Raw genomic sequence first — 55881 nt, 5'->3', positions numbered from 1 at the left:
GATGACCCGGATCTGGATATTGACGAGAACAGCGTCATGGTCTTGAAGAACTGTGGCCCGCGCGGCTACCCCGGTATGGCCGAAGTGGGCAACATGCCTCTGCCACCCAAGGTGCTCAAAAAGGGCATTACGGACATGGTCCGAATTTCAGACGCCCGCATGAGTGGCACAGCCTACGGCACAACAGTTCTGCACACTTCTCCGGAAGCGGCTGCAGGCGGTCCTCTGGCGGTCGTGCAAAACGGCGACATCATTGAGCTCAACGTGCCCGAGCGCAAGCTGCACCTGGAAATTTCGGATGAAGAGCTCGCTCGCCGTCTCGCCCTCTGGAAGGCGCCTGAGAAGCCCAAGCGTGGCTGGTACAAGCTGTATGTAGAAACCGTGCAGCAAGCGCACTTAGGTGCTGACTTGGACTTTTTGGTGGGTGGAAGCGGGGCTGCCGTTCCGCGTGACTCCCATTAAGTTGCACACTGCCTGAAGCCTTGAAAGGCCCATAGTGACGGGAACACCGTTGTTATGGGCCTTTTTTGTCGTTGCGAAGCGTGTTAAGTTGCGCCCAATGTACCTACATAGGTGCAGGATTTGGCCCCGATATAACCATAAGGAGACCGGCCATGAGTATCAAAGACATGAAAATTTCCACCCGCCTCATAGCGGTGATGGGCGGTCTGACTGCGTTGCTGGTCGCCGTTGTAGTGCTTGCGATCTCGCAGATGCAGGCCATGCGGAGTGATACCGCTGCGATCACCACCAACTGGTTACCGAGCGTCGGTCTAGTAGGGGATCTGAAAGCGGGCTTGGCGGACTTGCGCGCATGGGAAAGCCAGCACGTGCTCAACACCGACGAGGGTGCTATGGAGCGCATAGAAAAGCTAGCGTCGCAGGCTGTCGCAACCGTAGAGGCCACCCGGCAGGAATACGGAAAACTCGTGGATGAACCCGACGAGAAAACCTTGTTCGGTGCACTTGAAACCGATTGGAAAGCATACCAAGCGCTGCATGCGCAATTGATCGATATGTCGACCAAACGGGAAAAGTTTCCGGCTCGCAAGTTGCTCGAGGGTGATGCCAAAGTTTTGTTCGACAAGATTATTGTCACCACCAAAAAGATCTCTGAGTACAACCAAGCCGGTGCTACGTTTGCCAGCAACAAGACAGAGAAAAGTTTCAACACCGCACGCGCTTCCATGCTCACGGCACTGGTGCTGGGTGCACTCGCTGCGGTTTTTGCCACCCTTTGGGTTACCAAATCAGTTACCGGTCCTATTTCGACGGTGATCAATCTGGCGGACAACATTGCGGACGGTGATTTGTCCAAGACCATCATAGTGGACTCAGCCAATGAAACCGGCCAGCTCCTGGCAGCTTTGCAGCGCATGCAGGCCAAGTTGGCCGACGTGGTGTCCAACGTGCGCCAAGGCTCAGAGGCCGTGGCCACCGCCAGCTCTGAGATCGCCCAAGGCAACCACGACCTCAGCGCCCGCACCGAAAGCCAGGCCAGCGCCCTGGAACAAACCGCAGCCAGCATGGAAGAACTCGGCTCCACCGTCAAACAAAACGCAGACTCCGCCCGCCAGGCCAACCAACTCGCCATGAACGCCTCTACCGTCGCGATTCAAGGTGGAGAAGTCGTCGGCCAAGTGGTCGAGACCATGAAAGGCATCAACGAAGCCAGCCGCAAAATTGCAGACATCATCAGCGTGATTGACGGCATCGCCTTCCAAACCAACATCCTGGCCCTGAACGCAGCCGTAGAAGCCGCTAGAGCCGGAGAACAAGGCCGTGGCTTTGCCGTAGTAGCTTCTGAGGTGCGCTCACTGGCCGGGCGATCTGCAGAAGCCGCCAAAGAAATCAAAATCCTGATCAACGCCAGCGTAGAGCGGGTCGAGCAAGGCAGCAACCTAGTCGACAAAGCTGGAGAGACCATGACCGAAGTGGTCAGCAGCATCCGCAGAGTGACCGACATCATGGGCGAAATCAGCGCAGCCAGCTCGGAGCAAAGCGCAGGCGTCAACCAAGTGGGAGAAGCCGTCACCCAGATGGACCAAGCCACGCAACAAAACGCTGCGCTGGTAGAAGAAATGGCAGCCGCTGCAAGCAGCTTGAAGAGTCAGGCCAACGACCTGGTGCAGGTGGTGGCGGTCTTCAAAGTATAAAGAAAAGCGGGGGCTAGCCCCCGCTGATTGTTCGCTGGCAGCTACTTTATTGATGGCAGCCACCAGCATTAACTCACCCGCCTGAAAGGCGGGCGATCCACTCGCTTAGCGGCGTGGAGTCATGGGGCCACGGCCCTCGATGTGACGGAAGTTGATACGACCCTTGCTCAGATCGTAGGGCGACAGTTCCAAAGAAACACGGTCACCGGCCAAAATCCGGATGTGGTTCTTGCGCATCTTGCCTGCGGAATAGGCGATCAACTGGTGACCGTTATCCAAAGTCACGCGGAAACGTGTATCGGGCAGCACTTCGTTCACCACGCCCATCATTTCAATCAGGTCTTCTTTAGCCATCTTTCGTCCTCTAAACTTAGGTGTTGTTGGGGGCCGAAATCGACTGGACCCCATGATTACTGTGTGCCGGTGCCGCTTTCTCGGACGCACCAGGCGGAATACATTGGTTGTTGTTTCGCACGAGATTCATTTGCTCAGCGCTTTGAGCTTCGTGTCTGCAATACCCGCAAGTGGTGCGACAAACTCACCATGTTGAGGCGAGGCGCCAGCGGCAATGCCAACAGTGTTTGATTGCGAAACTTCAATCTAATTTTGATTCTGAGTCATTAAAAACACAAACATGCTTTTGAACAACTGGCTTGGAGCACTCCGGAAAGCAACAAGCTGTTGTGCAAAATCTTTGCTGATTGTGATCATCACTTAGCCGGATGGGACTCCCCACTATCGTGGAGAATTGTGTTTTTGCATCACGCATTCACACTGCCAATCGCTTTTAGGCAACTGGCTAATGTAGCATGGAGTGCTTAAATGCGATATACGGCGGTATTTTCCGCTGGTTGCTGTGTGGTTTTCTAGCGAAATTGCGACAGGTGGAATGATGAAGATCTGTATTTTGGACAACGACACGATCGACGAAGCGTTGATCCCTGTCTATGGCAGCTATGGCGCAATGTTGGAAAAAGTATTACGACAAGCCGGCGCTGAGGGGTGGACTATGGAGCGTTTCAGCACCCCCCACCAGCACTACCCGGAGTCATTCGACAGTTACGACGCCGTCATCTTGACGGGGAGCAAGGCAGATTCTTTTTCGGACGATGCCTGGGTTGTGGAACTGCGCCGCAGGGTCACGGAGCTTTTGCGCACCGATACGAAGCTGCTGGGTATTTGTTTCGGTCACCAGCTGATTGCCTATTGCCTTGGCGCGAAAGTCGGAAGAGCACCTCAGGGATGGGTAACCGGACGCAACACCTACGCATGGCATGGTGACGATATCGTGGGGGATAGCCGTGAGCAATTTGCTTTGCTCGCCAGCCACCAGGACCAAGTGTTAGAACTGCCTGAAGGTGCGCGCCTACTCGCTAGTAGCGACAGGTGCCCGATAGCCGCCTACTCAAGGGGGAATGAGGTTTTGTGTATCCAGCCTCACCCGGAATTTGTAGAAGACTACAGCGCCTACCTCCTAGAAAAGCGCAAGCACCTACTTGGTGATGCCCATTTCACCGAAAGCATGGAAAGTTTGGAATTCGGCCATGAAGGGTCCGAATTTGCCAAGGTTATGGTCCGGTTTATTCAACAGGCCTGAGCCATTGCTTGCTGCCACTGCTCAAGCTGCAAAGTTTTAGCTGCACCGAATCCCGAGACAAGGCGGACCGTGTGGGGCGTTAACCGCACGAATGAAAAATCAGCAAATTCAGTCATGAATGCCATGTCTGCAAATTTTGCAAGGTACAGACTCTTGGTGAGCTCATAGAGAGCCGTGTGTCTTTCTACAAAACGGCTCTCCACTTGGATGGATACACGCGGCAGAGCATGGACATTGGTGTTTAACTGATCCGCCTGCATCACCAGCACCGCCGCAACGGAATGGCTTTGGAGGTTTGTGGTGTGAGAGGCGAGAGTGCTCACATGAACAATCATGTCCCCAGCATGCGAGTCCATCGCAAAGGGCACCATAGAGACTTGGAGATGACCTTCCCGGTCGGTGGTCGCGAGAGTCGCTACCTTTTCCAGTAAAAGAAGATTGCGCAATACGTCAAGGTAAGTAGGGTGATCAGCCATTGCTGCATCCTAGCGCCGAAAAAAATGCCCTGACTTCCATCCGGAGGTCAGGGCATTTTTACAGGTCTTCTGGGTGTCAGATTTCCTAGCAAAGTGAACAGGTTCAGCACACTTCGTTGAACTGGATCATTGTGCAATCCATGGATCAAATATAGCGCGGAGCAAGGGGTAGTTTATTGCTAAGTTTTCTTCTAAGCCCAGATTAATGGCAGAATATTTTAAATAGTCACCAGAAATTAGAATCCAATGCAAATTGATCGCTATGACCAACAGATTTTAGAAATACTCCAGACAGATGGGAGGATTGCCAATCAGGACCTGGCTGACAAGATCGGTTTGTCGCCGTCTCCTTGCTTGCGACGTGTCCGGGCTCTGGAGGATTCCGGTCTGATCACAGGATACCGGGCCATGCTGGATGCCAAAAAGTTGGGGCTGTCGCTTATCGCTCTGATTTACATTTCGATGGATCGCCACACCCCCGAGAGATTTGCCAATTTCGAAGGCAGCGTTGCAGTGCTTCCGGAAGTGCTGGAGTGCCTGCTGATTACCGGCCAGGATGCTGATTACCAAATCAAGGTAGCTGTCAAAGACATGGACCACTACCAGGCGTTGCTACTCAATAAACTGACCCGTATTGAAGGAGTTACAGGCGTTCACTCCAGCTTTGTATTGCGCCGAGTGATCGACAGAACTGCCTTGCCTGTCAACGCAGGCCATTAACGAGCGTCTGGCAGTTCGATCTTGACTTCCAGAACTTCAAGGTTGTCTTGTCGCTCCAGGTTCACCTTGATGTCATCCGGGTTGATATGGATGTATTTGCTGATAACAGCAACTAAATCACGCTGAAGTGCTGGCAAGTAGTCAGGTTCAGCTGCGTTGCGACCACTGCGTTCATGGGCAAGAATGATCTGCAGCCGCTCTTTGGCGACGCTTGCCGTTTTTTTCTTTTCACCCAGCAAAAAGGAAAGAAATGACATAGCCTTATTTGCCTCCGAACAGGCGTTTGAGCAGACCTTGTTTAGGTGCTTCAGTAAAACGCATCGGTTTCTCATTGCCCATAAAACGATCGATCACGTCTTTATAAGCCTCAGACACATCACTGCCCTGCATGTGAACAGCAGGCACGCCTTGGTTAGAAGCTTGTAATACCGATTCGCTCTCGGGAATAACGCCAATCAGTGGGATCCGCAAAATGTCCTGAATATCGTCCAAAGACAGCATTTGCCCTTGATCCACGCGCGCCGGGTTGTAACGGGTGATCAACAAATGTTCTTTGATCGGCGTTGCACCTTCCATGGCCCGCTTGGTTTTGCTGGACAGCATGCCGAGAATGCGATCGGAATCCCGCACTGAAGACACTTCCGGGTTGGTCACGACCAAAGCCTCATCGGCAAAGTGCATGGCCATCAAGGCGCCAGTCTCAATGCCGGCAGGTGAGTCGCAGACAATGAATTCAAAGTCCATGGCTGCAAGGTCTTTGAGAACTTTCTCTACACCTTCTTGTGTTAAAGCATCTTTGTCGCGCGTTTGGGAGGCGGCCAGGATGTACAGGTTGTCACACTGTTTGTCCTTGATCAGCGCTTGGTTCAGATTGGCTTCGCCCTGGATCACATTGATCAAGTCGTACACCACCCTGCGCTCGCAACCCATGATCAAGTCCAGGTTGCGCAAACCCACATCAAAGTCAATCACGGCAGTTTTTGCGCCACGAAGCGCCAGGCCGGTGGCAAAGCTCGCGCTGGTCGTTGTCTTTCCAACGCCACCCTTACCTGATGTGACAACAATAATCTTGGTCATGAAAAATGAATCTTTCGAAAGGTGTGGAACGTTAAGCCTTCAGGGCTTCAATCAGTAGCTTTTCCTGCCCGTCTTCGCTTAAGCGAATCTGCGCCGGTTTCCCATGAATATCTGGGGGTAAGGGATTCTCGCTGGTCCGGTACACACCGGCGATAGACACCAATTCAGGTTCCAGCTGCAAAGCAAAAATACGCGCCTTGGTATTTCCACGCGCACCTGCCATTGCTTTACCGCGGAGTGGGGCATACACGTGGATATTACCGTCTGCCACTACTTCAGCACCTTGGTTCACGATGGCTAGCACCACCAGGTCACAGGCTCTGGCGTAAATTTTTTGACCCGAGCGCAGCGGTTTGTCGACCACCATGGTGGCAGGCCCGGGTATTTCGCGAACCACCTCCTGAATGACGGTTTCCCTCACCGCGGGTTGCTTCATCGCGGGCTTGGCGAGTTGCACATCTTGCTCCGCTTCCACCAAGCCTGCTTTCAACCCAAAGTCTTTCCAAGCTGGATGTCCTCCACGGACTGCAACCGGCACTAAGCGGCATGTCTTGAGAAACTGAACAAAGGGACCAAGCTCTTGCGGTGCCTCGCTCTCGGGCACTTGAGAGAAATCAATGACCAATGCGTCGTTGTCAAAAAAATCAGGTGTCTCACCGGTAGGGCCAAACGCGGTTGCCATGTCTTTGGCCAACAGGTCTAAGTTTGCGGATTTCACCAGCAAAGCGACCAAATTCATTTGAGCGCTTTTGATTTCAAACGTTTGACGCGTTTGCGCTGCAGAGTTGGCTGGCATGAAGGCTTGTGCGGTGGGGACAGTTCGGATGTGCAAATCTTACTTGATCGTCGGTCGTATTTGACTGATTCAGGCCACGAAATTTCAGATGTACACATGTTTTTTTCATTCAAAAAAGAATGCTCAAAAAAGTGGAAAAGAAGTTCACTGCTATTGTCTTAATTCTTTAAATTCAAAATAGTAGTAGTAGATAAGGATTGCCCTCTTCTGTTGATAAGCCTTTTTTTTTGTTAAAAATCAATAAGTTACGTTATTTCTAGTCTTGTGAGTGACCGTGCTTCTGAGTTGTACCCGTTCTATGAATAACTTCTGATTTTTCAAAATTTTTGTGGATAACTTATAGTTGTTCTGAACTTTATTCACAGAGTTATGCTCATGGCGCTGGATCACACTCTGTGACAATGAAAGCATTAGTCGCTATCCATTCATGGATTCGACGGACAATGGAGTCCGCCTGGTTCAGGGTGTGTCAAAGAGAGAAGTGCACATGGTCGAAAAACGTTCTTTTGAGATTGCCAGAGAGACACTGAAGCAACTCACCGCCAGAAAACTGGTGCCAACCCCAGCGAACTACCAGTCGGTCTACAACGAAATCGCCGGAATCCCCTCTGTCCAGCCCTTTCCTGCCGATTTCTTTCGGGACTTGTCGCAAACCTTGCCTTTAAAGACTCCGGGTCAACAAAAGCAAAAGGGCTTGCTGGACTACGCCATTGATCGCCTGAGTTGGGATGGCGTCAAGACAGCGTTGGTGGGCTACGGTGGTTTTGTGCCGGCAGCGGGGCCAGATGAAGCAAGTAGTCCTTCATCGACGGGATCTGACAGCGTGGTCGTCACCGCGTCCAGCAATCCTGCAGCCCTGACAACTGAATTTTTTGTGCAAATAGCGCGATTGATCGAATACGCGCAACCAGCTCTCGGTTCAGACGATGCGCGGTTTGTGGAGCAAACACAAAACCTGCTCAAAGCGATGCGCGATCCTCAGGCGGATGCGTTCACGCTCAAGAGCTTGTTGTCGGCCTATAGCCATCGTTTGTCGTTTGCAGCAGAGGATCAGGCTGAAATCCGGAATGGTCTGCTCAAGCTCCTGCATCTCGTATTTGTGAATATTGGCGAACTCAGTCTGGATGAACAATGGCTCAAAGGCCAGATGGATGCACTGATGCAGGTGGCCACACCACCGCTGAGCTTGCGCCGTATTGATGAGTTGGAGCGCTTATTGGGCGATGTGATCTTTAAACAGAAAGACGCTAAGTTCAAGACGCTCGAAGCCCAAGACGAGATGCGCAAGATGTTGGCGGTTTTTATTGAGCGTTTGGCTCAAATGACCCAATCTACCGGGAGTTTCCAGAGCAAGCTCGAAGAAAGTGCCAAACTCATCGAACAAGCCAAGAGTCTTGCTGATATTGCACCTGTTCTTAAAGAGGTCGTCGGTACGACGCGTGGCATGGCGCAAGAAAGCCAGTTGTCCCGCGACCAGTTGGGCGCCATGCAGGAACGTGCCAAGCAAACTGAAGCAGAGCTCGCCAAACTGCACAAAGAGCTGGATCGGGTAAGCCTGCAGGCTCGTCACGATGCGCTGACTGGGGCGTTAAACCGTAAAGGCTTGGACGAAGCACTCAATCGCGAAGTGTCCACCACCCGGCGTAATGCCAGCGTGTTGAGTGTTGCGCTCCTGGATATTGATAACTTCAAGAAGCTCAATGACACCCTCGGACATGCAACTGGCGATATTGCTTTGACCCATCTTGCGGCAGTTGCCCGCGAATGCATGCGCCCCCAAGACACCTTGGCCCGTTATGGTGGTGAGGAGTTTGTGATTCTTCTGCCCGATACCGTGCTGGACAAGGGGATTGAGGCGATGACCCGTTTGCAGCGCGAGCTCACCAAGAGGTTCTTTTTGGCCGGTACCGAGAAGGTGTTAATTACCTTCAGCGCGGGCGTTGCGCAAATGACCGACGGGGAAACGCCCGCAGAAGCCATCCGGCGGGCGGATCAGGCCATGTACTTGGCAAAGCGTGCAGGAAAAAACAGAGTGCTGGGTGCTTAAACGTTGGGTTAAAGACTACCGCTCAGAAACCACTGAATCAGAAACTTGGCGGCAAAACCCACCATGCCGAAAGCCAGCCCGAGAAAGAGTACAAACGTACCGAACTTGCCGGCTTTCGATTCCCATGCAAGCTGTCCGATGATGAACAGCATATAAAGCATAAAAGCACCGACGCCAAACGTCAGCCCGAAAGTGGCAATCTGATCTTCAGAAAAACCCCACATCAGCCGGCTCCGGGAGGAGTGGGCTCGACACGGACCAAATCCCGGTAAGCGTGCCAACTGGCATGCCCCAAGATCGGGATCACCAGAATCAAACCGAGCAACAGAGAGGCGAGCCCGAGCAAGGTAAAGCCCATGATGAGCGCCGCCCACCAGGCCATGACGCCGGGGTTTTCCAGTACCACTCTCCAGCTGGTCAAAATGGCTGTCTTGAGAGAGACCTGCTGGTCCAAGAGCAGGGGCATGGAAACGACCGTGGAGGCAAACATGGGTGCCGCGAGCACTGCACCCAGGGCGAGCCAGACTTCGAACAACCAGCCATCACGGGCCAGTATGACAAACCGGACAAAGTCGACAGGTGAGTTAACAGGGGATGGCGCCCACAAGGTGATCAAAGCGGCCGATGTCAGCACCCACGTCGTGGCTGCAGCCGCAAGCAAAATGCCAAAGCGCACCATGCACCAATACTCTTCGCTCCAACGGTTCAGGCGTTGGTTCTGCCAGTTGAGCCAGGTTTGGGCAATCACTTCCCAGTCGGCAGGTTCATCTCGCTCGAGAGCGCGGCTTAGCGCATACAAGCTGGTTGCGAGCACGGGTGCGATGACCAGGAAACCACTCAAGGCACCGGCTAAGAGCCAAAACTTATGGTTGGCAAAAGCAACGATGGCAGCGCCAATGAAAGTTAAAACTAAGCCATGCGTCAGACTGGCGATACCTGCTCTGTGCAAATCCCGCCAACCTAAGCCGAGCCACACCAGTGGCTGCATGAAGCCAACTTGGCGAACGGAAATACGGGAACCGGGAATGAGGGCCATAGTGGGAGCCAGTCTATGGCGCCCCATCCCGGGGTCAATTGATGAAGATCAATTCAAGCGCTGAAAGCGCCCGACCGTTGCAGCTTAGTGCTTGGCCTTGCCGCCATGCGGGCCCTTGTGGTTGGCAGACTCCGCATCAAAAACCTTTTTCTGCTCCGGTGTCAGCGTTGCATAAAAAGCCTTCACCGCCTGGTCGCGTTGTTCCATGCGGCTAGTGCGTTCGCTCACCATCTCAGCGTGCATTGCCTTCATTTTGTCCAAGCGCTCTGGTGTCGGGAGCTTGGCCAACTCGGCGCGGTCCATTTTGGGCTTGTCGGCACGCGGTGCCGGTTTCATCGCGTTAGAAAACGTGGTCCAGCTGGCTTCTTGGGCTGCAGTAATTTTCAGCTTGGTTTTGAGCTCGGCACTGCGCTTGGCGTGCATTTCTTCCATCTTCTCGGGGTTCATGCGCTGCATGCCGGGGCGGCCACCCATAGAGTCATCGGGGCCGCTGTTCTTTTGTGCCAGAACCGAGAAGCCGGCGGTTGCCAACAGGCCTGCCACGACCAAAGTCTTGAATACGGGTTTCATAGAAGTGTCCTTTGTTTGTGTACCTGGTGGCGGGAATCGCGTGCAGGTTGAAAGCAAGTGTGATCTCCGCATGTAACTGCGATGTGGCCGGCACATGGTGGTTTGTAAAGATGCGTGAAAATGCTCCATTAACAAATCGATAGGTGTTGTGTGTTTAAAAACGTGATCGTGTACCGCTTGGTATCGCCCTGGACTGTGACCCAAGCGGCGTTGGAAGATGCTTTGCAGCCAGACCGCTTCGTTGAATGCGGTGCGAGCCAGGAGAAATCCGTCGGTTGGGTCGAGCCACGCGGACAAGCCCACGGCCCGCTCGTGGAGGTCGTTGGCGGGCAGTGGGTGCTCAAGCTCATGATGGAGATGAAATCGGTCCCCGGTTCGGTGGTCAAACGCAAGGTCGAGGAGCAGGTCGCCCAGATCGAAATCAGCACCGGCCGCAAACCCGGCAAGAAAGAAGTCCGTGAACTTCGCGACGATGCCCGCTTGGCCCTGTTGCCGATGGCATTCACCAAACAAGGCAGTGTCGGCGTCTGGATTGACCCCAAAGACGGTTTACTGGTGCTGGATGCCGGCAGCCAAAGCCGAGCCGATGAGGTGATGACTGCGCTGATCAAAGCGATCCCCAATTTTGCGGTGCAATTGGTGAACACCCAGATTTCACCGGCCGCTGCCATGGCCGTGTGGTTGTCCACGCGCGAGTCACCGTCTGATTTTTCAGTAGACCGTGAATGCGAGCTCAAAGCATCAGACGAGTCCAAGGCCGTTGTCCGCTACACCCGCCACCCATTGGACACGGAAGAAGTGAGCCAGCACATTGCCTTGGGAAAAATGCCGACGCGTTTGGCCATGACCTGGAACGACCGGGTTTCTTTTGTGTTGACCGAAGCGCTGCAGCTCAAAAAGCTGACGTTTCTGGATACCGTGTTCGAAGACTCTCCCAAGTCCGCTGGCGACCGCAAAGAAGACAACTTTGATGCCGATGTGGTGATCTCCACCGGTGAGTTGTCACAGCTGATTCCCGACCTCATGGAGGCGCTCGGTGGAGAGGTGCCCTTGGGGGCTATGCCCGGCGTACCTGCTACGGTGTAAAGGCGTGGTTCAACAAGGGTCTTCCGACTGCCGGTGAACCCGGTTTTAGCGGCTTCCGATACGCTGTGACCTTCTTCAAGGGAGCCCTATGCCACGCCAAACTGCGCAAGACTTTGATCAAGAACTTTTGATTCTGTTTGATGCCTATGTCCACGGCACGGTCGACCGGCGTGGCTTTCTGGAAAAAGCCCAGAAGTTCGCAGTGGGGGGTCTGACGGCTGCGGGCCTGTTGGCGGCACTCAGCCCCGACTTTGCAGCCGCTCAGCAGGTTCCCAAAGATGACAAGCGCTTGACCACCAGCACGGTGGAGCTTCCATCGCCCGCAGGTTACGGCATGGTCAAGGGCTACCTCGCGCGGCCGGCGGGCATCAGCGGCAAACTGCCGGTGGTGCTTGTCGTGCATGAAAACCGGGGGCTCAACCCGCATATCGAAGACATTGCCCGCAGGGTGGCCCTGGAAGGCTATCTGGTACTGGCGCCTGACGCGCTGGCGCCACTGGGCGGCTACCCCGGCGACGAAGACAAAGCACGAACCCTGTTTGCGACCCTGGAACAAAAGAAAACTGCCGAAGACTTTGTGGCTGCCGCGCAGTGGTTGCAGGCGCACCCTGATTCGAGCGGCAAGCTCGGCGCGGTCGGCTTTTGTTATGGCGGAGGCGTTGCCCATGCCTTGGCAGTGCGCTTGCCCGGCTTGTCAGCGGCGGTGCCGTTTTATGGCAACCACCCGGCGGCTGAAGATGCCGTCAAAGTCAAAGCGCCCTTGTTGATTCACTTTGCCGGGGTGGATGAGCGTATCAATGCCGCCTGGCCGGTTTATGAGGCCGCATTGAAGGCAGCGGGGACCCGTTACACCGCGCACCAATACCCGGGAACCCAGCACGGCTTTAACAATGACACCACGCCCCGGTTTGACGCAGCAGCTGCCAAGCTGGCCTGGGAACGCACCATGGCGTTCTTTGGCCAGACACTAAAAGGCTAGAGCTCAGTCCCGGTACCGGTCACCACCGTGACCCTTGCCGCGATGACCATGGTGGTGTTTTTGATGACCGTGACCCCGGCGATAACCGTGGTCATCGTCGCGGTAGCCGGCCTGATAGCCCGGATGGCGGGGTCCGCGCTGTGCATAGCGTTCAGGAGCATGTTGTTGGTTCATGCTACGGGCAATACCCGTGCCCGCGGCACCACCAATCCCCGCACCCACCACCGCACCTGAACGCCCCCCCACCGACTGACCGACTGCCGCGCCTGCGGCACCACCGACAGCACCGCCGATCACGGCGCCACTTTGATTGCGGCCCGGGCTGGTGACCGCGGCACCCGCGGCGCCTCCGATAGCACCACCGATTACCGCACCGTTCTTGCCACCGACACTTTGTCCCAAAACCGCCCCCGCCGCAGCGCCGGCACCACTACCGAGCAGCGGTGTCCAGTCTTCTGCATGGGCAAGTGCCGCGGTGTACAAGGCGGCAGCAACCAAGGGCGCTGCCCAAAGACGGGAAGTAGACAAGTTCAACATGCCATGAGGGGCGAGGCCCGTACCGTTAAAAGTAACGGTTTATGCACTTTCAACGTGCGGCAGAGCAGGCGGATGACGCCGATTACAGCCTCTTACGCCTGCAGCAGTCTGCTTACTTCCGGCCCAGCGCCGTTAACTCGGGAGACATGTTCTGACATTGCACTTCAGGGCGCGGAGCGCGTGTGGCTGAATCAAGGCCGCTACGCCGGCTAAACCTGCGTGTCAGCGTTTTTGATGTGCTTGGTGTCGATGCCCTTCAGGTCGCCGCTGGGTACGATGTTCTTCAGCGAGAAGTACTCGGTGTCGATCAGGTCGAAGCTGTTGGGCGCAGTCACAGCGCGCTTGGTCACGTTGTCGGTGGTGACGGCCACGTACAGGATCTTGATGCCGGTGTCTTTTTCAAGCTTTTCACCAATGGCCTTGTTCTGGTTCACCGCGGTGCCCAGGTAGCGCAGCACGATGGGTTCTGCAGAGTGCACTGCGGGGAACATGCCAGCGGCCAGGATGCCTGCCGTGCCTTTGAGCAAGCTCCGGCGATGCATCGGGGCAGTGGTGGAGAGGGTGTCTTTCAGATCGTCAGCCATGGGGAAACTTCTTGAGGGCTGCGTTACGTGAAGGAAAACGGTTTACCGGCCTTCTTTTCACCCGACTTTCTGGTGCGCACGGCGGATGCCGTGTATTTGGTGGAGACCAAGGCGCAGCAGCAAACCATGTACCCGAACGTGCAGCGCAAGCTCAAGGCAACGCTGGCTCGGTGCGAGCGCATCAATGCGGTCACGCCCGAACAACGCGGCGGCCCGCCGTGGCATTGTGTGCTGTTGGCAGAAAACGTGATCTACGAGCGGCAGGCCAAGGGTGCGCGCCTGACGGAGTTGCTGGATTACGCACGGTTGCGGCCCTTGGCAGACGCGTCTTTGCAAGCCCGTTTGCTTTAATGTTTTGTGCTAAAACCAAGCGCTAGCCCACACAGAAATAGCGCAACCAGCTCCTGATTTGATAGCGTTTTGTTCTGCGCTCAGCTCTTCATCTTGCAGGTGCTGAAGCCGAAGATGGCATACGGCGGGCACCAGCCCATCAGGCCGGTGGCCAGCGGCACAGCGCCCAGCCAACCCCACCAGCCCACGTTGCCGGTGGCGGCCAGGCCGATGAGCACGGCGCCTGCGCCGATACGTGCGATGCGGTCGATACCGCCAACATTTGCTTTCATGGAATCACTCCTTGGTTTGTGTTGGAGTGATTAGGCGCTGCACGACGGCTTTTGTATGTGACCTAGGTCACGCAGCCCGCTCGGGCTGCCGGGGTGCGTTAGGCCTGCCCGCCGCCGGCCAGCGCGCGCAGTGCTTGGCTGTTGACGATGTGGATGTGCTCGCGCCCCAGCGCCAACCAACCCTCGCGTTCAAAGCGGCGCAGCAAGCGGGTCACGATTTCGCGCACTGTGCCCAGCTCGTCTGCCAACGTCTGGTGCGAGAGGTGCAGGTCCGGCCCCCGGCCCAGCAGGGCGGAGGCTAAGCGCTGGTCCAGCTTCTGAAACGCCACCGCGTCAATCAGGCTGGTCAGGTCGGCCATGCGCTCGGCAAACAGGCCCAGCACCAGGTTGCGGAATGCGGGGGCCTCCAGCCACTCTTCAAACACCGGGGGTGGAATCATCAGCAGCGTACTGGCCTGGGTGCTCGTTCCCTCGGCCCCCAGCGGCAGTCCGCGAAACAGGCTGGCACTGCTCACCAAACACAATTCGCCTGGCAGCACGCGGTACAGCTCCAGGCTCCGCCCGTCGGCCGAATGGCAGGCCACCCGTACCTCGCCCCCCAGCACCAGCGGAAAGCCCTTGCACGGTGCGCCCTGCGCAAACAGTGGCGTGCCAGCAGGTACCGATACCGCCGGTGACCGCGTCTGCAGCGCAGCGAGTGCCGGGGCCAGGGGTTCCAAGGTGGGGTAGAGACTAAGCAGGTGGGTGTGCATGTTTAGGCATCATATCGGCCTATAGCCCATATAGTGTGTACGCAAGCAGCTATTGTTTTGATAGTGCTTGGGTGCGTGCGCCGGTCGGGTCTGCCGGGCCCATGGCTGCCAGGTCGGCCCGCAACTGGGCCCGCTCCCGCTTGGGCAAAGGCCGCAGGCCCGCAGCCACCCACTGGGCACGTTCCAGGTTGATGCTGCCGCGCGCCTTCCAGCGCTGGGCCTCCAAGGCCGGGTTGTGCAGCATGGCGGCCAGCCAGATGGCTTGGGCGGTGGTGAGCTGGTCTGCGCGTTTGCCAAAGTAGGTGTGGGCCGCGGCCTGGGCGCCGCACACGGTGGCACCCCAGGGTGCGTGGTCCAGGTAGAGGCGCAGGATGCGCGCCTTGCCCAGGGTTTGCTCCATCTCCACCGCGTAGAGCAGCTCGCGCAGCTTGCGCACCGGTGAACGCGCGCCGCCTGTGACCAGCAGCTTGGCCACTTGCTGCGACAGGGTGCTGGCACCGCGTAGCATGGCATCTTCGGCCTGGTTGCTGTGCAGGGCCTTGCCCATTTCCACGAGGTCGTAGCCGGGGTGTTCATAAAAGCGCTGGTCTTCCGCCGCCAGCACGGCGCGCGCCAGCAGGCTGTCGGCCCGCAGGGAGGTGCGTGCCATGGCCGCGGGCAGCCCTTGGTTGCACTGGCTTTGCGCTTGCGCCCAGGCCTCGGTGCCCAGGCCCTGCACGGCCATGCCGCTGATACGCGGCTGCACGGTCAGCGCCTTGCCGGGCAGTTCCAGCGTGGCCTTAAGGGAAAACGTGCCGCCGATCTGCGCGCTGGCGACCTCGGGGATAGCGTTGGCGAACAGGGCGTAGCCGTCGGCCACCGGGGTGCTGGGCACATCGATGTGCAGTGTGATGCCAGAGGAGCGCAGCGTGCCATGCCAGGTGGCGGCCACCGTGCCGCTCTGCAGCGTGCCGCGCAGCTCGGTGGCGTTGCGGCGCACGGTCATGCGCGCGCCGTGCAGGTGGATCGGCTCACCGCCCCAGCTGCTGCTGCGCAGCGTACAGGGTTGGCAGTGCAGGCTGAGTTGCTGGGTAGTTTCGTCCCACGCCAAGTGCACATTGCCGAGGCGGGTGGGCAGGGTGTGGCCATGCAGTTGCTTGGCAATCCAAGGCGTGCTGCCCCACTGGACGAGGGCCGCGACACCGACGTCCAGGCTCAGCGGGCCGACCCGCAGCGTGGTGGCCCAGTCGCCCGGCGCCGGGCGCACGATGGCCCGCGCCGTAAACAGCAAGGCGCTCAGCCCCAGCATGGCCAGCACCGCAGTAAAGACAAGCATACGGGCCGCAGCCCATACCCATTTGCGCACAGCATCATTCCTTCCAAACAACACACTTACAGCGGCGTGGCCACGGTGATGGCCTTCCACGGGCCGGTGGACTGGCCGGCTACCGAGGCCCAGTACCAGGCCGAGGTATCGGTAAAGCCCTGCCCTTGCGCGTCTTCAATGCGTTCACACACGCGCACCGCGCGGCCAGTCCGCTCTGCAATGAAGCAGCGCCAGCGGGTGGTGTCGGCGTGCTCTTCCAGCTGCTCGTTGCGGATGCGGTAGCCCAGGCCGCGGTAGCAATCGGTGGCGGGGTGCAGCATGCGCGTGGGCTGGGTCACGGTGCGCAGCACCAGCACCTGCCGACCATCGGTCAGGCGCGCCAGCGTGCCGGGGAAGTGGCGGGCAAAGCGCAGCTCCACCTCGCTCAGCGCCAGCGGCCGTAGCGGCGCGCCTTGCCATTCGGTGGGCAACTCCACATGCGGTGTGTCGGGGTCGCGCATGGCAACGTGCCCCGTCAGTGCTTGGGCCATGCCCCACAGCGCGCACAGAGGCAGCACGAGTGTCCACAGTGTCTTGTGCAACACGCGGTTCAAAAACCGATTGGCCAGAAAGCTCATGATGCCGTCCGCCCTAAAGTGCCCGTGCGGCCCATAGCCCAGGCAATGCCGCCACACACCGCTGCCAGCACCAGCAGGCCCACGGCGTCATGGCCCCAGCCGGGCAGCGGCGCGCCCCCCGCTTGGGTCGCCACCAGCACCGTGTTGCGCAGCACATTGCCCAGCAGCACCAGCACGCCCACCAGGGGCAGGCGCAGCAGAAAGCTTGGGTTGCTTTGCCTGGCAGCCAACGCCACCACACAGGCCGTGAAATAACCCAACCATGCCATCTGCACGCCCGAGCAGGGTGCGTCCACGATGACGAGTTGTCCGTTGACGACCAAGCTGCTGCCCGTGCGCTCTACCGTGTGGACTAGGGACAGCAGCCAGCGGCTGGCTTCCGCCGTCACCACGCGCAGCGGAAAACCCGCATAAAACTGCAGCGAGGCGAGCAGTGGCAGTGACAACACTGACAGGCCCAGCACCGGTGCCGTGGCGACGCGTGCCGGCAGAAAGGCGATGAGCCCAGCCGCGATAGACAGCAGGCCGATGAGCGCCACCACCAAGTCCGGCAGCTGCTGGTGCAAGGCCGTGGTGAGCACGGCACCCGCCAGTGCGGCAGCCTGAAAGCCCAGGCGCGGCGCCGCGCGCAAGTGCAGGCGGTGTTGCCACAGCAGCCCGCCCAGGGCCGCCAGGGCCAGCAGTCCCAGCGGGTCGTCCGAGCCATCGGCCATGCGCTGGCCCATCCACCACCAGGTGGGCCACAGCGCCAAGGCCAGCAGGGCCAGCCAGCGCCACTCGGGGGTGGTGTCGATGGCGATGCCAAAGCGCACGAAGCGGGGCATCTGCAAAAGGCGGCTCATGTTCAGCTCGTGTAGTGGTGGGCGCGCAGGGCGGCGCGGCGGCGGCGGTGCGCCAGCATGGCCAGCACCGACAGCGTCACCAACATGGCGCCCCAGGTAGCAGGCTCAGGCGTGCTGGGCACTTCAGCACCCAAGGCACTGTTCTCCACACCCTGCGGCAGGGGCGAGGGCTGGTTCACGCTGGTGCTGTCGGCCGGTGCCTTGTTGCGCACCACCTGGTCCACGGCCAGGAAGCTGGTGTATTGCGTGAGCAGGCTGTACTTCAGGCCCAGGTCGGTGATGGCCTGGCGAGCGTCGCTGCCACCTTCCAGGGCTTCCTGGTCGCTGAGTGCGGCGATGCGGTGGCGGGCCCACAGGTGGCGCAGGGCCGCCGTGTCGGTGCCATTGCCCGCGCTGATGGGTTGGCTGAAATGCAGGGGGCCGTTGGCAGAGTTGCCATCCACGACCAGCGTGCCCTTGGCTTCACCACGCCATTTGCCAAACACGATGAGGGGGCGCTGCGCCAGCAGGTCGGGCAGCTGGCGGGGCTCCACGTCGTACACGTCCAGGCCTTCAAAACGAACCTTCACATTGGTGAGCACGGGGGAGTCGATCATTTTGCGAAAGCGGGCGGCTTGTTCGGCGGCCTCGGCGGGTTTTGTGATGATGAAGGGTTCGCCCATGCCCGCACGGGCCAGGCCTTCCATAAGGTGGCGGTTCACGCTGGAGCCGATGCCAAACGAAAACACGTTGGCACTCGACAGGTTGTTGCGCACCAGCTCAAAGGCTTCGCGCTCCACGGTCACATAGCCGTCGGTGACCACCACCACGGTGCGTGACACATCGGCGGTTTTGGGTTGGGCATACACGCGCTTGAGCGCGGGGATCAGCTCGGTGCTGCCACCGCCGCCCTGTTTGTCGATGGTGCGGATGGCCTGGTCGATGTTGGCCTTCGTGGCCGGCACTGATTGCGGGCTCAGAAAGTTGTTGCTGCCCGAGAACAGCAATACGTTGAAGGTGTCACTGGGGCGCAGGCCGCCAATCAGTTCGCGCAGCACGCCTTTGGCCGTGTCCAGCGGAAAGCCGTGCATCGAGCCCGAGATGTCCACCACAAAGATGTATTCGCGCGGGGTGATGGCGGTGGCCGCGGGGGCCTTGGGTGGCTCCACCATGGCGAGGAAGAAGTTTTCGTCCTTGCCCTTGTAGAGCATCACGCCGCTTTCAATCTTGTCGCCGGCCAGGCGGTAGTCCAAGATGAAGTCGCGGTTGTTGGTGGGCTCGGCGGTGGGGTTCAGGCCCACTACGGTGGCGCCGCTTTGCTCGGTGTAGCTGTTGATGGTGTGCGAGTTGGAGCGCACTTCCTTCACGCCAATGGGCGTGTTCAAGGTAACGTGGATGTCAAACGCAGGCGCTGCAGCGCTGGTGGGCGTTTGCTGGCCCTGGGGCAGATAAGGCTGGGCCACCCAGGTGGCGTTGGCTTGAGAACTTTGCGGGCTGTTGTAGCGCGGGCCCACCACGGTGGGGAAGACGAACTGGTACTTGCCATCGGTGGGCAGCAGCAGCTCTGTGTAGCGCAGCTCCACCTTCACGTCGTCGCCGGGCATGATGTTGGCCACATTCATCTGGAACACATTGGGCAGGTGCTGCTCCAGCAGGGCGGCGGTTTTGCCCTCGGCCTTCGCGGCGTCGTACTCGTTCTTGGCCTGCTGCTTCTCGCGGATCTTGGCGGTGATCAGGCGGTCCGCCAGGCGCACGTTCATGCCGTGCACGGCGGCGCGGGTGGAGCCGGGGAACACGTACTTGGCCTCAATGGCGCGCTGGCCTTCGTTCTTGTAGGTTTGCACCACGGTCACGTCGGCAATCACGCCGCTGACCTTTACGTTGACTTGCGTGGATTTGAGCGGCAACTGGTCCACGCCAGGGTTGTCGCTTTTGACAAAGAAGTAGGGGCTCTCGGTTTTGAGGCGTGGGTTGTCAGCGTCTTGCGCATGCACAGGGTGGCTGACCAGCGCCACAAAACACACGGTGGACAGGGTGGTGGTAGCCAGCCACAGCCAGCGGGACAGGCGGGTGGGCTGTGCGGGTTCTGACAAAACGGCGATAGCCATGGTGCATCTCTTGCGGTTCATCGTGCGACATTGCACGGTGAAGAGAGCATCCCGCCGGAGGGAGAAGCTACTTTGAAGTGGCTAGGGGGCTATGTGAAGTTTGTGTGAAAACGGGGTGAAAGCGAGCTATTGGCTTTAGGGCCGCACGGGACCTTTTGTGAGCTATTGAGCTAATAGCTACTTCTTGGGACGCAAGTTGGGACGGCCTTGGACTGAGGTCTTCCACCTAAACACTTGGCAAGTTGTTTCAGCTGTCCGCATATCGTGGGAGGCTATGGATAGGTTGCTTTTTCTAGCAATGTCCGTCCCAGCCCTTGGATTTTGCGACCACTTGGGCATCCACCCATGGTTTCGCAGTGATCACCTTGGCGAAGTATCGAATGCCACACTCATCCCCAAAATTGATGTCGCTAAGGAGCAGGTCTGAATCCACTTCAATGAATAGTTTTTTCTTGCTTCTGACCAGCTTCAATTGTTGAGGGGCAAACAGTTGTTTCAACACTTGGGTTTCGTTGGTTACCGTGAACTCGTGGATGCCCCCCGGCGTCCAATTGGTGTTGCGCGGCAAGTTTTTTTCGCTGTCCTTGTGGATGAATAGTTCAAGAATTGGGAGCCTGTTGTCGTAGGACTGAAAACCATCAAACCAGCCATAGCGCACTTTAGCTCTGATGCGAAGGTTCCCTTTGGTCTTCACAAAGCCTGAGCAGTTGTCAGTCGCTACCTCATCTTGCGCGACATCTCCCCAGCAATCTACCTGTTCGACTGTGAGGTGGCTTGCGGCACGCGGGAGTGTGATTTCCATGGACTCCTTACCGAAAACCAATGTTTTCCCTTCTGCACTGTTCTCGATTGCATATTGGGTCAAGGTGTAGCTGACCTTACCCTCAGGGCCACTCGGACGGCCCACTTTGAGGGTATCCCCGGCTAATGCTGGAGATAGCAGACTCCAAAGAATGGTGATCAATACCAATAGATTAGGTTTGTTCATCGGCATGTCCTTTCATGTTTTCTTGTACAGGGAACCTAAATGCGCACTTCAGATGGATGCGCGCATCGACCATTCCAGCTATTCAAACAGCCTTCCTAGAGCGGTTGGGTTGCCTAACTTATGGCTCGTGGCAACCACAACACCGCACTAGCCCCCGAGCCTTCCTTCTCCGCCCGATTTCCCAGCTCCACCTTCCCCCGGTGCATTGAAGCAATCTCTTTCACAAAGCTTAGGCCTAACCCCGTGCTTTTCTTCTTCGAGTGCGGGCGCACCAATGAATAGAACTTCTCAAACACCTTGTCTTGCGCGTAGCCGGGGATGCCGGGGCCCTGGTCGTGCACGCTGATCTGAGCTCTATCTTGGAAGTGTCTGTACTAATGGATGGGCGAGTCATTCTGCAAATCCTGCCAGGAGTGCACATGCCAGTCGCTGCGGCTTTGGCTTTGCGTACCACCATAAACCACACCTCCACCGGCCACCGCTTGGGGGTTGTGGGCGGCAAAGGTCTTCAGGCCCTTAAAGTAGTCCGGGTTGACCGTGGCGCCGGCCTTGATTTCGATGGCGTGCAGTTTGCCACCTGTAGGCAGCAACAAATCCACCTCATTGCCATCGGAGTCACGGTAGAAATACATCTCAGGGCTTTCGCCTGCATTCAACCGGTCTTTGAGCGCTTCCATGATGACGAAGTTTTCAAACAAGCTGCCCCACAGCGGGTCGCGTGAGACTTGCTCCGGTGTGCGCAGGCCCAGCAGCCAGCAGGCCAGGCCCACATCATAAAAATACAGCTTGGGCGACTTGATGAGGCGCTTGCCTGAGTTGGTAAACCAGGGTGGCAGTAGGTGCACGATATAGCTGGTTTGCAGCAGGTCGATCCAGGCCCTGGCAGTGGCATGCGACACACCAGCGTCGTTTCCCAGACTGTCCAGGTTGAGCAGTTGGCCGGTTCGCCCAGCGCACAGCCGCACAAAGCGTTCGAAGCGCTGCAAATCGTGCACCGCAGCGAGTTGGCGCAGGTCGCGCTCAACGTAAGTTGCGAAATAGTCGGCGAGTGCCTGGCTGGGGTCGAGCCGCCGATCATGGATGCGTGGGTAAAACCCGTTGAGCAGGGTCTGCGGCAGGTCAGGATGAGGGCCTTTCCCCCGCAGGCGTTGCGTCTCGGCCAGAGTGAATGGCAAAAGGCGCAACACCGCTGTGCGTCCGGCCAGAGACTGGGTGACCTGTGTCATGAGCTCGAATTGCTGGCTGCCCGTCAGGATGAATCTGCCCGGTCGGGCATCGGCATCCACCATGCCCTGGAGATAGGAGGGCAGATCGGGTGCGCGTTGTACCTCGTCCAGAATGGCGCCTTGCGGGTAGTTCGCCAGGAAGCCACGCGGATCATCCATGGCAAAACGCCGTATGTCAGGGTCTTCCAGGCTGACGTAGGGCTTGTCGGGAAACAGGGCTTTTGCCAAGGTGGTTTTTCCACTTTGCCGGGGGCCGGTCAAGGTAATCACCGGATACTGGCTTGCCAGCCGCTGGAGTATGGGCGTGATGTTGCGGGTGATCATGTGCGGATCATAATGATTTTCTGCAAATCCGCGAAATATATGCGGATTTGCAGAAACAAGGACTCCGCATGCCGAGCTTGAAGTCCAGCATCAGACCGGGGTACGCGGCAACCACAACACTGCGCAAGCCCCCGAGCCTTCTTTCTCTTCCCGATTCCCCAGCTCCACCCGCCCCCGATGCAGCGAAGCAATCTCCTTCACAAAACTCAACCCCAGCCCCGTGCTCTTCTTCTTGGAGTGCGGGCGCGCCAGTGAATAGAACTTCTCAAACACCTTGTCCTGCGCATAGCCGGGGATGCCGGGGCCTTGGTCGCGCACGCTCATCTGGGCCCAGCGGCCTTGCACGCTCAGGCCGAGTTCGATCTGGCCGCCTTCGGGGGAGAAGTCCTGTGCGTTGTCCAGCAGGTTGCTCACGGCGCGGCGCAGCAAAAAGGGGTCGGCCTCGACCGTGGCATCGCTCTGTGCCTGCACGCTGATGTGGATGCCGCGCTGCGCGGCCACGCCCTGGGAGGCATGGGCCAGCTCCTCCAGCAGGGGCAGCAGGGCCACGGGCTCCACGGTGTCGAGCACGCGGCGGGTTTCCAGTGCGGTGAGCTCCATCATGCGGTCCACCATCTCCTGGATGCGCTGGGTCTCGCGCTGGATGTTGGTGAGGAAGCGCTGGCGCTGCGCTTCGTCCATGGGCTCTTGCAGCAGCTCGGCCGCGCCGCGGATGGCGGACAGGGGGCTCTTCACCTCGTGCGTGAGGGTTTGCACATAGTCGGCCACGTAGTTGCGCCCGGCCAGCGCGTCGCGCATTTCATCAAAGGCGGCGCGCAGCAAGTCCCAGGCGCGGCGCAGCAGGCGGCCGGGGTAGAAGCCGGGCTGGGCTTTCACATAACGCGCGTAGTCGGTGATGAGGCCAAAGGGCCGCACCAGCCAGACCGACACGGTGACGCCCAGCACCAGCACGGCCAGCACCGAGAGCACGCCCGCATACAGCGTGCGGCTGCGTGCGGCCACCACAAACTGGCCGAAGCTCTGCACCGGCTTGCCCACGGTGAGCGTGCCCACGATCTCGCCGCTGCCCGCGCCCTGCGCCGTGTTGACCCAGTGCACGGGCGCTGCCACGTACATGACGGCGGAGTTGGGGTCGCCGGGCAGGTCCAGCGTGGTGCGGGCGCCGTATTCGCCCTTGAGCGCCAGACGCACGTCGCGCCACTGCGAGAAGTCTTGCCCCGTGGTGAGGCCGGTAGAGTCGAACACCACGGTGCCGTGGCGGTCGGTCACATAGGCGCGCAGCTCCACCCGGATTTTGGTGACGCTGAAGATTTGCACATCGAATTCGCGGGCGTAGGCCGATTTGAAAAGCGCGTCCAGCCGGGCGGTGTCGATGGCGCCATCGCGCACGTCTTGCTCCACTAACGCGGCGAGAATTTGCGAGGTTTCTACCAGCGACTCTTCGGCCGACTCGCGGTAGCGCGGGTCCAGGTCGGAGACCACGCGGTACAGCACCGCGGCCATGCCCACCGCATAGATGAGCAGCAGCGCGATGAAGATGCGGCTGCGTTTAGACATGTTGCCCCCACGCTCCGCCGCTGCGCGGGTCGCTGCCCCCCCAGGGGGCTAAGTCCGCTTGGGGCGGCCCGGCGCGGACTTGCACTGTGCTACCGGTCATGCTGGAGTGGCCGGCAGTTCTTCGTTCAGCGCGTAGCCCGTGCCGCGCAGGGTGCGAATGGGTTCCAGCGTGGGGGCCACGGTCTTGAGCTTGGCGCGCAGGGTTTTGATGTGGGCGTCCACCGTGCGGTCAAAGCTGTCGTTGTCGCCACCCCAGACCTGCAGCAGCAGCTCGTCGCGGGTGAACACGCGGCCGGGCTTTTGCACCAGCAGGCGCAGCACGCCGTACTCGTAGCGCGACAGTTCCAGCGCGCGGCCGTAGAAGCGGATCTGGTGGCGCTCTTCGTCCAGCGCAAACACCGGGGCTGCGCTGGCCGGCGTTGCTACCGGCGCAGGCGCTGCGGCGGGCACCACGGGCCGCGCACTGCGGCGCAGAATGGTGCGCACGCGCGCCACCAGCTCGCGCGGGGAAAAGGGTTTGGCAATGTAGTCGTCGGCGCCCAGCTCCAGGCCCACCACGCGGTCGATCTCGTCGCTGCGCGCGGTCAAGAACAGCATCGGCACCTGGTTGCCACCGGGCAGGGCCTGCAGGCGGCGGAACAGTTCAAAGCCATTCATGTCTGGCAGACCCACGTCCAGCACGGCCAGCGCGGGTGGCTCCGTCTGGAACTGGCGGATGGCTTCTTCGGCGGTGCTGCACCACACGGGCGCGAAGCCGTCGGTGGACAGCACGTACTGCAGCGTGTCGGCAATGCCGGATTCGTCTTCAACAAGGAGGATGCGCGGTTTCAGGGCCATGGGGCGCATTGTGACGTAAAAATGACCTCTAGCCCCCGTGGATCATGCGCAAGCAGCTATCAATTACGTAGCGGTCAGGCGGCCCCGGCCAGGTCGTCGAGGATGGGGCAGTCCGGCCGCTCGTCACCATGGCAGCAGCCTAGCAGCCCGTGCAATGTGCGCTGCATGCTTTGCAGCGCCTGAATGCGCTGGCTCAACTCGTCCAGGTGTTGCTGGGCGATCTGCTTGACCTGGCTGCTGGTGCGCTGCCGGTTTTGCCACAGGCCCACCAGCTCGCCAATCTCGGCCATCGAGAAGCCGAGGTCGCGGCAGCGTTTGATGAAGCGCAGCGTGTGCACATCGGCCGCGCTGTAGAGCCGGTAGCCACTGTCGGTGCGCGTGACCGTGCCCAGCAGGCCCAGCGACTCATAGTGCCGCAGCATCTTGGCGGACACGCCGCTTTGCCGTGCTGCCTCGCCAATGTTGACGGGCTGGCTGGACACCTCGGCAGGCTTAGGCTGCGACGGCATAGCCTTCTTCGGCAATGGCGTGGGCCAGCGTTTCGCGGGCTTGGGTGGACTCGACCTCTACCAGGTTAGCGCTGCGGTCGATCTTCACTTGGGCTTGCGGGTCGGCTTCTTGGATAGCGCGGGTCACCGCCTTCTCGCAGTGGCCGCAGGTCATGCCGGTGACGGAGAAAACTTGGTTCATAAAGGCTCCTAGTGGTTAGATGAGAGTATTTTGAACCTTGCCATAGTGGGAGGGTCAAGCGCAGCTTGGATTTGCGCGCCACCATAGTTGGCGCAATAATGGCGCAATTAAGAATAAATGCGCCAATGAATACGCCAACTCCCGCCTTCACTGCTGCCGATGTGATCCAGCTGATTGCCCAAAGCCCCGACGGCTTGGGCATGGACGCGCTGTGTGGCACCTTTGCGGCTGTGCCCAGGCGCACCCTCCAGCGGAATATGGCTACTCTGGTGCGAGAGCGGCGTGTGGTTTTGGAAGGCAAAGGCCGGGGTGCTCGGTACCTGGCGCCTGCCAACCCGCCGGTTCGCGCATCGGTCGCGCCATTTGCGCACTTGTCGGTCCAAGAGCCCGGCGCCGACTACCCCACCGACCCCTATGTGCCCACCTCGCCGGAGGGCGAGGCCATCAAAGCCTATGTGCGGCAGCCGCGCCACCTGCGCAAACCGGTGGGCTACCAGCCGGCGTTTCTGGAGGCCTACGTACCCAACGTCACGGCCTACCTGCCGCCCGAGTTGCGCGCCCAGTTGCACACCTTGGGCCAGTCGCCCGCCGCGCAAACGCCGGCAGGCACCTTTGCACGTGACATCTTGAACCGGTTGTTGATCGACCTGTCGTGGGCCTCGTCGCGGCTGGAAGGCAACACCTACAGCCGCTTGGACACTGAGCGCCTGATTGCCCAAGGCCAAGTGGCAGAGGGCAAAGATGCGGTCGAAACCCAGATGATCCTGAACCACAAAGAGGCTATCGAATATTTGGTGCACGACCCCGAGCGCGCCAGCCTGACGCCCGACACGGTGATTGCACTGCACGCTTTTTTGTCGAATGGATTGATGGCCGACCCCATGGCAGAAGGTCGTTTGCGGGAAAGGGCGGTCGGCATCGGGGGGAGCGTGTTTTTGCCTTTGGCGTCACCGCAAGGCATTCACGATATTTTTGGCTTTGTGCTGGAAATCGCCGCCGAGATTGCCGACCCGTTCGAGCAAGCCTTCTTTTTGATGGTGCACCTGCCGTATCTGCAGCCGTTTGAAGATGTGAACAAACGCGTCTCGCGCTTGGCGGCCAACATTCCTTTCATCCGGCACAACCTGTGCCCGCTGTCGTTCATCGATGTGCCCCAGCAAGCCTATGTGGACGCCATGCTGGGCGTGTACGAACTCAACCAAGTGGAGCTGTTGCGCGATGTGTTTGTGTGGGCCTATGTGCGCTCGTGCCAGCAGTACGTGGCGGTGCAGCAAAACATCGGCAAGCCGGACATGTTTCGCATGCGCTACCGGCGTGAGTTGGGGGCGGTGGTAGCTGCCATGGTGCAAGCCATGGAGCCAGCGGCTGAGGTCTTGGTGCGTGCGCGTGTGCCCTCAGAAGTGGCGCAAGCGGATCAGGCAGCCTTCGTTGCGCTGGTGCTGGCCGAGCTCAAATCATTGCACCCGGGGAAGGCGGTGCGCTTTGGGTTGAGGTCGCTGGAGGTGGAGGGGTGGAGTGCCCATACATTGCTCACCAAACCATAAAGTTGTAGCAATATGAGAATTTCAAGGGCCATGATCGAAGACGCTTCAGCCATCAGCCGCCTGATTGGTAGCGTGGCCAGATTCTTTACTTTGCAACCCGATGGCCTAGGCGCGGAAGACTTCCTCAAGACGATCTCGCCTGAGGCAGTCGCCAGCTACCTGGTCGATCCACGTTTCGCGTATTTCAAGGCGGTCGATAACGGCGCGCTGGCTGGCGTGGTGGCGGTGCGCGACGGTAGCCACGTCTATCACTTGTTTGTGGACGAGTCATTCCAGCGCCGTGGGTTGAGCCGCCAGTTGTGGGGCCATGCCCGTGCAGCGGTGGGTGAGGCGAGCCCCGGTTACTTCACCGTCAACTCCACGCCTTATGCGCAGCCGGTGTACGAGCGCTTCGGGTTCGTTGCCACCGGGCCGCGGGTGGAGACCAAAGGCATTGCGTTTGTGCCCATGCGTTGGGTGGCCGCTTGACCTTCCCACCATGGTAAGGCCTAAGCTTGCGCCATGAGCACTGAAAACACCACTATCTCCACCATCGATATCGGCATTGGCGGCATGACCTGCGCATCGTGTGTGATGCGTGTGGAAAAAGCCCTGAAGAAAGTACCCGGCGTGGACAACGCCACGGTGAACCTGGCCACCGAGTCCGCGCGCATAGCGGTGCACGATGCGGGTATGGAAGCCCGCCTGCGCCGTGCGGTGCGGGACGCGGGCTATGAGCCGCTGGCGCCTAGTTCGGCGATTGATGCCGAAGACATATCGCCTTGGGCGGGCTTCATGCCGGTGGGTATTGGCCTAGCTCTGTCGGCCCCGCTGGTGCTGCCCATGGTGGGGGACCTGTTTGGCAAGGACTGGATGCTGCCCCCGCTGTGGCAGTTTTTGTTGGCTACGCCCGTGCAGTTCATCTTGGGCGCGCGGTTTTACAAAGCAGGCTGGGCCGCTGCTAAGGCTTTGACCGGCAATATGGATTTGCTGGTGGCGCTGGGCACCACGGCGGGCTGGGCTTTGTCGGTCTGGCTGTGGCTGACCGCCCCCGACCACAGCGCACATGGCATGCCCGCCATGGAGCCGCACCTGTACTTTGAGGGCAGCGCCGTGGTGGTGACCTTGGTGCTGCTGGGCAAGTGGCTGGAGGCCCGCGCCAAACGGCAGACCACCTCGGCCATCCGCGCGCTGCACAGCCTGCGGCCGGACACCGCGCACCTGATGGGCCGCGACGGCGAAGTGGATGTTCCTGTGGCGGAGGTGCTGGTGGGCGACAAGATTGTGGTCAGACCCGGCGAGCGCTTTCCGGTGGACGGCACGCTGCTCGAAGGCCGCACGCAGGTAGACGAATCCATGCTGACCGGTGAGCCGCTGCCGGTGGCCAAAGACGTGGGCGCCAAGCTCACCGGCGGCAGCATTAATGGCGAGGGCCGCGTGGTGCTGCAGGTGCGGGCGGTGGGGGTGGACACGGTGCTCTCCAGCATCATCCGCCTGGTGGAAGACGCGCAGGCCGCCAAGGCGCCCATCCAGCGGCTGGTGGACCAGGTGAGCGCGGTGTTTGTGCCGGTGGTGCTGGTGATTGCGCTGGTCACGCTGCTGGGTTGGTACCTCACAGGCCACAGCTTTGAGACGGCCCTGATTCATGCGGTGGCCGTGCTGGTGATAGCCTGCCCCTGCGCGCTGGGCCTGGCCACACCGGCCGCCATCATGGCGGGCACCGGGGTGGCGGCCAAGCACGGCATTTTGGTCAAAGACGCGCAGGCGCTGGAGCTGGCCCACACGGTCAAGGTGGTTGCGTTTGATAAGACCGGCACGCTCACCGTGGGCCGCCCGCGCCTGACTGCACTGGTGCCCGTGGACTTGGCCGAGGCCGACGCGCTGGCGTTGTCGGCTGCCTTGCAAAGCGGGAGCGAACACCCGCTGGCCCACGCGGTGGTGCAGGCCGCCCACGACAAAGCCCTGGCCATGGTGGCGCCTACGGACGTGCAAGCCGTGGCTGGCCGGGGCACACAAGGCCAAGTGGCCGGGCGCACCCTGCTGCTGGGCAGCCTGCGCTGGATGGCCGAGCTGGGCGTGGACCTGGCCCCGGTCGCGGCCCAAGCGGCTGCGCTGCAAGCCGAAGGTGCCACGGTGTCGGCCATGGCCGAGCAGGCGGCGGAGGACACCGCGCCCGTGTTGCTGGCCCTGCTGGCGTTTGCCGACGAACCCAAACCCGGCGCCGCGCAGGCGCTGGCCACCCTGAAGGCGCGCGGCATCCAGACCGTGATGATTTCCGGTGACAACCGGGGCGCTGCGCTGGCCATGGCAAAGCGCCTCGGGCTGGACGCCCGCGATGTGCTGGCCGAGGTGCTGCCCGGCGACAAGGCCGCCAAGGTGGTGGCGTTGAAGGCGGCCCAGCGTGAGGGCATAGCCTTCGTAGGGGACGGCGTGAACGACGCGCCCGCCCTGGCCGCTGCCGATGTGGGCATGGCCATGGCCAACCCCAACGGCGGCGGCACCGATGTGGCCATGCACGCGGCCGGCATCACCCTCATGCGCGGCGACCCGCTCTTGGTGGCGGCGGCGCTTGACATCAGCCGCCGCACCGTGGCCAAGATCCGGCAAAACCTGTTCTGGGCCTTTGCCTACAACGCGGCGGGCATTCCGCTGGCAGCGCTGGGTTTTCTCAGCCCGGTGGTAGCGGGTGCGGCCATGGCGCTGAGCTCGGTGAGCGTGATGACCAATGCCCTGCTGCTCAAGCGCTGGACGCCGGATGAGGGCGGCAAGTAGGCTGCATCGGAGGCAATTTATAGTCAAATCTGCCTCTAGCCCTCGTGTTGATTGCGCAAGCAGCTCCTAAAATGTGAGCATTCTGGAGTGCGCATGAAACACTTGTTGACGACGACCGGCCTCTACCTGCTCACCGCCGTGGCTGAAATTGTGGGTTGCTATCTGCCGTGGCTGTGGCTGCAGCAGCGCGCGCCTGCCTGGGTGCTGCTGCCTGCGGCGGCATCGCTGGCCTTGTTTGTGTGGCTGCTCACCCTACACCCCGCGGCCAGCGGCCGGGTGTATGCGGCCTATGGCGGGGTGTACGTGGCCACGGCACTGGTGTGGCTGTGGTGGATGGACGGCATTGCCCCGACCCGCTGGGATTACCTGGGTGCGGGCCTGTCGTTGGCGGGCATGGCCGTGTTGGTGTGGGCGCCTCGCGCGCAGGCCTGACGCAAGTCAAGACGCGCTTGCTGGCCGTGTGCGATTCTCGGGGCGGGTATTGGTTTGAAAAGGCAGGCAACACAGGGGTTTTGCCTTGGTTTACAACTTGTAAGCCCCCATAGACTCTGAAAGAATGGCCGCACACTGGCTGCGGCCCACCCGAGGAATACGACATGACCATGATGACCATGATGCGCCAATTCACGATCCGGCTGCGCATGCTGGGCGCTATTGCAATGGTGCTGGCGCTGCTGTTCATGCTGGGCGGCGGCGGTTTGTGGGGCATGGGCAAGATCCAGGACCAGAGCGACGCTTTTCTCGACAACTCCTTCGCCGAGATGCAGCACCTGGGCCGCCTGCAGGCAGCCATGAGCAAGGTGCGCGAGGCAGAGAAGGACATGATCATCCAGTACGAAAAGCCGGAAGAGGTGGAAAAAGCCTACACGCGCTGGAAGTCGCAGCTTGTGGAAGTGGAGGGCATTACCAACCACTTTCTGGAAGGCGTGGAAGACACCGACAACCCGGTGGTGCGCCAAATGCAGGCCGACCTGAAGGAATACGTCAAGTTGTTTGAGCCGGTGGCGGGGCAGCTCAAGTCCAGCGGTTACGAATCGGCCACCATTGCCAACCGCATGAGCCAAAAGGCACTTGCCCAAATCGACAAGGTCATGAAAGGCATGAAGTCGCTCGAAGACGTGTTGCAGGATGAGGCCAATGCCGCTGTCAACGAGCAGCACAAGGTCAGTGACGTGATCCAGTGGCTCTTTATTGCCGCGCTGGGGGTGGCCACCGTGGTGGTGGTGCCGCTCACTATTCTCAACATGAACTCCATCTGCCAGCCCTTGGAGCGGGCTCGCTTGCTGGCTCAGGCCATTGCCGGGGGTGACTTGTCACAGCACATCGAGGTGCATGGCAAAGACGAGGTTGCGGATTTGCAGCACGCACAAAAAGCGATGCAAGACGGATTGAGCGCACTGGTCTTCCAGGTGCGCAACGCCAGCGAGAGCGTGGCCACGGCCAGCCAACAAATCGCCTCAGGCAACCAGGACCTGTCGGAGCGCACCGAAAAGTCTGCCAGCAGCGTGCAAGACACGGTGGGCTCTTTGGCCGAGCTGACCGAAAACGTGCAGCAAACCGCCCACGCGGCCCAGACGGCGCGGCAGTTGTCCGACTCGGCTTTTACCCTGGCGGCCCGCGGTGGCCAGGTGGTCACGCAAGCGGTGGGCAGCATGCACGAGATTGCCGCCAGCAGCAGCAAGATCAACGACATCGTCGGCCTGATTGACTCCATTGCTTTCCAGACCAACATCCTGGCGCTGAACGCGGCGGTAGAGGCCGCCCGCGCCGGCGAGCAGGGGCGGGGCTTTGCCGTGGTGGCTTCTGAGGTGCGCATGCTGGCCAAGCGCTCGGCCGCCGCCGCGCAAGAAATCAAAGGCCTGGTCAGCACCAGCGTGCACGCGGTCGATGGCGGGGTGAAGCTGGTGGAAGAAGCCGGTGCCGCCATGAAGGAGATGGTGGACGGTGTGCAGCGCGTGGGCGAGATCATTGGCGAGATTTCATCCTCTTCCACCGAGCAGTCCAGCGGCATTGCGCAGGTGAACCAGTCGGTGGGCCTGATTGACCAGGCCACCCAACAAAACGCGGCCTTGGTCGAGCAAAGCGCCGCCGCCGCCCAAGGTCTGCGCGAGCAGGCCGATGCTTTGGCCCAGGTGGTGCGCCAGTTCCGCCTGCAAGGCAGCGCAGTCTGAGCGCGCGCCCCGAAGCGCCGCCCCAGGCGCCCGCGCAACCCCCTATCGACGCACAGGCGTGGTGCCTGGCATTGGCACTGTCGCTGGGTGCGGCGGTGTCACTGGGCATCACCCGTTTCGCCTACGGGCTGCTGTTGCCGGCCATGCGCGCGGACTTGGGCTGGACCTACACCCTCGCCGGCGCCATGAACACGGCCAACGCGCTGGGCTACTTTATCGGCGCGCTGCTCACCCCCCGCTTGTTGCGCAGCCGTGGGCCCGGCGATCTGCTGTGGGGTGGTGCGTTGCTGGCGTCTGTCTTCATGGCCTTGAGCGGCTTTTTTACCGATGCGAACACCCTGCTGGTGCAGCGCTTGTTGGCCGGCGTGGCCAGCGCGCTGGTGTTTGTGGCCGGGGGCTTGTTGGCGGCCCGGCTGGGCACAAGGTACCCGCGGCACAGTGGCTTGTTGCTGGGCATGTACTACGGGGGGACCGGCGTGGGCATTGTGCTGAGTGCTTTGCTGGTGCCGTGGTTGCTGGAGCGCTTTGCGGCGCAGCCGCATGGTTGGCAGTGGTCGTGGTGGGCGATGGCGCTGGCCTGTGCGGTGTGCACCGCTGTGCTGGTGTGGCCGGCGCGGGTGATGTCGCGCTGGGCGCTGCCGGCCGCGCAAGCGGCAGCCGGCGGACCGCAACAGTTTCATTGGTCGGACTTCCGCTTCGGGCTGGCGGGCTACACCTTGTTTGGCGTGGGCTACATCGGCTACATGACCTTTGTGGTGGCCTTGTTGCGGGCGCAAGGCATATCGGCCACCGCGGTAACCGTGTTTTATGCCCTGCTCGGGGTAGCGGTGATCGCGTCCAGCCGCATCTGGGCGCGTTTGCTCGACAAGCACCGTGATGGCCGGCCACTCGCTACGCTCAATGCGCTGCTGGGGGTGGCCATTATTCTGCCGGCGCTCACCGCGTGGTGGCCGGTGGTGGTGGCTTCCGGCTTGTTGTTCGGGGCGGTGTTTTTGTCGGTGGTGGCCTCCACCACGGCGCTGGTGCGGCACAACCTGCCGCCCACGGCCTGGGCCGCGGGCATCAGCGCGTTCACGACCGTGTTTGCTGCGGGCCAGATCGTGGGCCCCACCGTGGTCGGCTGGATTGCCGATGGCCCCGGTGGCTTGGCACGAGGCTTGGTGTTTTCGGCGGGGGCGCTGTGGCTCGGGGCAGCCTTGGCTATACGTCAAAAAGCCTTGTAGCCCTTTGTTTGTATGCGCAATTAGCTACTAAAACAATAGCAAAAAGGGCCCTCGCGGGCCCTTTTTGCATGGGGCTGCAGCGCTTTACTTCAGCAAGCCTTCAGCGCGCATGGCGGCTTGCACACCGGGGCGTTCGCCCACGCGGGTGCGGTAGGTCAGCAGGTTGGCAAAGCTGCTCAAGTCCACCTTCACGATGCGAGCCCAGTTGGTCACGGTGAACAGGTAGGCGTCGGCCACGGTGAATTGTTCGCCCAGCAGGTAGTCTTTGCCGGCGAGTTCGCTGTCTACCCACGCCAGGCGCTTGGCCAGGTTTTGCTTGGCCTGCTCTTTGGTTTCGTCTGGCGCGGCGGGGTTGAACAAGGGGCTGAAGCCCTTGTGCAGCTCGGTGCCGATGAAAGTGAGCCACTCTTGCAGCTTGTAGCGCTCAAAAGTGCCGTGGGCCGGGGCCAGCTTTTTCTCGGGCACCAGGTCGGCGAGGTACTGCACGATGGCCGGGCCTTCGTGCAGGCTGCGGCCGTCGTCCAGCGTCAGGTAGGGCACATAGCCCAGCGGGTTGATGGTGTAGAAGTCGGTGCCGTCGGGCAACTGGTGGGTCTTGGTGGGGGCCGGAATGGCCTCAAACGCCAGGCCGGCTTCGTGCATCACGATATGCGGGGAGAGCGAGCAGGCGCCTTGGGAGTAGTACAGCTTCATAAACGTCCTCGGGTTGGGTCAGGCTTGCATGCTAGCGGCTTTGTCGGCCCGGATGTGCTGCACGGCTTTTTCCGCAATCATGATGGTGGGGGCGTTGGTGTTGCCGGTGACCAGGTCGGGCATGATGGACGCGTCCACCACCCGCAGCCCGCGAATACCGTGGACCCGCAACTCGGCGTCCACCACAGCCATGGGGTCGCTGGCCGGTCCCATTTTGCAGGTGCCTATGGGGTGGTACTCGGTGTCGGAGTGGTCGCGCAGGAACTGTTCGATCTGGGCCCGGTTGTTGCGCTCTACGGGGTAGAGCATCTTGCCGCGGTAGGGCTGCAGGGCGGCGGCCTCCATGATGTCCAGGCCCATCTGGGTGCCGCGCACCAGGGTGTCGAGGTCGTCAGGGTCTTGCAGGTAGGCCGGGTCGATCAGGGGGGCGTCGGTCGGCTTGGTGCTTTGCAGCGTGACGCTGCCGCGGCTCTTGGGGCGCATCAGCGTGACGTGCAGGGTGTAGCCGTGGCCCAGGTGGGCTTTGCGGGTGTGGTCGTCCACGATGCCAGTGCAAAACGCGAGCTGAATGTCGGGCACTTCCACATCGGGGCGAGTTTTCATGAAGGCTTGGGATTCGGCCACGTTGGTGGTGATCCAGCCGGTGCGCTTGGCGCGCCACTCGAACACCGACTTCACCATGTTGAGCGCACCCTTGAGCGAAAAGCCCAGGGTCTCCTGCTGGTGCTGGGTGCGGTAAATGAGCACGGTGGTGACGTGGTCCTGCAGGTTCTGCCCGACGCCGGGCAGTGGGTGCCGCACCGGAATGCCGTGGTGGCGCAGGTGCTCGGCCGGGCCGACGCCCGAGAGCATCAGCAACTGGGGTGAGCCGAAGGCACCGGCACTCAGCAGCACCTCGCGGCGGGCGCGCAGTTCGTGCGTGCGGCCTTGGTGGTCGTAGTGCACGCCGGTGGCGCGCGGGTCGCCGTGGGTGCCGTCGAGCACGACCTTGTGGGTGTGGGCCTGGGTGATGACGGTGAGGTTGGGGCGCTGCCGGTGGGGGGTCACATAGCCTTTGGCGGCGCTCCAGCGTTCGCCGTCTTTTTGCGTGACCTGGGCCGGCGCGCAGCCCCACTGTTGCAGGCCGTTGTAGTCGGGCGTGCGGGGCAGGCCCTGGCTTTCGCAGGCCTGCAAAAACGCTTCGTTTAGCGGGCTGGGGCTGCGCAAGTAGCACACGTTCAGGGGGCCGCCCACACCGCGCAATGCGGTAGCGCCGAAACATTGGTTGTTTTCTGATTGCTTGAACAGGGGCAGCACGTCCTGGTAGCTCCAGCCGGGGTTGCCCTGGCCGGCCCAGCGCTCGTAGTCGGCCGCGTTGCCACGGGTGTAGACCATGGCATTGAGTGAGCTGCTGCCGCCGAGCACTTTGCCGCGGGGTGCGAAGCCGCGCCGCCCGCCCAGGCCGGGCTGGGGCACGCTCTCGTAGTTCCAGTTGAAGATGCCCAGGGGCGCGGTGGCCGCGAAGCCCAGGGGCGCGTGAATGAAAGCGCTGGTGTCGGGGCCGCCGGCTTCCAGCAGGCAGACGGTGACGGCCGGGTCTTCGCTCAGGCGGCCTGCCAGCACGCAGCCGGCTGAGCCGCCGCCAACGACGATGTAATCAAATTCAGTAGGGGTCATGGAAGGGTTCAATCCTGGTAGCTGGGGTCTATGCGTTGGAGTTTGCGAATCAGCGCAGGCCAGACAAAGGCGCCGCCCAGCCCGCCGGTTTGGACGCGCATGGCCTCGGCCACACCGCTCACGATGCGGGGGTCCACACGCGTGAGCGCCCCGCCTCCGGTCTGCGCACCGAGTTGGATCTGGCAGGTGGCCTCGAAGGTGTACATGCTCAAGAAGGCGTCGGCAATGGTTTTGCCCACCACCAGCAGGCCATGGTTGCGCAGCACCATGAAGTTGGCCTGCCCGAGGTCGGCTTGCAGACGGGGCTTCTCTTCGGGACGGAAAGCCACGCCTTCGTAGTCGTGGTACGCCAGCGACGCCAGCACGAAGGTGGATTGCTGGCTCAGCGGCAATATGCCGGCCTGCTGCGCGCTCACGGCCACGCCGGCGCGGGTGTGGGTGTGCAGCACGCAGCCCGCGTCTTCCCGCGCTTCGTGGATGGCGCTATGAATGACAAAACCGGCCGGGTTGACGGGGTGGGGTGAGTCATTCAGCTTATTGCAATGCTGATCGACTTTGACGAGACTGCTCGCAGTGATCTCGTCAAACATCAGCCCGTAGGGGTTGATGAGAAAGTGATGCTCGGGGCCGGGGATGCGCGCACTGATGTGGGTGAACACCAGGTCGCTCCAGCCGTAGTGCGCGACAAGGCGGTAGCAAGCGGCCAGGTCCAGGCGGAGTTGCCACTCTTGTTCGCTGACCTGTGATTGCACGGATGTTGCGGGCATAACTGCCTCCATGGTTAAAACTGGTCTCAGCGTACTGGCATCGAGGTTGATAAACTGTTAAAAAATTAACAATTCAGGGTATTTACCGTAGGGGAATGGATGACACACTCCAAAACAGAGTTTTTAAAAAGAATGTCGTGCAACCCCTGGTTTGCAGGTCTGCCACTGGCGGAGCGCAAGGCATTGCTGGCGGTCGCCTCGGCCCAGAAGGTGCAGGCGGGAGAGGTGGTGTACCGCCGTGGCGAGCTCAGCGGCGGGTTTTATGGCGTGCTGGAGGGTGTGTTTCGCGTGTCTGCCTCGGGTGAGGATGGGCGGGAGGGCATTTTGTCGGTACTGGAGGCCGGCACCTGGTTCGGCGAAACCACCCTGCTCGACGGGCAGCAGCGTCCCCACGATGTCACGGCCCTGCAGGCCGGCACGTTGCTGGTGGTGGCGCCGCAGGACTTTCAGGCGCTCATGCAGCGCATCGGGTTTGTGCAGGGCATCAGCCGCCTGCTGGCAGCGCGGGTGCGGGGTCTTTTCGGGCTGGTGGAAGACACCATGTTGCGCTCGATCCGGATGCGGGTGGCCCGACGCCTGATCTCTCTGGCCCGGGGTGACATGAGCATGTCGGTTCACACCCGGCTGGGCGTGCAGGTGTCGCACGAGGAGCTGGCCATGATGCTCGGGGTGACCCGCCAGACCCTGGCCAAGGAGCTGAAGTACTTTGTTCGCCAAGGCGTGTTGGCGCTGGGCTATGGCCGCATCGATATCGTGGAGCCCGACGCCTTGAAGCGCGAGGGTGCGCTGGCCTGAGTTCTTCGGTCCCGCGCCGTTGGGCAGGGCCAAGTCCCCGCACTCGGCAAAAAGGGGAGCTGCCGTTAAAATAGGCAACTCCCTTTCTTTTTGCGCCGGCCGGACTCGCACCGAGGTCCGCCCCCGCGCCCCCTTGCCATGTTGTACCCACAAGAATTCGACGTCATCGTTGTCGGCGGCGGCCATGCCGGCACCGAAGCTGCGCTCGCGGCTGCCCGCATGGGCAGCAAAACCCTGCTGCTCTCCCACAACATCGAAACCCTGGGGCAGATGAGTTGCAACCCCAGCATCGGCGGTATCGGCAAGGGCCACCTGGTGAAAGAGGTCGACGCCATGGGCGGCGCGATGGCGCTGGCCACCGATGAGGCGGGTATTCAGTTCCGCATTCTTAACAGCAGCAAGGGGCCTGCGGTGCGAGCGACCCGTGCGCAGGCTGACCGCGTGCTCTACAAGGCCGCCATCCGCCGCATGCTGGAGAACCAGCCCAACCTGTGGCTGTTCCAACAAGCGGTGGACGACTTGATGGTCGAGGGCGATGGTGACGGCGCCCGCGTGGTGGGCGCGGTGACCCAAGTGGGCATTCAGTTCCGCGGCAAGACCGTGGTGCTGACGGCGGGTACTTTTCTGGACGGCAAGATCCATGTGGGCCTGAACAACTACGCCGCCGGACGGGCAGGGGACCCGCCTGCCGTGTCGCTGTCTGCCCGACTCAAAGAACTGAAGCTGCCCCAAGGCCGCCTCAAGACCGGCACGCCGCCGCGCATTGACGGCCGCAGCATTGACTTCAGCAAGTGCATCATCCAGCCCGGCGACGGCGTGCCCGGTGGCATGAGCGATATGATGCCAGTGGTGAGCTTCATGGGCAATGTGGCCATGCACCCGCAACAAGTGCCATGCTGGATTACCCACACCAACGAGCGCACGCACGACATCATTCGCAGCGGCTTCGACCGCAGCCCCATGTTCACCGGCAAGATCGAGGGCGTGGGCCCGCGCTACTGCCCGAGCGTGGAAGACAAGATCAACCGCTTCGCCGACAAAGACAGCCATCAGATTTTTCTGGAACCCGAGGGCCTGACGACCCACGAGTACTACCCCAACGGCATTAGCACCAGCCTGCCTTTCGACATTCAGTACGACCTGGTGCGCAGCATGGCCGGCTTGGAGAACGCTCATATTTTGCGGCCCGGTTACGCCATCGAGTACGACTACTTTGACCCGCGCAGCCTGAAGAGCAGTTTTGAGACACGCCAGATTGGAGGGCTGTTTTTTGCCGGGCAGATCAACGGCACCACCGGCTATGAAGAGGCGGCGGCGCAAGGCATGTTTGCCGGCATCAACGCTGCGCTGCAAGTACGCGCCATGGGCGGCGGCGATGTGGCGCTGAGCGCTGCCGGTGCGGCCAGCTACAGCGGCGACAGTTGGTTGCCCGGCCGGGACCAAGCTTATCTGGGTGTGCTGGTCGACGACCTGATCACCAAGGGTGTGACCGAGCCTTACCGCATGTTCACCAGCCGCGCGGAGTTCCGCTTGCAGCTGCGTGAAGACAATGCCGATGCCCGTTTGACCGAAGTAGGTCGCGAGCTGGGGTTGGTGGATAACGCCCGTTGGGATGCTTTCTGCCGCAAGCGGGACGCTGTTTCACGTGAAACAGAACGTCTGCGCAGCATCTGGGTCAACCCCCGCAACCTGGCGGCTGAAGAATCCGAGCGGGTGCTGGGCAAGTCGATCGAGCATGAGTACAACCTTGCCGACTTGTTGCGCAGACCGAATGTGAGCTACGGCGGCCTGATGTCTTTGGACCACGGCAAATACGCCAACCGCGATTTGCTGGACACTGTTTCACGTGAAACATCCGGCCTGCCCACCACGGATCTGGCGGAGGCGGCCTTTGTGGCGGCGGTGGTGGAGCAGGTGGAGATTGCCGCCAAGTACTCCGGCTATATCGACCGCCAGAAAGATGAGGTGGAGCGCGCGGCCCACTATGAGAACCTGCGCTTGCCTGAAGACCTGGACTACATGCAGGTCACGGCCCTGAGCATTGAGGCGCGCCAGCGCTTGAGCAAATTCAAACCAGAGACGCTGGGCCAGGCATCGCGCCTGTCCGGCATCACCCCCGCCACTATTTCCTTGCTGATGATTCACTTGAAAAAAGGCAACTTCCGCGGCTTCGTTGAGAAGGCGGAGTCGGTATGAGCGGGGCAGGGCACGCTGATCAGTTGGCGCAAGCTTGCGCTGCGCTAGGCCTGGTCTTGGAGTCGCAGCAGTCTGCGGCTTTGCTGGAATACATGGCCTTGATCCAGAAGTGGACCAAGGTCTACAACCTGACTGCCGTGCGGGACCCGGCCGAAATGCTGACGCACCACTTGTTTGACAGTCTGGCCGCCATCCCACCGTTGCAGAAGCAGTTGGCGGCGCAGCAGTCTGCCGGTCTGTGTGGCGACAAGCCGCGTCTGCTGGATGTGGGTTCCGGTGCGGGCTTGCCGGGCATCGTGATCGCTATTTGCTGCCCGCACATCACGGTGCACTGTGTCGACACGGTGGCCAAGAAGGCCGCCTTCATTCAGCAGGTGGCGGTGACGCTCAAGTTGCCGAATCTGCGGGGCATTCATGCCCGGGTAGAGAGTTTGGCGGAGCCCTACGATGTGGTGAGCTCGCGGGCTTTTGCTTCACTGGTGGATTTCACCACCTGGTCTGAAAAAGCCTTGGCAGAGCACGGCGTGTGGATGGGCATGAAGGGCAAGCACCCTGCGGATGAGATGGCTGCGCTGCCTGCATCGGTGGACGTGTTTCACGTGGAACAACTGTCTGTGCCGGGGTTGGATGCAGAGCGGTGCATTGTGTGGATGCGGAAGAGGGCAGTCGCCTAAGGTCTTGTAGCCTGTGGAGATGGGTCGGGGTTGGCGTTTTGCTCCGTGTCCCCCGCCCGCTGTGCGGGCTCCTCCTTGACCTGCGCAAAACGCCAACCCCGACCCATCTAGCGAAAGTGCTGGCAAAGCTGCGGTCGGCACCTTCGAGTCCTCTTCGCAGCGATGTGGCAGGGGCATACCCCAAAGTGAGGTCAAGGAGGAGCCCGCGCAGCGGGCGGGGGACACGAACGGCGGGGTGTGCCCCTGTCACGTCGCGAGCCCAGAGCCAAAGCCCCCGAGCAACCGTCAAATGAGCAAGGTGCGCCAAAGAGGTTTCACGTGAAACAACACTCCGTTACCCAGTTCACAGCGGCCCGCTAGAACCCCACGCCCGCCACGAAGTTTCCAACGTAAACTCGACGCCTTCCCCCCGAAAGAAAATCCATGCTCGGCGTCACCGATTACGGCACCTTTGTCATCACCATCATCGTGTTTCTGGCGATCCCCGGACCGGGTAACCTGGCGCTGGTCACGTCGACCAGCAAGGGCGGTATCCGCGGTGGGCTGGCGGCTACGCTGGGCGTCATCCTCGGGGACCAGGTGTTGATGTGGTCGGCGGTGGCCGGCGTGGCGGCATTGCTGGCCGCCTACCCCGAAGCCTTTCATGCCGTGCAGTGGGCGGGAGCCGCCTACCTGGCGTGGCTGGGGTTCAAGATGCTGACTGCCAAACCCGGTGCCGCGCCGGTGCTGAACATCAAGGCCGGGCACTACCTGCGCCAGGCCTTACTGATCACCTTGCTCAATCCCAAGGCTATTCTGTTTTACATGGCCTTCTTCCCTTTGTTTGTGGACCGTGCCACCCAGCAAGGTCTGGTGACCTATGGGCTGATGGCTGCGACCATTGCCTTTCTCACTTTTCTCTATGGCCTGGGCGCTACCTTGCTGACCCATTTTCTGGCAGAGCGCGTGCGGGCCAACCCCCGTATCGGTCAGGTGCTGGGAAAGCTGGCCGGGGTGTTTCTAGTGGGCTTCGGCATCAAGCTGGCCCTGCAGTCCGCCAAGTAAGTCTTTCACTGTCTTCGTTATCCGTTTCCCTACCCTGAGCGTCTTATGGCCAAAATCTTCTGCGTTGCCAACCAAAAAGGTGGCGTCGGCAAAACCACTACCACTGTGAACCTGGCGGCCGGACTGGCCAAGGTCGGGCAGCGGGTGTTGATGATCGACCTCGACCCGCAGGGCAACGCCACCATGGGCTCCGGTGTCGACAAGCGCAAGCTGGAACTCACCGTCTACGACGTGCTGCTCGAATCCGCCACCGTGGCCGAAGCCCGCGCAAAAAGCGAGAAGCTGGTGGAGGGCGGTTGCAGCTACGACATTCTGGGCGCCAACCGCGAGCTTGCCGGTGCCGAGGTAGAAATGGTGGAGCTGGAGCGGCGTGAGCGCCGCCTCAAGCAGGCGCTGGCCGCGGTGGACCATGAGTACGACTTTGTGCTCATCGATTGCCCGCCATCCTTGAGCATGCTCACCCTCAATGGCCTGTGCTGCGCGCATGGCGTGATCGTGCCGATGCAGTGCGAGTACTTTGCACTCGAAGGGCTCACCGATCTGGTCAACACCATCAAGCAAGTCAAAGCCAACCTGAACGACGACTTGCAGATCATCGGCCTGTTGCGGGTTATGTTCGACCCGCGCATCACGCTCCAGAATCAGGTCAGCGAGCAGCTCAAGGCGCACTTCGGAGACAAAGTGTTCAACACCGTCATACCCCGCAACGTGCGCCTGGCCGAAGCGCCGAGCTACGGTGTGCCGGGCGTGGTGTTCGACCCCCAGTCCAAGGGCGCGCAGTCCTTTGTGACCTTCGCCCAGGAAATGGTCGATCGCATCGGGACCATGTAGTTTCTAAGCCCCATAGGCCTCCAGCCCTTTTGGAACCTGCGCAAACAGCTCCTGAATAGATAGCAAACCATGGCACCCTCCGCCCCGACAGTCCTTCTCCTGCCCGGATGGCAAAACTCCGGCCCCGCCCACTGGCAAAGCCGCTGGGAAGCCTTGTACGGCTACACCCGCGTGCAGCAGCACGACTGGATGCAGCCCCTGCGCGGCGACTGGATGATGCAGCTCGAAGAAGCCGTGCTGGCCGCCCCCACTCCGGTGGTGTTGGTGGCGCACAGTCTGGGCTGCATGCTCACCGCGGCCTGGGCGCAGCATTCTCAAAACACCCACCGCGTGCAAGCGGCCTGGCTCGTCGGACCCGGGGACCCGGAGCGCGAAGAATTGCAGGCTCCGCTCAAGAGCTGGTGGCCCGTCGTCATGGACCGGCTGCCTTTTGCGGCGGAGCTGCTGGGCAGCTGCAACGACCCCTATTGCACCTTTGCGCGGGCGCAGCAATTCGCCTCTGCCTGGGGTGCTGAATGGGTGGACTGCGGCAACGCCGGCCACCTGAATGCCGACTCCGGTCTGGGCGACTGGCCCGAGGGCCATGCCCGCTTGCAGGCACTGAGCGCCCGAACCCTCTTCAGAAACTGCGTGCTGCCGGGTGGCACATCGAGCGAACAAGCTATCTCATAAGGAAAAGAACATGGTCACCAAAAAACCCAAAGGCCTGGGCATGGGTCTCGAAGCCCTGCTGGGCCCCAAAGTCGTAGATGTGCCCGCTGCCACCCCGGACACGGCTGCGAGCAGTGCAGGCAACCCCAGCACTTTGTTGCTGACCGACATGGTGGCGGGTGTTTACCAGCCGCGCACCCACATGGACGAGGGTGCCTTGTACGAGCTGGCCGAGAGCATCAAGGCCCAGGGCATCATGCAGCCGATTCTGGTGCGCAAGCTCGATGAGGCCGACGCCGCTCAGCATCTGGGCGACGGCCGCAAGCGCGCCATTTATGAAATCATCGCCGGTGAACGCCGCTTCCGCGCCGCCAAGCTGGCCGGCTTGAGCGAGGTGCCGGTGCTGGTGCGCGACGTACCCAACGAGGCCGCCGCCGCCATGGCGCTGATTGAAAACATCCAGCGCGAAGACTTGAACCCGCTGGAAGAAGCGCAGGGCTTGCAGCGCCTGATCAAGGAGTTCGGCCTCACGCACGAAACCGCCGCCCAAGCGGTGGGCCGCTCCCGCAGCGCGGCGAGCAACCTGCTGCGCCTTTTGAATCTGGCCGACCCGGTGCAAACCATGCTCATGGCGGGCGATATCGACATGGGCCACGCCCGTGCCTTGCTGGCGCTGGACCGGGCCACCCAGATCACGGCCGCCAACCAGATTGCCACCAAAAAAATGTCGGTGCGCGAGGCGGAGAGCCTGGTCAAGAAGCTGGGGGCCGAGTTTTCGCTCACCCCGCAAAAGCCCACCAAAGAGAAGTCACGCGACATCAAGCGGGTGGAAGAAGAACTCTCCGACCTGCTCATGGCACAGGTCGATGTGCATATCAAAAAGCGCGTCAAGCGCCACGGCCGCATGGAAGAGATGGGCGAAGTCGTGATCCAGTTCGGCTCCCTCGAAGAGCTCAATGGCTTGATCGACCGTCTGGCACCCGGCGGTAACCGGTAATTGCAACACGCTATGAAAATGAGAGCATTCTGCGCATATTCCACAGGGGCTAGAGGCTTATTGGTCCATTAAACATGATGCGCCGCCTCAATCCCGCCCATTGGCAATGGCCGCTGCCTGCGGTGTTGGCCTGGGCTGCTTGCTGGGCTTTGTTTCGCGCCTTGCTGGGGGAGGGCGTCGCACTGGACTGGGCTTTGGGCCTGAGCAGTGCGCTGGGGGTGGCGCTGAGCCTGTGGGGCGCCACCTGGTGGCGGCGCTTGCTGATAGCGGGGGGCTTCCCCTTGTCCCTGGCGGTGACCTTGTCCACTCTCGGTACCGACGCCATGCCCGCCTGGGCCTGGTTGCTCCCTTTGGGGCTGCTGCTGCTGGTGTACCCGGTGAATGCCTGGCGCGATGCGCCACTGTTTCCTACGCCACGCGATGCGTTCACCGACTTGCCAGCGCATGCGCCCCTGCCGGCGGGTGCCCAGGTGCTGGATGCCGGTTGCGGCCTGGGCCATGGCCTGCAGGCGCTGCGCCTGGCCTACCCGCAGGCCGCGCTGCACGGTATGGAGTGGAGCTGGCCGCTGCGCCTGCTGTGCGGGCTGCGCTGCCCTTGGGCCCGTGTCACGCGTGGCGACATCTGGAAGGCGGACTGGTCCGCCTTCCAGATGGTCTACCTGTTCCAGCGCCCCGAGAGCATGGCGCGTGCGGTCGCCAAAGCCCGTGCCGAGCTGCGGCCCGGCGCGTGGCTGGTGAGTTTGGACTTTGAAGCAACAACTTCCACACCACACGCCAGCTGGCGCGCACCCGGTGGCAAAATGGTGTGGCTGTACCAGGCGCCTCTGCCGGTGCCCTCAGGAGAAACTGCATGACCCATCCGAGCCCAGCCTCTGTTGTTGAAGCCGACGAAGCCCTGCACGCCGCGCAGGTCGTGGTGTTTGCTTTGGCCACGTTGGCCGAATTGCGCGACTCCGACACCGAAAGCCATCTGGTGCGGGTGCAGCAGTATGTGCGGGCCTTGTGCGGCGAATTGCAAAAGAATCCTCTCTACACCGACGCGCTGTCTCCCGCCTACGTCGAGCTGCTGGTGGGCAGCGTGCCGATGTATGACATGGGCACGGTGGGTATTCCGGACCGCATTCTGCTCAAGCCCGGCCGCCTGACGCCGGATGAGGTCGCCATCATGCGCACCCACACCACCCTGGGCCACGACGCGCTGGTGCGCGCCGAAAAAACACTGGGCCGCGTGTCCCCTTTGCTCACGGTAGCCAAAGAGCTCACGCTCTGCCACCAGGAAAAATGGGACGGCACCGGCTACCCCAAGGGCCTGTGGGGGGAGCAAATTCCCTTGTCCGCCCGCATCGTGGCGCTGGCCGATGTGTTTGACGCACTCATCAGCAACAAGGTCTACAAAGACGGCGTGCCGGTCGACCGCGCGGTGGCCATCATCACCGAGAGCCGGGGCGCTCACTTTGATCCGGCGGTGGTCGATGCGTTCCTGGCGGTGCAAGACACCTTCCGCGGCATTGCGGTGCGCCATGCCGACACCGATGCCGATATGCAGCAAAAAATCGAGTACCTAGCCAACGCGATTGCCGAAGTCGCGGTCCTCTGAGCCACCGGCAACCAGCGCCTAAGTGGCGCTTGTGAAGGCTTTACCCCGGGGCAGGTAAGGGTTTGTAAGCCGTGTTGCGGGCTGTCAGCCTGACGGTCGGGGGCGCCGGATCGCCCGGAGAATCCCCCCGACCCTGCGCAATGGAGACGCGGGGCGGAGACCCGTTGTGAACCCCGTGAGCCCTATCAGCCCCCTTAGCCAGGCTGTCCCTGAGCGCAGCCCCGCCCTTATTTCAGCGCGGGCTGCCGCCACCGCCTGTCTTACCGCCTTTCTGGTTGCCTGCGGCGGCGGTGGCGATGGCGGAGGAGGCTCCGGCTCCACGCCGGCGGGCGTGTCGGCCCCCGTACCGGCCCCCGCTGCCAACACCGCAGTGACCCAGGCACTGGCCAGTGGCGATGCCTCGGCACTCACCGATGCCAAGGTCGTGGCGCAACACGCCCAATACGCCCAGCAGCAAATCACCCAGGCGCAAGCTGCCCGCACCAGCAGCCTCTACCAAGGGGTGAGTACCGAATACGACCCCAGCCAGTGGAGCTACTGGGTGCAGCCCCGCAACACCGCCACAGCGCAACCCCTGATCGTGGGCGACCAGGGCAACGCCTTGGCTAGCATCAGCGTGGCCGGTGGTGGCCGCAGTGCAGGTTTTGGCGTGCAGGTCCTAGCCAAGTTCAATAACAACGAGTTGGTGGCCTACCGCCCGGCCTTTCAGCGCCTGCTGGCCTGGCTGGTGTCGGCGGATGCGGCGGCCGCCTTGCCCGCGAGTCTGAAGGTCGCGTTTGCGGGCATCCCTGCGACCCAAGCTGCTGCAGGTTTTGTGAAAGCCGGTGTGCCGGTCACCACCATCGCCTGTGACTTCATCACCACCCCGGCGTGTGCCGCCACTGCGCATCTGTTGGTGGTGGGCGGCGACCTGAGCGCCAATGCCGGGCTGGAGGCCTCCGTGCGAGCCTTGGTGGCCGCGGGCCGGCCGGTGCTCTATGTGCACACCAAGTCCAACTGGACCAGTGACTCGGCCATCCAGGTGCTGGCCGGCATGGGCCTGCAGTTCGGCCCCTATGGCGGCAACTACTGGGCGAGTGACAAAGTGGCCCCGGGCCGGAGCGCGGCCACCAACGCAACCGCGAGTGACCAGTTCGCCAAGACCCGCGTGATGCTGAGTCTGCTGGCGTCTGACAGTTTCAGCATGTCGTATGACTGGGGCCCTTGCACGGTGAATGCGGGCAAAACAGATTGCTCCGGTGTCGCGGGCCTGCAGTCCGGCCTGTTGACGCCGGTGGATGCCTTGCGCAGCCAGATTGACACCTTCAACCGCGCCGGACAGAACCTGTTTGCCACTGTCGACACTGAGGTGCTGCGCTATCTGGTGCTCTGGGGTGATGTGGTGCGCCGCCAGATGCGCTACCCCCTGGACAAAACCAGCCAGCCGGCCGCTTTTCAGAAAGCCCTGATTGCCGATGCCCTGGTGGCCTATGTGCGCCCGACCGCCACGGCACAGGCCGACCTTGGCAGCTTTGCGAGTGCACTCACTACCGGCATGGCCGTGAGCGGCACCGACGAAACAGTGGACGTCACCCTACCGTCCGCCAGCGGTTTCACCGCCATCGGCCGCCTGGCGGCTCCGGGCAAGCCGGTGACGGTGGAGCTGCTCAGCGCGGGTAGCGCCACCGTGGCCTTGCGCTTGAATACGCAGCGGTCAGGCTCCACACGCTTGTGGGACCCGAACCGCTACAACCGCCCCCGCTTTCTGGCGAGCCCGGATATGGCCCTGACCTCCGGGCAGCCGGTGCAGATCAACAGCCCCTACGGCGGCACACTGCAGCTCGTGTTCAGCGCGGCGACACCGGCCCAGACCGTGCGCCTGCGGCTGCGTGGGGTGGCCCGCCATCCGTTCCTGGACCAATCGGCCGGTGCCGGCGACCAGCCGGCCTTTGTCGCGGCGCTCAATACGGCCCAGCACGAGTGGGCGGAGATCAAACTGGCGGGCATCGAAATCCATTCCCGTGCGGACAAAATGCGCGCCGTGATCAACACGGACTTTGGCGGCGATATTGACCGCTTCTTGTCCGAGGTGAAAACCCTCTTTTTTGAAGACCTGTACCAACTGGCCGGCTTTGCGGTGCCGGGCAAAACCCTCACAGCCCATGTGCAAGCCATGTGTACCCAACTCGGCTGGAACTGCACCGATGCCGCTATGCATCGCATGCCGGGCACCCAGCACATCAACGTGGACAACTACGCCGCCTGTGGCAGCGGCTGCTCCGGCAACCCCTACGACCAGGACTGGGGCCTGAACCCCCGTGGCTGGGGCGAAAGCCACGAAGTCGGGCACAACCTGCAAAAGGGCATGCACAAGGTCTACGACGACCGCAGTACCGAGGTGTCTAACAACCTGTTCCCCCTGCGCAAGGGCTGGCGCATGTTGCGGGAGTTGGGCGACAACCGCTCGAACAACCGGGTGGCCTACTTGAGCGCCTTCAACATGATCAAGGCCGCCAAAGCGGAGGCCGACCCGGTCGAGGGGGCCTACCAGCGCATCTGGGGCGATGCCGCCTATGCGGTGCAAAACGGCGAGCGCATGGCTTTCTACATGCAATGGGTGCACTACTGGGCCCAGCGCCAGGCCGATATTGCAACGGGCTGGGACATCGTGACCTTGCTCTACTTGCATCAGCGCCAGTTTGACGCGGTAGCCGCCGCAGACTGGGCCGCCAACCGCGCCAAGCTAGGCTACAGCACCTATGCCACCAAGCCCAGCCCGAGCGGCAACGACAACCTGCTGATCACCCTGTCGTGGATCACCGGGCGGGACCACCGTGCGACGTTTGATGTGTGGGGCGTGCGCTACTCCGCAGCGGCTGCGGCTCAGGTGGCAGCTTTCGGGTTTGCCGCTGAACCCGCCCTGCTGTACGCGAACACCTCCACCAACGACCACAGCACGGTGCGCAAGGTCGACATGTCGGTGGCCAACCCGGTGTGGCCTTATTGAGCATATTGAGGGCAAAACAAGGGCTTAGCCCTCGCAGATATTGCGCTTTTAGCTATTCAATTAGGAGCACTTTCATCGCCATGAAGGCCCCGCCAAGGCACACACCCAGGTGCAGGGCGCTCCACCACAGGTAGCGCCTGCGCAGGGCTTGGGGTGAAAGGGGGGAGAGCAAAAACAAGCGCCCATCTTGGGGCGCCCGCAGCATATGCACGCCGGCTTGCGCGCGGATGTTGCGGTGCTCTTTCTCTACCGTGCGGGTGGCCAAGCGGCGGGCCAGCTCCCACTCCTGGAGGTCGATCTCGCCGTCGCGGTTCAGGTCGAAGCGGCGTTGCAAGTCCACCGGGTTTTGTTTCCAGCTGGCGAGCAGGGCGTTCACGTCTTCGCGCAGGCTCAGCGCGGAGTTGGCGCCGCCGATCGTGATGAACTCGCCCAGCGCGTAGAGGGTGCGGCCGCCGTGCAAGAGTTCTTCAACGTGCTTGTGCTCGTCGGCGTAGCGGGTCGTCACCTCGGCCCCTATGACTTCGGCGTGGTCGGGGTCAATGGTGCAACTCCCGCTCCCGTCGAGCAGGTCAAAGGTGGCACTGCTGATGCCGCTGTCTATCTCCCGCCATTCTTTCTCGCGGTTGTCGCGCGCGTAGGTCCGGTAGCGGTACCAGATGCAGGGCGTCCGGGACAGCGGGCTGTAGATCAGGTCGGTGGTCGTGGTGCGGCCTTGCAGCTCCACATAGCCCTGCGCGGCCGAGGCAATGCGCGAGGTGGCGATGTTGGCAATCGCCCGGGCACGGCGCAGGGCCGCGCCCCACGCCAGCAGTCCGATGGCGCTGGTCGCGGCCAGGCACCAGCGTTGCGCGGGCCCCGGCCCCACCTGCATGGCCGCGCCCGCAGCACCGAAATAGGCCGCCGCCAGCAGGCCGTTCAGGCTCTGGCTGCGCAGCCAGCGCAGGCCTGTGAGTCCCAAGTCCACGCCGCCCCCGCTCAGGCTTTGAAGCGGGCGCCGATGTCCACGTCGGTCAGCTCCTCGGCGCTGAACTTGAGCAAGTCAAAGGCCTTGAAGTTGAAGAAGCGCGCCACCAGCACGCCGGGAAACTGCTCGATGCGCACGTTGTTGATGTTGACCGACTCGTTGTAAAACTCGCGCCGGTCGGCAATGCTGTTTTCCAGGCTGCTGATGCGGGCCTGCAGCTGCACAAACTGCTCGTTGGCCTTGAGGTCGGGGTAGCTCTCGGCCAAAGCGAACAGCTGGCCCAGGCCGCTGCGCAAGCCGGTTTCTGCCCGGCCGACCGCCGCCACATTCTGCGATTCGCGGGCGCTGGACACTTGGGCCCGCGCGGCAATCACCTTCTCCAGGGTGGCCTGCTCGTGCTGCATGTACTGCTTGCAGGTGTCAATAAGCTTGGGCAGCTCGTCGTGGCGCTGTTTGAGCAGTACGTCGATGTTGGACCAGGCCTTGGACACCGCATTCTTGACTTCGACCAGCCCGTTGTAGAGGCTGATCAGGTAAAACACCGCGACCGCCAGAACGATCCAGAACATGATTCCCATGGCTAACTCCTTGCCTGCATTAAGTGTCAAAACGGCTGCTAGCCCTCGTGGAATATGCGCCAGCAGCTACAAAATTTATAGCGAAAAGATCTTGCCGGGGTTCAGGATGTTGTGCGGGTCCAGCGCGCGCTTGATGGTGCGCATCATGTCCACCGCGCCCACGCCGGTCTCGTCCACCAGAAAGCCCTGCTTGTGCAGGCCCACACCGTGTTCGCCGGTGCAGGTGCCACCCAGCTTCAGCGCGCGCTCCACCAGCTGGTGGTTCAGCTTCTCGGCCAGTTCGCGCTCTTCGGGTTTCGCGGGGTCAATCAGGTAGCCCATGTGGAAGTTGCCGTCGCCCACATGGCCCACCATGAAGTAGGGCAGGCCGGCCTCTTGCGCCTCGGTGACCGAGTCCAGCAGCGCGTCGGCCAGGCTGGAGATGGGCACGCAGGTGTCGGTGGTAATCGCCTTGCAACCCGGGCGCGACTGCACGCCGGCAAAGTAGGCGTTGTGCCGCGCCGTCCACAGGCGGGTGCGCTCCTCGGGCGTCTCGGCCCAGGCGAAAGCAGCAGCGCCATGCTCGCCCGCAATCTCCTGCACCACGGCCACTTGCTCTTTCACGCCATCGGGTGAGCCGTGGAACTCCAGCAGCAGCATCGAGCTCTCCGGCAGGCTCAGTTTGGAATGCACGTTGACCATGCGGATGGTGTTCTCGTCCAGCAGCTCGCAGCGTGCAATCGGCACGCCCATCTGGATGATCTGGATGGTGGTGTTCACCGCATCGGCCAGACTGGCGAATGAGCAGGTGGCTGCCATCACCGCCTCGGGCAGCGGGTAGAGCTTGACGGTGACCTCGGTAATCACGCCCAGCGTGCCTTCGCTGCCCACCATCAGGCGGGTCAGGTCGTAGCCGGCGCTGCTTTTCTTGGCGCGGGTGCCGGTGCGGATGACTTCTCCGCTGGCGGTTACCACTTCGAGCGCCAGCACGTTTTCGCGCATGGTGCCGTAGCGCACGGCGTTGGTGCCGCTGGCGCGCGTGGCGCTCATGCCGCCAATGGTCGCGTCCGCGCCGGGGTCGATGGGGAAGAAGAGGCCAGTGGACTTGACCTCGTCATTGAGCTGCTTGCGCGTCACGCCGGGCTGCACGGTCACGGTCAGGTCTTCGGCGTTGATGGACAACACCTTGTTCATGCGGCTCACATCCAGGCTGATGCCGCCTTGTACCGCTAGCAAGTGCCCTTCGAGCGAGGAGCCCACGCCGAAAGGAATCACCGGAACGCGGTACTGCGCAGCCAAGGCCACCGCATCGCTCACATCTTGTGTGCTCTGGGCAAACACCACGGCCGACGGCGGCGGCACATCAAACGCCGATTCGTCCCGCCCGTGCTGCTCGCGCACCACCAGCGCGGTGGAAAGCTGGTCGCCAAAGCGGGCTTTGAGCGCGTCTAGCAAAGCAGTGGGCACCTCGCGCAAGTTCACCTGGGGCAAGAGGTGGTTCAGGGTGGTGGGGGCGTTCATGGCGTGTCTCCTAGTTTTCGCCATTGTAGGAATCTGTGCAGCGCGCAGGGCTGTCACTTTGATGGCGGGCACGCAGCCTAGGTGCCTGCCACAATGGGCCCATGGCAAACCGACTCACACAAATCGCCACCCGCACCGGGGACAACGGCACCACGGGGCTGGGCGACAACACCCGTGTTTCTAAAAACAGCTTGCGCGTGCACGCCATGGGCGATGTGGACGAGCTCAACAGTCACCTCGGTGTGCTGCTGTGCGAAGACATGCCGCCTGCGGTGCGCGACCTGCTGGTTGAAATCCAGCATCAGCTTTTTAATCTGGGGGGCGAACTGTCGATCCCCGGGTTTGAATTGCTCAAGCACGAAGCGGTGCTGGCCCTGGACGAGGCTTTGGCAGAACACAACGCCGCGCTACCGCGCCTGGAGGAGTTCATTTTGCCCGCAGGCACCCGCGCAGCATCGCTGGCGCATGTGTGCCGCACCGTGGCCCGCCGCGCCGAGCGCGCGGTGGTGGCACTGGGTAACGAAGAGGCCCTCAAAGACACCCCCCGCCAGTACCTCAACCGCCTCAGCGACCTGATGTTTGTGTTCTCCCGTGTGCTCAACCGCTACCGGACCGATGGCACGGTGGGCGACGATGTGTACTGGAAAAGCGAGCGCATGGCCCGCAGCAGCGGCGAGTCCGCCTGAGGGCGGGCTACTCGGCAGAGAGCGTGAAGTTGCGTATGCCGGTGCTGTGCGTGCCGGCAGGCCGGCTGGCGCTGGCGGGCACGAGGTAGTCCATCAAAACCGCCATCGGGAAAATGTCGGGCAGCGGTCTGGCGCCAATCACCTCGGTGCGGCTCAGCTCCCAGTGAAACGCTTGCGGCCCGGGCAGGGCTAGGTTTTCCTGGCGCAAGACCGTGCCATCACGCACCTTGATGAGTTGCAGCTGATAGTTGCCCGCACGCTGGCCCTCGGTTTGCACCTCTACGCGCCAGCCTCCTCCCGGCAGTGGCTGCACCTGCAGCCCGGTGGGCTTAAAGGCCCCCTCTACCGATGCCTTGAAGGCCGCCAGACTTTGTGCGCTTTGTGTCTCGCGTGCCTGGTAAGCCGCCGCCACCTCAGCGCAGGCTTTCGGTGAGTGGGCGGAGCCATCACCCAGCAGGGAGCGGCGCTCTATGACCTTGGGGCAAAGTTCGGCCCGGCCGGTGCGCCGCACCAGCTCCAGGTAGCAGGCCGAGCGGTAAAAATAGGATCTCCCACCGATGCCCAGCGAGCCCCAGCCGCCGTCGGTTAAGCCACTGATGTAACGGCTCGGGGACATGGCGTCGCACACCGCCTCCAGCTGGGCGTTGGTGTAGCGGTAGTAGTGGTTGGCGGGGTCTTCGTTGTCCGGCTGTGCCAGCGCTGCAGGCGCCCAAACCAGCAGCGCACAAACCAGTAGCGAATATGCCAGCCCGCCCCGGGCATACGGCGAGTGGCAAGGGGGCAGGGTCCGTTGCCTCACGACACGCTTAGGCGTTGAGCACCGGCCACTTGGCGGTGCGCTGGTGGATAAAGCCGCATTCCTGGTACGCGCGCTGGAGTTGGCCTTTGCCGGCCATTGCGGCCAAGGCCGGGAACACCTTAGCTGCAATGGCTTGTCCTTCGGGCGTGTTTGCTGCGGCCATGTGCCGTGAGCCCTGCAGGGCCAGCGCCACGTTGTTGATCGGGTGCAGGCTCACACCTTCCGCCTCCAGCAACAGGTCCTCACGGTTGGGGAAGGGGGCCAGCAGGACGTCGGCCCGGCCCCGGGCGACGGAGAGCACCATTTGGCGCCAGGTCTTGACGTCGTTGACTACCCGAAAGCCCAAGCCCTGCAGCGTTTGCCAGTCCACGCTCCAGTCGCTATTTGAAACAGCGGTCAGTGTTCGCAGCTCTGCCAGACTGCGCGCCCGCTTGGCCCGGGTATTGAGCGGGCCGGTAAACAGCCCCACAACAAATTCGCCCTTCTGCAATAGCGCGGGCGAGGGAATAACGTCTTGACCCAGTGCCTCCAGGTCCGACCGCCAGACGGTGGTGCCCAGTGCGCTGATGCGTCCGGCGCGCAGTTCCAGCAAGGCCCGTTGGTAGCTGTCGATGGGCACAAACTCGGTCGCCATGCCGGGCAATTGCCGGCGTATTTCGCGGACCAGCACTGCCAGTTCCATGACATCGCGCCGGGCGTAGGGGCCGTCAAAGCTCCGGATATCTGCAATATCGCGCCCCGCCAGAAAAAGTCCGTAGTCCAGAAAAACATCCGCAGGCGCTGTGATTCTGAGAGCGGTGCCTTTTGCCCCGCTTTCACCGGCACAAGCCAGTGCGCCGGCTGCCATCAGCGCGGTTCTGCGGGTCATGCTTGGGCTGGTGATCACGGTCAGGGGGGGAGCTTGTCAGTGCAGTATGGCGTGGCTTGTCTTCTTGTACAAGGCCATGCGCCGGGCAGCGCGTATGCAATCTTCAGCGGGGTGCCAAGATGGCCATGGTCAGGCGTGACACGCAGGTCATTTCGCCCGCCTCGTTGCGCATGTCGATCTGCCACACATGGGTCGTCCGCCCGATGTGCACCGGACGGGCGATGCCGGTGACCCAGCCTGTCTTCACCCCCTTGAGGTGGTTGGCATTGATGTCCAGTCCTACCGCGTTGTAGCCTTCCGCAATCGCAAAGCCCGCGCCGCACGAGCCCAGTGTTTCTGCGAGCACCACAGACACGCCGCCGTGCAGCAGGCCGAAGGGTTGGTGCGTGCGGTGGTCCACCGGAATGCGGCCCACCAGATAGTCGTCGCCGACCTCTGTGAATTCGAGCCCGAGGTGCTCGACGGCAGTGTTTTTGCTGATGCGGGTGAGGATCTCTACAGAGACCGGTTTTTGCCAGATGCGCATGAGATAGAACCCCGTTAGAAAGAGACGAGTCTCAATATACCGGTTGTCTTCGCCGGTCCCTGTCGCACCGGTCAGGCACCTGGCCGGCGCTCCACCCCAAGCAACAAAAAAAGGCCATCCGGAGATGGCCTTTCGCTGCGGCGCAGATCGCCACGGGGCGCTTTATTTGGCGGCAGGTACCGCTGGTGCTGCAGGCACTGCAGGAGTTGCCGGCATGGTGCCCTTGGCTTCCAGATGCTTGGCTTTCTTGGCTGCACGTTCAGCTTTGCGGGCTTCGTGCTTGGCCTTCATCGCATCGTGTTTTTCCTTGTGTTCGGCGTGCTTCTCTTTCGCGGCTTCAGGTGCCTTTGCGGGAGCGGGTGCTGTCGCGGCGGCAGGTGCTGCGGGCGTCGCAGCAGGTGCTTGGGCAAAAGCGCCAAACGTGGAGATAACCAAAGCAGTAGCGATCAGAGATTGTTTCAACATATTCAGTTTCAGTGCATGGCGAACTTGCCATGTGTACTTAACCCCTTAGAGCAATTGGCCGTTTACCGCCCTCGCGTAAAACTTTGTAAAGCAACTGTTGAGCGTTTTGCTAGCGAGTGCTCAGCGACGGAATTTGCCCGATGCGGTAATGATGGAGAGGTCTGCAAAATCCAGGCCGGTGTGGTCGGTGGTGCTGAAGCTCAGGCTCAGCCCCCCAAGATCGAAGCGGCTGATGCCCTCCAGGGCGGTTTGCAGTTTCTCCCGTGTCGCTTTCGGCCCGGCGCGGCGCAAGGCTTCGACCAGCACCTTGGCCGATACAAAGCCTTCCAGCATGGCGGGGCTGACGTCGAGAATGTCTCTCGCCTTGGCCAGGCCGGCGGCCTCTTGCACGATGGCGTAGTTCTGGGATTGCGGCAGCACCTGGCTCACGATGACTCCTCGCGCGTCGTCGCCCAGCAGCTTGATGAAGCCGCCCGATGCGTTGTTGGACAGGGTCACAAACTGTGCCCCGCTGCCCGCCGCTTTGAGGCCGCGTATCGCCTCGACCACTGCAGTACCCGATCCGATCACCATCACGGCCTGCGGGCTGAGTTTGGCCATGGCTGGCACTATCTGTGAAAAGTCCGGCTTGCTACGGTCGAATTTGGAAACGGCAATCGCGTTGAGCTTGGCAGCAGTCAGCCCTTTCTGGGTGCCTTCCAGTCCGTCCGCACCGAAGCTGTCATCAACGTGAATCACTCCGATGCGTGTCACACCGGTAGCGGCCAAATGGGTGATGGCCCGCTCGGCCTCCCGTTGGTAGGTGGCGCGCACGTTGAACACATGTTTCTTCAGCGGCTGGTGCAGCACCATGGCGCCGGTGGAGGGTGCAATGAGTGCCACGCCATGCTGATCGAGCAAGGGGAGAATGGCTTCGGTGTGAGGGGTGCCGCGCGTCATGAAAAGCGCCAACACACCGCGTTGCTCTATCAGCTCGCGGGCATTGGTGGCCGCCAGCTGGGTGTCGAACTTATCGTCCAGGGTGATGAGTTCGATTTTTTCGCCATTCACGCCACCTTTGGCATTGGTGGCGTCCAGGTAGAGCTGAGCCCCGAGACTGCTTTCCTTGACGGTGGCGGCCACCGCACCGGTGACCCCCGTGGTCTGGCCAATTTTGATTTGGGCCGACGCCGTCATTCCGGTGGTGGCTAAACACAATCCAATCAGTATCCAACGTAGTGCAGTCATCGGGGTCTCCTTTATTTTTGATGCGAAATTACATCATGTCTGCCCGGGCTAGCCCAACATCAATCCTCCACAAACGCCTCCTCCCGCTTAGCCTTGATAGACGGCAGCATCACCACCACCAGCAAAGCAAGAGCTGCTACCAACAGAGAAGCAGACAGCGGCCGTGTCACAAACACACTCCA

Annotated in this window: 57 protein-coding genes and 2 pseudogenes (1 of these 59 only partly in view); 25 read left to right on the top strand and 34 right to left on the bottom strand. The window is 61.5% G+C overall.

The genetic code is table 11. The features are described 5' to 3' along the window. A protein-coding gene (locus tag QZW03_RS15450; RefSeq protein ID WP_296510902.1) for an IlvD/Edd family dehydratase crosses the window boundary here: on the top strand, positions 1-462 show its 3' portion. The gene continues 1263 nt to the left of window position 1, outside the view; the window shows 462 of its 1725 coding nt (coding positions 1264-1725); its start codon lies off the left edge, out of view; the stop codon is at positions 460-462. 152 nt (positions 463-614) lie between these two features. Further along, positions 615-2156 carry a methyl-accepting chemotaxis protein gene (locus QZW03_RS15445; RefSeq protein ID WP_296510901.1) on the top strand — a complete coding sequence of 514 codons (1542 nt, stop codon included), beginning with the start codon at positions 615-617 and terminating at the stop codon, positions 2154-2156. Between the two features lie 105 nt (positions 2157-2261). On the opposite strand, the gene infA is transcribed toward QZW03_RS15445, so the two are convergent. Next, positions 2262-2510: a translation initiation factor IF-1 gene (gene infA, locus QZW03_RS15440; protein WP_087495722.1), complete on the bottom strand. Its 249-nt coding sequence runs from the start codon at positions 2508-2510 to the stop codon at positions 2262-2264. A gap of 538 nt (positions 2511-3048) precedes the next feature. Here infA and QZW03_RS15435 point away from each other — a divergent pair. Continuing rightward, a complete protein-coding gene (locus tag QZW03_RS15435; RefSeq protein WP_296510900.1) occupies positions 3049-3753 on the top strand; it encodes an amidotransferase in 705 nt (234 codons plus the stop codon). Here the strand turns inward: QZW03_RS15435 and QZW03_RS15430 are convergent. Next, positions 3741-4229, bottom strand: a complete 489-nt coding sequence (locus tag QZW03_RS15430; RefSeq protein WP_296510899.1) for a pyridoxamine 5'-phosphate oxidase family protein — start codon at positions 4227-4229, stop codon at positions 3741-3743. The two genes, QZW03_RS15435 and QZW03_RS15430, sit on opposite strands and share 13 nt — an antisense overlap. 246 nt (positions 4230-4475) lie before the next feature. Between QZW03_RS15430 and QZW03_RS15425 the strand changes: the two genes are divergently transcribed. Next, positions 4476-4949 (top strand): Lrp/AsnC family transcriptional regulator, encoded by a 474-nt coding sequence (locus tag QZW03_RS15425; protein WP_296510898.1) that lies wholly within the window; start codon positions 4476-4478, stop codon positions 4947-4949. Here the strand turns inward: QZW03_RS15425 and minE are convergent. From minE to minC, 3 genes are read right to left on the bottom strand one after another with little or no spacing between them, the layout of a single operon-like run. Next, positions 4946-5206: a cell division topological specificity factor MinE gene (gene minE, locus QZW03_RS15420; protein ID WP_296510897.1), complete on the bottom strand. Its 261-nt coding sequence runs from the start codon at positions 5204-5206 to the stop codon at positions 4946-4948. The two genes, QZW03_RS15425 and minE, sit on opposite strands and share 4 nt — an antisense overlap. Positions 5207-5210: 4 nt before the next feature. After that, positions 5211-6026, bottom strand: a complete 816-nt coding sequence (gene minD / locus QZW03_RS15415) for a septum site-determining protein MinD (RefSeq protein WP_296510896.1) — start codon at positions 6024-6026, stop codon at positions 5211-5213. A gap of 31 nt (positions 6027-6057) precedes the next feature. Next, complete coding sequence (minC, locus tag QZW03_RS15410) at positions 6058-6822, bottom strand: septum site-determining protein MinC (RefSeq protein ID WP_296510895.1); 765 nt, start codon at positions 6820-6822, stop codon at positions 6058-6060. 487 nt (positions 6823-7309) lie between these two features. Between minC and QZW03_RS15405 the strand changes: the two genes are divergently transcribed. Next, positions 7310-8869, top strand: a complete 1560-nt coding sequence (locus tag QZW03_RS15405) for a GGDEF domain-containing protein (RefSeq protein WP_296510894.1) — start codon at positions 7310-7312, stop codon at positions 8867-8869. Between the two features lie 8 nt (positions 8870-8877). Here the strand turns inward: QZW03_RS15405 and QZW03_RS15400 are convergent, their stop codons facing one another. The 3 genes from QZW03_RS15400 to QZW03_RS15390 form a co-directional block, all read right to left on the bottom strand. After that, the gene (locus QZW03_RS15400) at positions 8878-9093 is read right to left on the bottom strand and encodes a DUF2788 domain-containing protein (protein ID WP_296510893.1); all 216 of its coding nucleotides are present in this window, start codon (positions 9091-9093) and stop codon (positions 8878-8880) included. Beyond that, positions 9093-9905, bottom strand: a complete 813-nt coding sequence (locus QZW03_RS15395) for a DUF2189 domain-containing protein (RefSeq protein WP_296510892.1) — start codon at positions 9903-9905, stop codon at positions 9093-9095. The genes QZW03_RS15400 and QZW03_RS15395 overlap by 1 nt, the downstream gene beginning before the upstream one ends. Before the next feature lie 84 nt (positions 9906-9989). Next, entirely contained in the window at positions 9990-10475 is a 486-nt protein-coding gene (locus tag QZW03_RS15390; protein ID WP_296510891.1) for a Spy/CpxP family protein refolding chaperone, read from the bottom strand. Between the two features lie 150 nt (positions 10476-10625). On the opposite strand from QZW03_RS15390, the gene QZW03_RS15385 reads away from it, so the two are divergent. Both QZW03_RS15385 and QZW03_RS15380 read left to right on the top strand, forming a co-directional pair. Continuing rightward, the gene (locus QZW03_RS15385) at positions 10626-11561 is read left to right on the top strand and encodes a recombination-associated protein RdgC (protein WP_296510890.1); all 936 of its coding nucleotides are present in this window, start codon (positions 10626-10628) and stop codon (positions 11559-11561) included. An 88-nt stretch (positions 11562-11649) separates the two neighbouring features. After that, a complete protein-coding gene (locus QZW03_RS15380) occupies positions 11650-12540 on the top strand; it encodes a dienelactone hydrolase family protein (RefSeq protein WP_296510889.1) in 891 nt (296 codons plus the stop codon). 3 nt (positions 12541-12543) lie between these two features. Here the strand turns inward: QZW03_RS15380 and QZW03_RS15375 are convergent, their stop codons facing one another. Together QZW03_RS15375 and QZW03_RS15370 are read right to left on the bottom strand one after the other, a co-directional pair. Beyond that, positions 12544-13068: a glycine zipper domain-containing protein gene (locus QZW03_RS15375; protein ID WP_296510888.1), complete on the bottom strand. Its 525-nt coding sequence runs from the start codon at positions 13066-13068 to the stop codon at positions 12544-12546. Positions 13069-13298: 230 nt separating this feature from the next. After that, positions 13299-13661: pseudogene (locus QZW03_RS15370) on the bottom strand (ABC transporter substrate-binding protein); the annotation flags it as partial. A 27-nt stretch (positions 13662-13688) separates the two neighbouring features. Between QZW03_RS15370 and QZW03_RS15365 the strand changes: the two are divergent. After that, positions 13689-14012 (top strand): hypothetical protein, encoded by a 324-nt coding sequence (locus tag QZW03_RS15365; RefSeq protein WP_296510887.1) that lies wholly within the window; start codon positions 13689-13691, stop codon positions 14010-14012. A gap of 80 nt (positions 14013-14092) precedes the next feature. On the opposite strand, the gene QZW03_RS15360 is transcribed toward QZW03_RS15365, so the two are convergent. The 13 genes and pseudogenes from QZW03_RS15360 to QZW03_RS15300 form a co-directional block, all read right to left on the bottom strand. Then, on the bottom strand, positions 14093-14284 hold the full coding sequence (locus QZW03_RS15360; protein ID WP_296510886.1) for a DUF2892 domain-containing protein: 192 nt from the start codon (positions 14282-14284) through the stop codon (positions 14093-14095). 98 nt (positions 14285-14382) lie between these two features. Beyond that, positions 14383-15036, bottom strand: coding sequence for a Crp/Fnr family transcriptional regulator (locus tag QZW03_RS15355; protein ID WP_296510885.1), 654 nt, complete (start codon positions 15034-15036; stop codon positions 14383-14385). Between the two features lie 49 nt (positions 15037-15085). Beyond that, positions 15086-16381 (bottom strand): biosynthetic peptidoglycan transglycosylase, encoded by a 1296-nt coding sequence (locus QZW03_RS15350; protein WP_296510884.1) that lies wholly within the window; start codon positions 16379-16381, stop codon positions 15086-15088. Between the two features lie 26 nt (positions 16382-16407). Continuing rightward, positions 16408-16959, bottom strand: coding sequence for a hypothetical protein (locus tag QZW03_RS15345; protein WP_296510883.1), 552 nt, complete (start codon positions 16957-16959; stop codon positions 16408-16410). Beyond that, the gene (xrtQ, locus tag QZW03_RS15340) at positions 16956-17801 is read right to left on the bottom strand and encodes an exosortase Q (protein WP_296510882.1); all 846 of its coding nucleotides are present in this window, start codon (positions 17799-17801) and stop codon (positions 16956-16958) included. Before xrtQ ends, QZW03_RS15345 begins: the two co-directional genes overlap by 4 nt. 2 nt (positions 17802-17803) lie before the next feature. Continuing rightward, positions 17804-19888 (bottom strand): VIT and VWA domain-containing protein, encoded by a 2085-nt coding sequence (locus QZW03_RS15335; protein ID WP_296510881.1) that lies wholly within the window; start codon positions 19886-19888, stop codon positions 17804-17806. Between the two features lie 292 nt (positions 19889-20180). After that, entirely contained in the window at positions 20181-20876 is a 696-nt protein-coding gene (locus tag QZW03_RS15330) for a hypothetical protein (RefSeq protein ID WP_296510880.1), read from the bottom strand. A gap of 113 nt (positions 20877-20989) precedes the next feature. After that, positions 20990-21229, bottom strand: a pseudogene (locus QZW03_RS15325) (ATP-binding protein); the annotation flags it as partial. Positions 21230-21250: 21 nt separating this feature from the next. Further along, a complete protein-coding gene (locus QZW03_RS15320; RefSeq protein WP_296510879.1) occupies positions 21251-22426 on the bottom strand; it encodes an ATP-binding protein in 1176 nt (391 codons plus the stop codon). A gap of 90 nt (positions 22427-22516) precedes the next feature. Next, the gene (creC, locus tag QZW03_RS15315; RefSeq protein WP_296510878.1) at positions 22517-23983 is read right to left on the bottom strand and encodes a two-component system sensor histidine kinase CreC; all 1467 of its coding nucleotides are present in this window, start codon (positions 23981-23983) and stop codon (positions 22517-22519) included. A gap of 96 nt (positions 23984-24079) precedes the next feature. Next, positions 24080-24820, bottom strand: a complete 741-nt coding sequence (gene creB / locus QZW03_RS15310) for a two-component system response regulator CreB (RefSeq protein WP_296510877.1) — start codon at positions 24818-24820, stop codon at positions 24080-24082. Positions 24821-24894: 74 nt separating this feature from the next. Then, positions 24895-25329 (bottom strand): Cu(I)-responsive transcriptional regulator, encoded by a 435-nt coding sequence (gene cueR / locus QZW03_RS15305; RefSeq protein ID WP_296510876.1) that lies wholly within the window; start codon positions 25327-25329, stop codon positions 24895-24897. Next, positions 25313-25510, bottom strand: coding sequence for a cation transporter (locus QZW03_RS15300; protein ID WP_296510875.1), 198 nt, complete (start codon positions 25508-25510; stop codon positions 25313-25315). The genes cueR and QZW03_RS15300 overlap by 17 nt, the downstream gene beginning before the upstream one ends. A 125-nt stretch (positions 25511-25635) precedes the next feature. Here QZW03_RS15300 and QZW03_RS15295 point away from each other — a divergent pair, with 125 nt between their 5' ends. The 6 genes from QZW03_RS15295 (at position 25636) to QZW03_RS15270 (ending at position 33199) form a co-directional block, all read left to right on the top strand. Beyond that, positions 25636-27054 carry a Fic family protein gene (locus QZW03_RS15295; RefSeq protein ID WP_296510874.1) on the top strand — a complete coding sequence of 473 codons (1419 nt, stop codon included), beginning with the start codon at positions 25636-25638 and terminating at the stop codon, positions 27052-27054. 12 nt (positions 27055-27066) lie between these two features. Next, complete coding sequence (locus QZW03_RS15290; RefSeq protein ID WP_296510873.1) at positions 27067-27522, top strand: GNAT family N-acetyltransferase; 456 nt, start codon at positions 27067-27069, stop codon at positions 27520-27522. A 33-nt stretch (positions 27523-27555) separates the two neighbouring features. Next, positions 27556-29805, top strand: coding sequence for a heavy metal translocating P-type ATPase (locus tag QZW03_RS15285; protein WP_296510872.1), 2250 nt, complete (start codon positions 27556-27558; stop codon positions 29803-29805). A 93-nt stretch (positions 29806-29898) separates the two neighbouring features. After that, complete coding sequence (locus QZW03_RS15280; protein WP_296510871.1) at positions 29899-30237, top strand: YnfA family protein; 339 nt, start codon at positions 29899-29901, stop codon at positions 30235-30237. 164 nt (positions 30238-30401) lie between these two features. Continuing rightward, entirely contained in the window at positions 30402-31976 is a 1575-nt protein-coding gene (locus QZW03_RS15275) for a methyl-accepting chemotaxis protein (protein ID WP_296510870.1), read from the top strand. A 65-nt stretch (positions 31977-32041) separates the two neighbouring features. Then, entirely contained in the window at positions 32042-33199 is a 1158-nt protein-coding gene (locus QZW03_RS15270) for a YbfB/YjiJ family MFS transporter (RefSeq protein ID WP_366481796.1), read from the top strand. An 84-nt stretch (positions 33200-33283) separates the two neighbouring features. Here QZW03_RS15270 and gstA read toward each other — a convergent pair whose 3' ends face one another. The 3 genes from gstA to QZW03_RS15255 are packed head-to-tail and all read right to left on the bottom strand — an operon-like array spanning position 33284 to position 36315. Further along, complete coding sequence (gene gstA / locus QZW03_RS15265) at positions 33284-33892, bottom strand: glutathione transferase GstA (protein WP_296510869.1); 609 nt, start codon at positions 33890-33892, stop codon at positions 33284-33286. An 18-nt stretch (positions 33893-33910) separates the two neighbouring features. Next, complete coding sequence (locus QZW03_RS15260) at positions 33911-35548, bottom strand: GMC family oxidoreductase N-terminal domain-containing protein (RefSeq protein ID WP_296510868.1); 1638 nt, start codon at positions 35546-35548, stop codon at positions 33911-33913. 8 nt (positions 35549-35556) lie between these two features. Continuing rightward, a complete protein-coding gene (locus QZW03_RS15255) occupies positions 35557-36315 on the bottom strand; it encodes a class II aldolase/adducin family protein (protein WP_296510867.1) in 759 nt (252 codons plus the stop codon). A 99-nt stretch (positions 36316-36414) separates the two neighbouring features. On the opposite strand from QZW03_RS15255, the gene QZW03_RS15250 reads away from it, so the two are divergent. The 10 genes from QZW03_RS15250 to QZW03_RS15205 all read left to right on the top strand — a co-directional run bounded on the left by QZW03_RS15250 (position 36415) and on the right by QZW03_RS15205 (position 48086). Next, a complete protein-coding gene (locus QZW03_RS15250) occupies positions 36415-37110 on the top strand; it encodes a Crp/Fnr family transcriptional regulator (RefSeq protein WP_296510866.1) in 696 nt (231 codons plus the stop codon). 138 nt (positions 37111-37248) lie between these two features. Further along, positions 37249-39306, top strand: coding sequence for a tRNA uridine-5-carboxymethylaminomethyl(34) synthesis enzyme MnmG (mnmG, locus tag QZW03_RS15245; protein ID WP_296510865.1), 2058 nt, complete (start codon positions 37249-37251; stop codon positions 39304-39306). Beyond that, a complete protein-coding gene (gene rsmG / locus QZW03_RS15240; protein ID WP_296510864.1) occupies positions 39303-39980 on the top strand; it encodes a 16S rRNA (guanine(527)-N(7))-methyltransferase RsmG in 678 nt (225 codons plus the stop codon). Before mnmG ends, rsmG begins: the two co-directional genes overlap by 4 nt. Positions 39981-40403: 423 nt before the next feature. Beyond that, a complete protein-coding gene (locus QZW03_RS15235; RefSeq protein WP_296510863.1) occupies positions 40404-41024 on the top strand; it encodes a LysE family transporter in 621 nt (206 codons plus the stop codon). A 45-nt stretch (positions 41025-41069) separates the two neighbouring features. Further along, entirely contained in the window at positions 41070-41855 is a 786-nt protein-coding gene (locus QZW03_RS15230; protein ID WP_296510862.1) for a ParA family protein, read from the top strand. A gap of 69 nt (positions 41856-41924) precedes the next feature. Further along, on the top strand, positions 41925-42527 hold the full coding sequence (locus tag QZW03_RS15225; RefSeq protein ID WP_296510861.1) for an alpha/beta hydrolase: 603 nt from the start codon (positions 41925-41927) through the stop codon (positions 42525-42527). Between the two features lie 10 nt (positions 42528-42537). Then, positions 42538-43503, top strand: coding sequence for a ParB/RepB/Spo0J family partition protein (locus QZW03_RS15220; RefSeq protein WP_296510860.1), 966 nt, complete (start codon positions 42538-42540; stop codon positions 43501-43503). 74 nt (positions 43504-43577) lie between these two features. Next, the gene (locus QZW03_RS15215) at positions 43578-44357 is read left to right on the top strand and encodes a class I SAM-dependent methyltransferase (protein WP_296510859.1); all 780 of its coding nucleotides are present in this window, start codon (positions 43578-43580) and stop codon (positions 44355-44357) included. Beyond that, complete coding sequence (locus tag QZW03_RS15210) at positions 44354-45100, top strand: HD domain-containing phosphohydrolase (protein ID WP_296510858.1); 747 nt, start codon at positions 44354-44356, stop codon at positions 45098-45100. The genes QZW03_RS15215 and QZW03_RS15210 overlap by 4 nt, the downstream gene beginning before the upstream one ends. 166 nt (positions 45101-45266) lie before the next feature. Beyond that, positions 45267-48086 (top strand): ImpA family metalloprotease, encoded by a 2820-nt coding sequence (locus QZW03_RS15205; protein ID WP_296510857.1) that lies wholly within the window; start codon positions 45267-45269, stop codon positions 48084-48086. A 52-nt stretch (positions 48087-48138) separates the two neighbouring features. Here QZW03_RS15205 and QZW03_RS15200 read toward each other — a convergent pair whose 3' ends face one another. The 3 genes from QZW03_RS15200 to QZW03_RS15190 form a co-directional block, all read right to left on the bottom strand. Continuing rightward, positions 48139-49050 carry a hypothetical protein gene (locus QZW03_RS15200; protein ID WP_296510856.1) on the bottom strand — a complete coding sequence of 304 codons (912 nt, stop codon included), beginning with the start codon at positions 49048-49050 and terminating at the stop codon, positions 48139-48141. 11 nt (positions 49051-49061) lie between these two features. Further along, on the bottom strand, positions 49062-49628 hold the full coding sequence (locus QZW03_RS15195) for a LemA family protein (protein ID WP_296510855.1): 567 nt from the start codon (positions 49626-49628) through the stop codon (positions 49062-49064). Between the two features lie 75 nt (positions 49629-49703). Beyond that, positions 49704-51128: an FAD-linked oxidase C-terminal domain-containing protein gene (locus tag QZW03_RS15190; protein ID WP_296510854.1), complete on the bottom strand. Its 1425-nt coding sequence runs from the start codon at positions 51126-51128 to the stop codon at positions 49704-49706. 101 nt (positions 51129-51229) lie between these two features. On the opposite strand from QZW03_RS15190, the gene QZW03_RS15185 reads away from it, so the two are divergent. Continuing rightward, complete coding sequence (locus tag QZW03_RS15185; protein ID WP_296510853.1) at positions 51230-51814, top strand: cob(I)yrinic acid a,c-diamide adenosyltransferase; 585 nt, start codon at positions 51230-51232, stop codon at positions 51812-51814. A gap of 7 nt (positions 51815-51821) precedes the next feature. On the opposite strand, the gene QZW03_RS15180 is transcribed toward QZW03_RS15185, so the two are convergent. The 5 genes from QZW03_RS15180 to QZW03_RS15160 all read right to left on the bottom strand — a co-directional run bounded on the left by QZW03_RS15180 (position 51822) and on the right by QZW03_RS15160 (position 55648). Beyond that, a complete protein-coding gene (locus QZW03_RS15180; RefSeq protein ID WP_296510852.1) occupies positions 51822-52613 on the bottom strand; it encodes a hypothetical protein in 792 nt (263 codons plus the stop codon). A 7-nt stretch (positions 52614-52620) separates the two neighbouring features. Then, positions 52621-53481 (bottom strand): hypothetical protein, encoded by an 861-nt coding sequence (locus tag QZW03_RS15175; protein ID WP_296510851.1) that lies wholly within the window; start codon positions 53479-53481, stop codon positions 52621-52623. A gap of 103 nt (positions 53482-53584) precedes the next feature. Then, positions 53585-54007 (bottom strand): hotdog fold thioesterase, encoded by a 423-nt coding sequence (locus QZW03_RS15170; protein ID WP_296510850.1) that lies wholly within the window; start codon positions 54005-54007, stop codon positions 53585-53587. A 162-nt stretch (positions 54008-54169) separates the two neighbouring features. Next, on the bottom strand, positions 54170-54472 hold the full coding sequence (locus QZW03_RS15165; protein WP_296510849.1) for a hypothetical protein: 303 nt from the start codon (positions 54470-54472) through the stop codon (positions 54170-54172). 120 nt (positions 54473-54592) lie between these two features. Beyond that, positions 54593-55648 (bottom strand): ABC transporter substrate-binding protein, encoded by a 1056-nt coding sequence (locus QZW03_RS15160; RefSeq protein ID WP_296510914.1) that lies wholly within the window; start codon positions 55646-55648, stop codon positions 54593-54595. Between the last annotated feature and the right edge of the window lie 233 nt (positions 55649-55881).

It is taken from the genome of Rhodoferax sp., from assembly GCF_013297935.1.
Taxonomy (GTDB): Bacteria; Pseudomonadota; Gammaproteobacteria; order Burkholderiales; family Burkholderiaceae_C; genus Allorhodoferax.
This window is presented reverse-complemented; position numbering and strand designations above follow the sequence as displayed.

Coding starts and splice junctions, on each gene's coding strand:
- QZW03_RS15445 (WP_296510901.1), top strand. CDS start 615: ATGAGTATCAAAGACATGAAAATTTCCACCCGCCTCATAGCGGTGATG.
- infA (WP_087495722.1), bottom strand. CDS start 2,510: ATGGCTAAAGAAGACCTGATTGAAATGATGGGCGTGGTGAACGAAGTG.
- QZW03_RS15435 (WP_296510900.1), top strand. CDS start 3,049: ATGAAGATCTGTATTTTGGACAACGACACGATCGACGAAGCGTTGATC.
- QZW03_RS15430 (WP_296510899.1), bottom strand. CDS start 4,229: ATGGCTGATCACCCTACTTACCTTGACGTATTGCGCAATCTTCTTTTA.
- QZW03_RS15425 (WP_296510898.1), top strand. CDS start 4,476: ATGCAAATTGATCGCTATGACCAACAGATTTTAGAAATACTCCAGACA.
- minE (WP_296510897.1), bottom strand. CDS start 5,206: ATGTCATTTCTTTCCTTTTTGCTGGGTGAAAAGAAAAAAACGGCAAGC.
- minD (WP_296510896.1), bottom strand. CDS start 6,026: ATGACCAAGATTATTGTTGTCACATCAGGTAAGGGTGGCGTTGGAAAG.
- minC (WP_296510895.1), bottom strand. CDS start 6,822: ATGCCAGCCAACTCTGCAGCGCAAACGCGTCAAACGTTTGAAATCAAA.
- QZW03_RS15405 (WP_296510894.1), top strand. CDS start 7,310: ATGGTCGAAAAACGTTCTTTTGAGATTGCCAGAGAGACACTGAAGCAA.
- QZW03_RS15400 (WP_296510893.1), bottom strand. CDS start 9,093: ATGTGGGGTTTTTCTGAAGATCAGATTGCCACTTTCGGGCTGACGTTT.
- QZW03_RS15395 (WP_296510892.1), bottom strand. CDS start 9,905: ATGGCCCTCATTCCCGGTTCCCGTATTTCCGTTCGCCAAGTTGGCTTC.
- QZW03_RS15390 (WP_296510891.1), bottom strand. CDS start 10,475: ATGAAACCCGTATTCAAGACTTTGGTCGTGGCAGGCCTGTTGGCAACC.
- QZW03_RS15380 (WP_296510889.1), top strand. CDS start 11,650: ATGCCACGCCAAACTGCGCAAGACTTTGATCAAGAACTTTTGATTCTG.
- QZW03_RS15360 (WP_296510886.1), bottom strand. CDS start 14,284: ATGAAAGCAAATGTTGGCGGTATCGACCGCATCGCACGTATCGGCGCA.
- QZW03_RS15355 (WP_296510885.1), bottom strand. CDS start 15,036: ATGCACACCCACCTGCTTAGTCTCTACCCCACCTTGGAACCCCTGGCC.
- QZW03_RS15345 (WP_296510883.1), bottom strand. CDS start 16,959: ATGAGCTTTCTGGCCAATCGGTTTTTGAACCGCGTGTTGCACAAGACA.
- xrtQ (WP_296510882.1), bottom strand. CDS start 17,801: ATGAGCCGCCTTTTGCAGATGCCCCGCTTCGTGCGCTTTGGCATCGCC.
- QZW03_RS15335 (WP_296510881.1), bottom strand. CDS start 19,888: ATGGCTATCGCCGTTTTGTCAGAACCCGCACAGCCCACCCGCCTGTCC.
- QZW03_RS15330 (WP_296510880.1), bottom strand. CDS start 20,876: ATGAACAAACCTAATCTATTGGTATTGATCACCATTCTTTGGAGTCTG.
- QZW03_RS15320 (WP_296510879.1), bottom strand. CDS start 22,426: ATGATCACCCGCAACATCACGCCCATACTCCAGCGGCTGGCAAGCCAG.
- creC (WP_296510878.1), bottom strand. CDS start 23,983: ATGTCTAAACGCAGCCGCATCTTCATCGCGCTGCTGCTCATCTATGCG.
- creB (WP_296510877.1), bottom strand. CDS start 24,820: ATGGCCCTGAAACCGCGCATCCTCCTTGTTGAAGACGAATCCGGCATT.
- cueR (WP_296510876.1), bottom strand. CDS start 25,329: ATGCCGTCGCAGCCTAAGCCTGCCGAGGTGTCCAGCCAGCCCGTCAAC.
- QZW03_RS15300 (WP_296510875.1), bottom strand. CDS start 25,510: ATGAACCAAGTTTTCTCCGTCACCGGCATGACCTGCGGCCACTGCGAG.
- QZW03_RS15295 (WP_296510874.1), top strand. CDS start 25,636: ATGAATACGCCAACTCCCGCCTTCACTGCTGCCGATGTGATCCAGCTG.
- QZW03_RS15290 (WP_296510873.1), top strand. CDS start 27,067: ATGAGAATTTCAAGGGCCATGATCGAAGACGCTTCAGCCATCAGCCGC.
- QZW03_RS15285 (WP_296510872.1), top strand. CDS start 27,556: ATGAGCACTGAAAACACCACTATCTCCACCATCGATATCGGCATTGGC.
- QZW03_RS15280 (WP_296510871.1), top strand. CDS start 29,899: ATGAAACACTTGTTGACGACGACCGGCCTCTACCTGCTCACCGCCGTG.
- QZW03_RS15275 (WP_296510870.1), top strand. CDS start 30,402: ATGACCATGATGACCATGATGCGCCAATTCACGATCCGGCTGCGCATG.
- gstA (WP_296510869.1), bottom strand. CDS start 33,892: ATGAAGCTGTACTACTCCCAAGGCGCCTGCTCGCTCTCCCCGCATATC.
- QZW03_RS15260 (WP_296510868.1), bottom strand. CDS start 35,548: ATGACCCCTACTGAATTTGATTACATCGTCGTTGGCGGCGGCTCAGCC.
- QZW03_RS15255 (WP_296510867.1), bottom strand. CDS start 36,315: ATGCCCGCAACATCCGTGCAATCACAGGTCAGCGAACAAGAGTGGCAA.
- QZW03_RS15250 (WP_296510866.1), top strand. CDS start 36,415: ATGACACACTCCAAAACAGAGTTTTTAAAAAGAATGTCGTGCAACCCC.
- mnmG (WP_296510865.1), top strand. CDS start 37,249: ATGTTGTACCCACAAGAATTCGACGTCATCGTTGTCGGCGGCGGCCAT.
- rsmG (WP_296510864.1), top strand. CDS start 39,303: ATGAGCGGGGCAGGGCACGCTGATCAGTTGGCGCAAGCTTGCGCTGCG.
- QZW03_RS15235 (WP_296510863.1), top strand. CDS start 40,404: ATGCTCGGCGTCACCGATTACGGCACCTTTGTCATCACCATCATCGTG.
- QZW03_RS15230 (WP_296510862.1), top strand. CDS start 41,070: ATGGCCAAAATCTTCTGCGTTGCCAACCAAAAAGGTGGCGTCGGCAAA.
- QZW03_RS15225 (WP_296510861.1), top strand. CDS start 41,925: ATGGCACCCTCCGCCCCGACAGTCCTTCTCCTGCCCGGATGGCAAAAC.
- QZW03_RS15220 (WP_296510860.1), top strand. CDS start 42,538: ATGGTCACCAAAAAACCCAAAGGCCTGGGCATGGGTCTCGAAGCCCTG.
- QZW03_RS15215 (WP_296510859.1), top strand. CDS start 43,578: ATGATGCGCCGCCTCAATCCCGCCCATTGGCAATGGCCGCTGCCTGCG.
- QZW03_RS15210 (WP_296510858.1), top strand. CDS start 44,354: ATGACCCATCCGAGCCCAGCCTCTGTTGTTGAAGCCGACGAAGCCCTG.
- QZW03_RS15195 (WP_296510855.1), bottom strand. CDS start 49,628: ATGGGAATCATGTTCTGGATCGTTCTGGCGGTCGCGGTGTTTTACCTG.
- QZW03_RS15190 (WP_296510854.1), bottom strand. CDS start 51,128: ATGAACGCCCCCACCACCCTGAACCACCTCTTGCCCCAGGTGAACTTG.
- QZW03_RS15185 (WP_296510853.1), top strand. CDS start 51,230: ATGGCAAACCGACTCACACAAATCGCCACCCGCACCGGGGACAACGGC.
- QZW03_RS15175 (WP_296510851.1), bottom strand. CDS start 53,481: ATGACCCGCAGAACCGCGCTGATGGCAGCCGGCGCACTGGCTTGTGCC.
- QZW03_RS15170 (WP_296510850.1), bottom strand. CDS start 54,007: ATGCGCATCTGGCAAAAACCGGTCTCTGTAGAGATCCTCACCCGCATC.
- QZW03_RS15165 (WP_296510849.1), bottom strand. CDS start 54,472: ATGTTGAAACAATCTCTGATCGCTACTGCTTTGGTTATCTCCACGTTT.
- QZW03_RS15160 (WP_296510914.1), bottom strand. CDS start 55,648: ATGACGGCGTCGGCCCAAATCAAAATTGGCCAGACCACGGGGGTCACC.